General features: G+C 63.7%; 63 protein-coding genes and 2 pseudogenes (1 of these 65 running past the window's edge). 29 read left to right on the plus strand and 36 right to left on the minus strand.

Features of this window, described 5'->3' with window-relative positions; translation table 11 throughout:
• Window positions 1-52 precede the first annotated feature (52 nt).
• From CH278_RS10085 to CH278_RS10125, 9 genes and pseudogenes are all read right to left on the minus strand, one after another.
• Window positions 53-553 (minus strand): annotated as a pseudogene (locus CH278_RS10085) (TerD family protein); the annotation flags it as partial.
• 114 nt (window positions 554-667) lie between these two features.
• Complete coding sequence (locus tag CH278_RS10090; protein WP_027495068.1) at window positions 668-895, minus strand: helix-turn-helix domain-containing protein; 228 nt, start codon at window positions 893-895, stop codon at window positions 668-670.
• Window positions 895-1,473 carry a hypothetical protein gene (locus CH278_RS10095; protein WP_230591619.1) on the minus strand — a complete coding sequence of 193 codons (579 nt, stop codon included), beginning with the start codon at window positions 1,471-1,473 and terminating at the stop codon, window positions 895-897. The genes CH278_RS10090 and CH278_RS10095 overlap by 1 nt, the downstream gene beginning before the upstream one ends.
• 105 nt (window positions 1,474-1,578) lie before the next feature.
• Entirely contained in the window at window positions 1,579-2,313 is a 735-nt protein-coding gene (locus tag CH278_RS10100; protein WP_094621827.1) for an ESX secretion-associated protein EspG, read from the minus strand.
• A gap of 2 nt (window positions 2,314-2,315) precedes the next feature.
• The gene (locus CH278_RS10105) at window positions 2,316-3,686 is read right to left on the minus strand and encodes a PPE domain-containing protein (RefSeq protein ID WP_094621828.1); all 1,371 of its coding nucleotides are present in this window, start codon (window positions 3,684-3,686) and stop codon (window positions 2,316-2,318) included.
• A 39-nt stretch (window positions 3,687-3,725) separates the two neighbouring features.
• Entirely contained in the window at window positions 3,726-4,529 is an 804-nt protein-coding gene (locus tag CH278_RS10110; protein WP_179274428.1) for an HAD family hydrolase, read from the minus strand.
• On the minus strand, window positions 4,526-6,859 hold the full coding sequence (locus CH278_RS10115) for a phosphoribosyltransferase (RefSeq protein ID WP_094621829.1): 2,334 nt from the start codon (window positions 6,857-6,859) through the stop codon (window positions 4,526-4,528). The genes CH278_RS10110 and CH278_RS10115 overlap by 4 nt, the downstream gene beginning before the upstream one ends.
• Window positions 6,856-8,004: an HpcH/HpaI aldolase/citrate lyase family protein gene (locus CH278_RS10120; RefSeq protein WP_094621900.1), complete on the minus strand. Its 1,149-nt coding sequence runs from the start codon at window positions 8,002-8,004 to the stop codon at window positions 6,856-6,858. Before CH278_RS10120 ends, CH278_RS10115 begins: the two co-directional genes overlap by 4 nt.
• Window positions 8,005-8,033: 29 nt before the next feature.
• On the minus strand, window positions 8,034-9,113 hold the full coding sequence (locus tag CH278_RS10125) for a hypothetical protein (protein ID WP_032382655.1): 1,080 nt from the start codon (window positions 9,111-9,113) through the stop codon (window positions 8,034-8,036).
• Window positions 9,114-9,333: 220 nt separating this feature from the next.
• On the opposite strand from CH278_RS10125, the gene CH278_RS10130 reads away from it, so the two are divergent.
• Window positions 9,334-9,909, plus strand: coding sequence for a TerD family protein (locus tag CH278_RS10130; protein ID WP_027495074.1), 576 nt, complete (start codon window positions 9,334-9,336; stop codon window positions 9,907-9,909).
• A gap of 125 nt (window positions 9,910-10,034) precedes the next feature.
• Window positions 10,035-11,132, plus strand: a complete 1,098-nt coding sequence (locus tag CH278_RS10135; protein WP_032373439.1) for a DUF475 domain-containing protein — start codon at window positions 10,035-10,037, stop codon at window positions 11,130-11,132.
• A gap of 31 nt (window positions 11,133-11,163) precedes the next feature.
• Here the strand turns inward: CH278_RS10135 and CH278_RS10140 are convergent, their stop codons facing one another.
• The 3 genes from CH278_RS10140 to CH278_RS10150 form a co-directional block, all read right to left on the minus strand.
• Window positions 11,164-11,508 (minus strand): response regulator transcription factor, encoded by a 345-nt coding sequence (locus CH278_RS10140; RefSeq protein ID WP_027495076.1) that lies wholly within the window; start codon window positions 11,506-11,508, stop codon window positions 11,164-11,166.
• 151 nt (window positions 11,509-11,659) lie between these two features.
• Window positions 11,660-12,358: a response regulator transcription factor gene (locus tag CH278_RS10145; protein ID WP_045841559.1), complete on the minus strand. Its 699-nt coding sequence runs from the start codon at window positions 12,356-12,358 to the stop codon at window positions 11,660-11,662.
• Window positions 12,359-12,410: 52 nt separating this feature from the next.
• On the minus strand, window positions 12,411-13,814 hold the full coding sequence (locus CH278_RS10150; RefSeq protein ID WP_045841560.1) for a glycosyltransferase family 87 protein: 1,404 nt from the start codon (window positions 13,812-13,814) through the stop codon (window positions 12,411-12,413).
• Between the two features lie 161 nt (window positions 13,815-13,975).
• Between CH278_RS10150 and rpsF the strand changes: the two genes are divergently transcribed.
• The 7 genes from rpsF to CH278_RS10185 all read left to right on the plus strand — a co-directional run bounded on the left by rpsF (window position 13,976) and on the right by CH278_RS10185 (window position 21,643).
• On the plus strand, window positions 13,976-14,263 hold the full coding sequence (rpsF, locus tag CH278_RS10155) for a 30S ribosomal protein S6 (protein ID WP_008711385.1): 288 nt from the start codon (window positions 13,976-13,978) through the stop codon (window positions 14,261-14,263).
• 57 nt (window positions 14,264-14,320) lie between these two features.
• On the plus strand, window positions 14,321-14,866 hold the full coding sequence (locus tag CH278_RS10160) for a single-stranded DNA-binding protein (RefSeq protein WP_027495079.1): 546 nt from the start codon (window positions 14,321-14,323) through the stop codon (window positions 14,864-14,866).
• A gap of 42 nt (window positions 14,867-14,908) precedes the next feature.
• Window positions 14,909-15,151 (plus strand): 30S ribosomal protein S18, encoded by a 243-nt coding sequence (gene rpsR, locus CH278_RS10165; RefSeq protein ID WP_027495080.1) that lies wholly within the window; start codon window positions 14,909-14,911, stop codon window positions 15,149-15,151.
• 15 nt (window positions 15,152-15,166) lie between these two features.
• The gene (rplI, locus tag CH278_RS10170) at window positions 15,167-15,622 is read left to right on the plus strand and encodes a 50S ribosomal protein L9 (RefSeq protein ID WP_027495081.1); all 456 of its coding nucleotides are present in this window, start codon (window positions 15,167-15,169) and stop codon (window positions 15,620-15,622) included.
• A gap of 228 nt (window positions 15,623-15,850) precedes the next feature.
• Window positions 15,851-18,130 carry a SulP family inorganic anion transporter gene (locus tag CH278_RS10175; RefSeq protein ID WP_032399387.1) on the plus strand — a complete coding sequence of 760 codons (2,280 nt, stop codon included), beginning with the start codon at window positions 15,851-15,853 and terminating at the stop codon, window positions 18,128-18,130.
• 523 nt (window positions 18,131-18,653) lie between these two features.
• The gene (gene dnaB, locus CH278_RS10180) at window positions 18,654-21,296 is read left to right on the plus strand and encodes a replicative DNA helicase (RefSeq protein WP_094621830.1); all 2,643 of its coding nucleotides are present in this window, start codon (window positions 18,654-18,656) and stop codon (window positions 21,294-21,296) included.
• 89 nt (window positions 21,297-21,385) lie between these two features.
• Window positions 21,386-21,643: a DUF3297 family protein gene (locus CH278_RS10185; protein WP_032367678.1), complete on the plus strand. Its 258-nt coding sequence runs from the start codon at window positions 21,386-21,388 to the stop codon at window positions 21,641-21,643.
• 161 nt (window positions 21,644-21,804) lie between these two features.
• Here CH278_RS10185 and CH278_RS10190 read toward each other — a convergent pair whose 3' ends face one another.
• The 4 genes from CH278_RS10190 to CH278_RS10205 are packed head-to-tail and all read right to left on the minus strand — an operon-like array spanning window position 21,805 to window position 24,381.
• Window positions 21,805-22,287, minus strand: coding sequence for a cysteine hydrolase family protein (locus CH278_RS10190; protein ID WP_032370029.1), 483 nt, complete (start codon window positions 22,285-22,287; stop codon window positions 21,805-21,807).
• Window position 22,288: 1 nt separating this feature from the next.
• Window positions 22,289-23,281, minus strand: coding sequence for an aldo/keto reductase (locus CH278_RS10195; protein ID WP_032370028.1), 993 nt, complete (start codon window positions 23,279-23,281; stop codon window positions 22,289-22,291).
• Entirely contained in the window at window positions 23,262-23,747 is a 486-nt protein-coding gene (locus tag CH278_RS10200; protein ID WP_052068794.1) for a MerR family transcriptional regulator, read from the minus strand. The genes CH278_RS10195 and CH278_RS10200 overlap by 20 nt, the downstream gene beginning before the upstream one ends.
• A 55-nt stretch (window positions 23,748-23,802) precedes the next feature.
• Window positions 23,803-24,381, minus strand: a complete 579-nt coding sequence (locus tag CH278_RS10205) for a TetR family transcriptional regulator (protein ID WP_094621831.1) — start codon at window positions 24,379-24,381, stop codon at window positions 23,803-23,805.
• Between the two features lie 40 nt (window positions 24,382-24,421).
• Here CH278_RS10205 and CH278_RS10210 point away from each other — a divergent pair, with 40 nt between their 5' ends.
• The gene (locus CH278_RS10210) at window positions 24,422-25,666 is read left to right on the plus strand and encodes a KasA/KasB family beta-ketoacyl-ACP synthase (protein WP_032370078.1); all 1,245 of its coding nucleotides are present in this window, start codon (window positions 24,422-24,424) and stop codon (window positions 25,664-25,666) included.
• Here CH278_RS10210 and CH278_RS10215 read toward each other — a convergent pair whose 3' ends face one another.
• The 6 genes from CH278_RS10215 to CH278_RS10240 all read right to left on the minus strand — a co-directional run bounded on the left by CH278_RS10215 (window position 25,667) and on the right by CH278_RS10240 (window position 30,468).
• Window positions 25,667-27,847 carry a heavy metal translocating P-type ATPase gene (locus CH278_RS10215; protein WP_052061294.1) on the minus strand — a complete coding sequence of 727 codons (2,181 nt, stop codon included), beginning with the start codon at window positions 27,845-27,847 and terminating at the stop codon, window positions 25,667-25,669.
• An 18-nt stretch (window positions 27,848-27,865) separates the two neighbouring features.
• The gene (locus CH278_RS10220; RefSeq protein WP_032373443.1) at window positions 27,866-28,150 is read right to left on the minus strand and encodes a DUF1490 family protein; all 285 of its coding nucleotides are present in this window, start codon (window positions 28,148-28,150) and stop codon (window positions 27,866-27,868) included.
• Between the two features lie 107 nt (window positions 28,151-28,257).
• Window positions 28,258-28,731: a GNAT family N-acetyltransferase gene (locus tag CH278_RS10225; protein WP_032389414.1), complete on the minus strand. Its 474-nt coding sequence runs from the start codon at window positions 28,729-28,731 to the stop codon at window positions 28,258-28,260.
• A 14-nt stretch (window positions 28,732-28,745) separates the two neighbouring features.
• Complete coding sequence (locus CH278_RS10230; protein ID WP_032407926.1) at window positions 28,746-29,087, minus strand: hypothetical protein; 342 nt, start codon at window positions 29,085-29,087, stop codon at window positions 28,746-28,748.
• Window positions 29,084-29,506 (minus strand): VOC family protein, encoded by a 423-nt coding sequence (locus CH278_RS10235; protein ID WP_094621832.1) that lies wholly within the window; start codon window positions 29,504-29,506, stop codon window positions 29,084-29,086. The genes CH278_RS10230 and CH278_RS10235 overlap by 4 nt, the downstream gene beginning before the upstream one ends.
• A 29-nt stretch (window positions 29,507-29,535) precedes the next feature.
• Entirely contained in the window at window positions 29,536-30,468 is a 933-nt protein-coding gene (locus CH278_RS10240) for a helix-turn-helix transcriptional regulator (RefSeq protein ID WP_094621833.1), read from the minus strand.
• A 103-nt stretch (window positions 30,469-30,571) separates the two neighbouring features.
• Here CH278_RS10240 and CH278_RS10245 point away from each other — a divergent pair, with 103 nt between their 5' ends.
• From CH278_RS10245 to CH278_RS10255, 3 genes are read left to right on the plus strand one after another with little or no spacing between them, the layout of a single operon-like run.
• Complete coding sequence (locus CH278_RS10245; protein ID WP_094621834.1) at window positions 30,572-31,165, plus strand: TIGR03086 family metal-binding protein; 594 nt, start codon at window positions 30,572-30,574, stop codon at window positions 31,163-31,165.
• A gap of 47 nt (window positions 31,166-31,212) precedes the next feature.
• Window positions 31,213-31,893, plus strand: coding sequence for a thiamine pyrophosphate-dependent enzyme (locus CH278_RS10250; RefSeq protein ID WP_032407924.1), 681 nt, complete (start codon window positions 31,213-31,215; stop codon window positions 31,891-31,893).
• Window positions 31,894-32,805, plus strand: coding sequence for a transketolase family protein (locus tag CH278_RS10255; RefSeq protein WP_218828702.1), 912 nt, complete (start codon window positions 31,894-31,896; stop codon window positions 32,803-32,805).
• Here the strand turns inward: CH278_RS10255 and CH278_RS10260 are convergent, their stop codons facing one another.
• Both CH278_RS10260 and CH278_RS10265 read right to left on the minus strand, forming a co-directional pair.
• Window positions 32,806-33,267, minus strand: a complete 462-nt coding sequence (locus CH278_RS10260) for a DUF6194 family protein (protein ID WP_032407922.1) — start codon at window positions 33,265-33,267, stop codon at window positions 32,806-32,808.
• Between the two features lie 39 nt (window positions 33,268-33,306).
• Window positions 33,307-33,741 carry a PaaI family thioesterase gene (locus CH278_RS10265; protein WP_094621835.1) on the minus strand — a complete coding sequence of 145 codons (435 nt, stop codon included), beginning with the start codon at window positions 33,739-33,741 and terminating at the stop codon, window positions 33,307-33,309.
• Between the two features lie 56 nt (window positions 33,742-33,797).
• Between CH278_RS10265 and CH278_RS10270 the strand changes: the two genes are divergently transcribed.
• Together CH278_RS10270 and CH278_RS10275 are read left to right on the plus strand one after the other, a co-directional pair.
• Complete coding sequence (locus tag CH278_RS10270) at window positions 33,798-34,418, plus strand: TetR/AcrR family transcriptional regulator (protein ID WP_032407920.1); 621 nt, start codon at window positions 33,798-33,800, stop codon at window positions 34,416-34,418.
• Window positions 34,405-35,130, plus strand: coding sequence for an HD domain-containing protein (locus tag CH278_RS10275; protein WP_094621836.1), 726 nt, complete (start codon window positions 34,405-34,407; stop codon window positions 35,128-35,130). The genes CH278_RS10270 and CH278_RS10275 overlap by 14 nt, the downstream gene beginning before the upstream one ends.
• On the opposite strand, the gene CH278_RS10280 is transcribed toward CH278_RS10275, so the two are convergent.
• Complete coding sequence (locus tag CH278_RS10280; RefSeq protein ID WP_094621837.1) at window positions 35,114-35,737, minus strand: luciferase domain-containing protein; 624 nt, start codon at window positions 35,735-35,737, stop codon at window positions 35,114-35,116. The genes CH278_RS10275 and CH278_RS10280 overlap by 17 nt on opposite strands.
• A gap of 183 nt (window positions 35,738-35,920) precedes the next feature.
• Here CH278_RS10280 and CH278_RS10285 point away from each other — a divergent pair, with 183 nt between their 5' ends.
• A complete protein-coding gene (locus CH278_RS10285; RefSeq protein WP_027495096.1) occupies window positions 35,921-36,196 on the plus strand; it encodes a PLD nuclease N-terminal domain-containing protein in 276 nt (91 codons plus the stop codon).
• Here the strand turns inward: CH278_RS10285 and CH278_RS10290 are convergent.
• The gene (locus CH278_RS10290; RefSeq protein WP_094621838.1) at window positions 36,189-37,583 is read right to left on the minus strand and encodes an aminotransferase-like domain-containing protein; all 1,395 of its coding nucleotides are present in this window, start codon (window positions 37,581-37,583) and stop codon (window positions 36,189-36,191) included. The genes CH278_RS10285 and CH278_RS10290 overlap by 8 nt on opposite strands.
• On the opposite strand from CH278_RS10290, the pseudogene CH278_RS10295 reads away from it, so the two are divergent.
• The 6 genes and pseudogenes from CH278_RS10295 to CH278_RS10320 all read left to right on the plus strand — a co-directional run bounded on the left by CH278_RS10295 (window position 37,582) and on the right by CH278_RS10320 (window position 43,471).
• A pseudogene (locus tag CH278_RS10295) lies at window positions 37,582-38,522 on the plus strand (DMT family transporter). The gene CH278_RS10290 and the pseudogene CH278_RS10295 sit on opposite strands and share 2 nt — an antisense overlap.
• Window positions 38,519-39,739: a pyridoxal phosphate-dependent aminotransferase gene (locus tag CH278_RS10300; RefSeq protein ID WP_032392587.1), complete on the plus strand. Its 1,221-nt coding sequence runs from the start codon at window positions 38,519-38,521 to the stop codon at window positions 39,737-39,739. The pseudogene CH278_RS10295 and the gene CH278_RS10300 overlap by 4 nt, the downstream one beginning before the upstream one ends.
• A gap of 177 nt (window positions 39,740-39,916) precedes the next feature.
• Window positions 39,917-40,561: an ABC transporter permease gene (locus CH278_RS10305; protein ID WP_032367688.1), complete on the plus strand. Its 645-nt coding sequence runs from the start codon at window positions 39,917-39,919 to the stop codon at window positions 40,559-40,561.
• On the plus strand, window positions 40,558-41,766 hold the full coding sequence (locus CH278_RS10310) for an ABC transporter ATP-binding protein (protein ID WP_094621839.1): 1,209 nt from the start codon (window positions 40,558-40,560) through the stop codon (window positions 41,764-41,766). The genes CH278_RS10305 and CH278_RS10310 overlap by 4 nt, the downstream gene beginning before the upstream one ends.
• Window positions 41,763-42,500, plus strand: a complete 738-nt coding sequence (locus CH278_RS10315) for an ABC transporter permease (protein ID WP_179274294.1) — start codon at window positions 41,763-41,765, stop codon at window positions 42,498-42,500. The genes CH278_RS10310 and CH278_RS10315 overlap by 4 nt, the downstream gene beginning before the upstream one ends.
• Window positions 42,497-43,471, plus strand: a complete 975-nt coding sequence (locus CH278_RS10320) for a glycine betaine ABC transporter substrate-binding protein (protein ID WP_094621840.1) — start codon at window positions 42,497-42,499, stop codon at window positions 43,469-43,471. Before CH278_RS10315 ends, CH278_RS10320 begins: the two co-directional genes overlap by 4 nt.
• A 7-nt stretch (window positions 43,472-43,478) precedes the next feature.
• On the opposite strand, the gene CH278_RS10325 is transcribed toward CH278_RS10320, so the two are convergent.
• Both CH278_RS10325 and CH278_RS10330 read right to left on the minus strand, forming a co-directional pair.
• Window positions 43,479-43,676 carry a helix-turn-helix transcriptional regulator gene (locus CH278_RS10325; RefSeq protein ID WP_032373454.1) on the minus strand — a complete coding sequence of 66 codons (198 nt, stop codon included), beginning with the start codon at window positions 43,674-43,676 and terminating at the stop codon, window positions 43,479-43,481.
• Window positions 43,673-44,080, minus strand: coding sequence for a hypothetical protein (locus tag CH278_RS10330; RefSeq protein ID WP_094621841.1), 408 nt, complete (start codon window positions 44,078-44,080; stop codon window positions 43,673-43,675). The genes CH278_RS10325 and CH278_RS10330 overlap by 4 nt, the downstream gene beginning before the upstream one ends.
• A 181-nt stretch (window positions 44,081-44,261) precedes the next feature.
• Here CH278_RS10330 and CH278_RS10335 point away from each other — a divergent pair, with 181 nt between their 5' ends.
• Entirely contained in the window at window positions 44,262-45,203 is a 942-nt protein-coding gene (locus tag CH278_RS10335) for a DUF808 domain-containing protein (RefSeq protein ID WP_094621842.1), read from the plus strand.
• Complete coding sequence (locus tag CH278_RS10340) at window positions 45,203-45,688, plus strand: GNAT family N-acetyltransferase (RefSeq protein WP_094621843.1); 486 nt, start codon at window positions 45,203-45,205, stop codon at window positions 45,686-45,688. Before CH278_RS10335 ends, CH278_RS10340 begins: the two co-directional genes overlap by 1 nt.
• A gap of 10 nt (window positions 45,689-45,698) precedes the next feature.
• Here the strand turns inward: CH278_RS10340 and CH278_RS10345 are convergent, their stop codons facing one another.
• The 4 genes from CH278_RS10345 to CH278_RS10360 all read right to left on the minus strand — a co-directional run bounded on the left by CH278_RS10345 (window position 45,699) and on the right by CH278_RS10360 (window position 47,634).
• Window positions 45,699-45,911 (minus strand): hypothetical protein, encoded by a 213-nt coding sequence (locus CH278_RS10345; RefSeq protein ID WP_094621844.1) that lies wholly within the window; start codon window positions 45,909-45,911, stop codon window positions 45,699-45,701.
• 8 nt (window positions 45,912-45,919) lie between these two features.
• Window positions 45,920-46,507 carry an ArsR/SmtB family transcription factor gene (locus CH278_RS10350; RefSeq protein WP_256991848.1) on the minus strand — a complete coding sequence of 196 codons (588 nt, stop codon included), beginning with the start codon at window positions 46,505-46,507 and terminating at the stop codon, window positions 45,920-45,922.
• 62 nt (window positions 46,508-46,569) lie between these two features.
• A complete protein-coding gene (locus tag CH278_RS10355; protein ID WP_256991847.1) occupies window positions 46,570-47,244 on the minus strand; it encodes a DUF1109 domain-containing protein in 675 nt (224 codons plus the stop codon).
• Window positions 47,245-47,262: 18 nt separating this feature from the next.
• Window positions 47,263-47,634 (minus strand): VOC family protein, encoded by a 372-nt coding sequence (locus tag CH278_RS10360; RefSeq protein WP_032367695.1) that lies wholly within the window; start codon window positions 47,632-47,634, stop codon window positions 47,263-47,265.
• Between the two features lie 62 nt (window positions 47,635-47,696).
• On the opposite strand from CH278_RS10360, the gene CH278_RS10365 reads away from it, so the two are divergent.
• On the plus strand, window positions 47,697-48,131 hold the full coding sequence (locus CH278_RS10365) for a MarR family winged helix-turn-helix transcriptional regulator (protein WP_027495108.1): 435 nt from the start codon (window positions 47,697-47,699) through the stop codon (window positions 48,129-48,131).
• 16 nt (window positions 48,132-48,147) lie between these two features.
• Here the strand turns inward: CH278_RS10365 and CH278_RS10370 are convergent, their stop codons facing one another.
• Window positions 48,148-48,870: a pirin family protein gene (locus CH278_RS10370; protein WP_048318903.1), complete on the minus strand. Its 723-nt coding sequence runs from the start codon at window positions 48,868-48,870 to the stop codon at window positions 48,148-48,150.
• A complete protein-coding gene (locus CH278_RS10375; RefSeq protein ID WP_027495110.1) occupies window positions 48,867-49,319 on the minus strand; it encodes a MarR family winged helix-turn-helix transcriptional regulator in 453 nt (150 codons plus the stop codon). The genes CH278_RS10370 and CH278_RS10375 overlap by 4 nt, the downstream gene beginning before the upstream one ends.
• 85 nt (window positions 49,320-49,404) lie before the next feature.
• Here CH278_RS10375 and CH278_RS10380 point away from each other — a divergent pair, with 85 nt between their 5' ends.
• A complete protein-coding gene (locus tag CH278_RS10380) occupies window positions 49,405-49,929 on the plus strand; it encodes a VOC family protein (protein WP_027495111.1) in 525 nt (174 codons plus the stop codon).
• A gap of 34 nt (window positions 49,930-49,963) precedes the next feature.
• Window positions 49,964-50,746, plus strand: a complete 783-nt coding sequence (locus CH278_RS10385; protein ID WP_057474549.1) for a pirin family protein — start codon at window positions 49,964-49,966, stop codon at window positions 50,744-50,746.
• Here the strand turns inward: CH278_RS10385 and CH278_RS10390 are convergent.
• Both CH278_RS10390 and CH278_RS10395 read right to left on the minus strand, forming a co-directional pair.
• Complete coding sequence (locus CH278_RS10390; protein WP_045841719.1) at window positions 50,743-52,308, minus strand: Na+/H+ antiporter; 1,566 nt, start codon at window positions 52,306-52,308, stop codon at window positions 50,743-50,745. The two genes, CH278_RS10385 and CH278_RS10390, sit on opposite strands and share 4 nt — an antisense overlap.
• A gap of 32 nt (window positions 52,309-52,340) precedes the next feature.
• Window positions 52,341-53,144 carry an SDR family oxidoreductase gene (locus CH278_RS10395; RefSeq protein WP_094621846.1) on the minus strand — a complete coding sequence of 268 codons (804 nt, stop codon included), beginning with the start codon at window positions 53,142-53,144 and terminating at the stop codon, window positions 52,341-52,343.
• A gap of 71 nt (window positions 53,145-53,215) precedes the next feature.
• On the opposite strand from CH278_RS10395, the gene CH278_RS10400 reads away from it, so the two are divergent.
• Both CH278_RS10400 and CH278_RS10405 read left to right on the plus strand, forming a co-directional pair.
• A complete protein-coding gene (locus CH278_RS10400; protein ID WP_032373463.1) occupies window positions 53,216-53,980 on the plus strand; it encodes an ABC transporter ATP-binding protein in 765 nt (254 codons plus the stop codon).
• Window positions 53,977-54,203: the start of an ABC transporter permease gene (locus CH278_RS10405; protein ID WP_094621847.1), read on the plus strand. The gene runs 1,357 nt beyond the window's last position; 227 of the gene's 1,584 nt are visible here — the first part of the coding sequence; it begins with the start codon at window positions 53,977-53,979; the stop codon falls past the right edge of the window. Before CH278_RS10400 ends, CH278_RS10405 begins: the two co-directional genes overlap by 4 nt.

The raw sequence follows: 54,203 nt of genomic DNA on the forward strand, positions 1-54,203 counted from the left end.
GATCGATACTCCTCAAAGGGGTTGTCGTCCCGATATTTGACTAGACGTACACCGGAGCCGGCGCGTCGTCCACGGAGACACCGTGATCGGTCACCAACGCAGCGAAACCACCCGCGTATCCCTGCCCCACGGCGCGCACTTTCCAGCTCCCCTGGCGGCGGTAGATCTCCAGCGCAATGACGATGGACTCGGAGCTGAGGCCCTCGATCGTGTACTCGTACAACACATTTCCCGCGGTGTCGCTGACTCGCGCGACCGGGGGCGCCGATCGGCCGAAGTTGCTCGACGCGTCGTCGAGGGTGATGACCGCACGGATCTGCTCGATGTCGGACGGAACAGCACCGAGCGAGACGGCGAGCCGCGCCGGCCCGCCCTGCCCGGGTTCGAGGCGGACGCCGGGGCCGGTCGGCTGATTGAAGAACACGAAATCGGCGTCCGTGCGCACCTTTCCGGCGTCGGTGACCAGAAGTGCAGACAGGTCGGCCGGCACCGCCAGGGCGATGGACACGACGACGTCGCCGACGGTGAGGGGGCCGTTCTGACCCTTGGACAACGGTTGACCGGCCGGAGCAGACAATGTGGTGGACTCTCTCTCGAAGTGCTGGTTACCGTCATCCAATGTACTTGGTCGATTTGTCCGACTGATGTGACCGCGAAGGCCTGTCGGTCAGATCTGGCGGAGGGTGAACAGGTCGCCAGGGGTGCAGCCGAGCACCCGGCATACGGCGGTCAAGGTGGAGAATCGGATTGCCTTGGCGCGGTCGTTCTTGAGTACCGACAGATTCACGACGCTGACCCCCGCCAGACGCGACAGCTCGGCGAGCGTCATGCCGCGGGCTTCGAGGATCTCGCCGAGATGACACACGACGAGATGGTCGACGAATTCCTCGGCCATCAGACCAGACCATCGGCGTCGCGAGCAAGCTTGGAGCCCTGGGCGATGGTGGCGTAGACGAATTGCAGGAACGTGGACACGAAGATTGCGATCCAGAGACCGGTGGCCGGTCGAGCGGTGTCCACGGTCCCGCTCAGCTCGAGCGCACCGACGACGCTGTTGGTGCCCAGCATGTTCATGAACCCAGTGATGATGGGGTAGGCGAGAATGCACGCGCCGATCACTACGACGTCGGTGCGTGCGGCGTTGGTGAAGGGATTCCCGGCGATGACGCGATCGCAGAAGCGGTAGAAGAACAGCAGGCCCACCAGGATGATCACCAGTCCGACGGCGAGGGATCCGTAGCGCATCACGTCGATGAAGCCCAGCAGTCGTACGATTTCGGCTTTCGGGACGCTCAGCTCGACCGAGTTCCCCGGTTGCAACTGGCCTCCGAACAACTCCACCGGCGGGGTGTTCCACTCGGGTTCGACCGTGGCAAGGACGTAGTCCGAGGAGTGGTATTTCCACATCTTCCAGCCGGTCCAGCCCACGGCCAGTGCTCCGTAGAACACCATCGCCCACTTGTTGGTCCTCATGGAACCCAGTCCGTATGCCATCCCGCCGCCTCCATATCGATAGTCGATAACAACGAATATCGATAACCTATCGAAAATCGATACGGTGTCAAGGGGTGGGCTGTGTCATCGGCGTAAGGCCGACTCCAACTGTCGCCCGATTTCGGCGACGAATCGGGTGGAATCGGCGGGCACGACGTCGATCGACGCGTGGGAACGAACGAGGTAGCGGCCGTCCCCGTCGAAGTCCATCCAGAAGAACGAGACGGCATCGGTATCGCGGCGGTGGTCGTAGGTGGCGCCGCGCGCGACGATCACCTCGCCGACTGCCGATCGCGGTCGGGCGAAGAACGCCTCGAATTTCTCGTCCGCAGTCGCGTTTCGAGTGGCCGTGGACAGGATTGCTCCGCTCGATGTGGTTGCAGTGCAGGGATGTTCGAGGGTGGCGGCCGCACGGCGTCCGGCCTGCACGGTCGGCACGGACTCGGCGATCCGTACGGGGGCAGATGCCGGGGTCACCGTGTCGATCGTGACCGAACAGTCCGGCCCGGGTCGTCGGGTGAGGACGACCGCGAAATCATGGGTCACCGCTGCATGAACGCGCACCGGGCTCTGCCCGAGATCGTGGGTGTCGCTTCGGCATTCGATGCGCACAGCGGGGTCGATCACCACTCCGATGGCTGCCTCGAGCCGCTCGTCCACCAGCGCGTCGATCCTCGCCGACGCTTCGCGCCGCAGCTGTCGGAGCTGACCCTCGGTATCGACGTCGACGGTGACGGCCAGAGGGTAGGGCAGCCGATCCCGTCCGAAACGACTGCAGAGCATCGCGAAATCCATGCCCCGCACGGTCCACTGCGTCACCGTCAGCCGCCGAGCACAGGGGGTGCGACGAGTGGCAGGTCGCCGATCAGTTCGCTGCCGTTGCCGACGTCGATCAAATAGCCGGGGGTGGTGTGTTCTCCGTCGTTGTCGCCGGTGCCACGACCTCCCGCCGCGCCCATACCGCCCACTCCGGGCATACCGTGAGCCCCTGCTCGACCGGCCGCCGCCGCACTCGCGCCGCCCGGGCCGCCGCTGGAACCGCCGGAACCGATCGGAGACCCGAGAACAGAGCCGCCGAAACCTGCACCGGAACCCACACCGCCACCGGATCCGTTGTAGCCCGAGCCGCCGTAGTTGGAGCCGCTGTAGCCCGAGCCGCCGTAGCCGGCACCCGGGGAGCCTGTCCCCGAGGAACCGCCGCCTCCCACGTTGCTTCCGAGTCCCCCGGGAGCATTTCCGGGGCCACCGGCTGCGGCGGCCCGGGTTTCCCCGGATCGATCTGCAGGCGGCAGCGGTCCGGATGGACTCGAACCCGGTTGCCCGGGGCCCGATTGTCCAGGCGTCGCGGTGCCGGCTTCGGTCTGCTGCGCAGCCGACTGCGCTGCGGGATCGACGGCTCCTGCCGAGCCTGCGCCCCCACCGGACGTCGCACCGCCGCTCCCACTGGCGGCCGGATAATTGCCTGCCGGGAAACCGCCTGCCCAGCCGCCGGTGGAACCGCCGCCTCCGCCGTCGACGGGATTGTGCGCCGTCGGCAGCACCGGAACGTTGGTGTCAGACAGCACCACGCCCGGTACGTACACCGATCGCATGATGCGACGCGCTTCGTTCTGCTGTTCCTCCTGCACTGCCGTCGCCGTTTTCGTGGCGAACGGAACGGGGAGCAGGGAACCGATCAGGGTGCTGGCCTCGGATGCGACCACCGGCGGCATTCTCGACTTGGTCTGCTCGAATCCCGCGTGTGCTTCGAGCAGCTTGTTCCCGATCAGGCTCATCGACGTGGCCAGCGCGGACGCCGACGAGACGTAATCGCCTACGCCGCCGCGCACGGCGTCGGACATCGGCCCGGACCAGCCCGACGCCATGGCCGCCTCGATTCCCGTTCGGAAGCCGTCGGATCCGGAGCCGGCGGCGGCCGAGAGGTCGTTCCAGTTCTTCGACGAAGTCGCAATGGGACCGATGGCCAACGACCCGACCATGCCCGCGATGTCCTCGTGTGACATCACCTCGAACGGTTCGGTGATCGTCACTTCGTTGGGTTCGTAGTCACCGCGGTAGTCGAATGCCCCGTTCGCTTTCTCGAACGCCTCCCCGAGCATGGTGCCGACGAGCTCGGGCCCCACCGGGGTCACGAATATGTTGGTGACTATCCCGTCGATCGTCGCTTCGAGTTCCTCGTACGGATTCGCCATGCCCACCCCTTGCCACGCGCCTGTCCCCCCGACGAACTGTTAGACGCGGTGCGCAGTGGTTCGGTTCCGCAGCCACTCGAGAATTTCCTCGCTGGCCCGTACGCCGGAGGAATCGGTGACGGTCAACCCGGGGCGGGTGAACCCCAGCAGTTCGAGCTCGCCGTGCCGCGGCCTAACTGCCTCGTCGGCGGCCATGAGCATCTCGGCGTCGAGTGCGCCGTCACCGGCAGCGAACACGCCGGCCTCGGCATCCAGGGAACCGTCCTGAACCAGCCTGGCACGGACCTCGGCCACGGCGGAGCTCTTGCACACCGCGTTGGGCATCGTGTAGATCTTGCGACCCTGCTGGGAGACGTTCCAGTCGCGTGCCGCACACCACTGCGACCAGTCCGAGACGAAGTCCGGCGGGACGGCGGTGACGTCGACGACGAGGTAGCAGAACAGGCCGTCGGCCTCGCGGTATTTGAGCACCCAGTCTTCGGAGACCCTCGATCTCAACTCTGCGCCGATGCCGGCCAGGTCCAGATCGAAGCCCTTGCGCCAGGCCGTATCCGGCTCACCGTCGACGAGAATGTTGCCACCGTTGCTGGTGATGGCGTACCGCCACGGGGCACCCGGCAAGTCGACGCGCTGGAACTGTTCGATGGTCCGCGTCGTCGTCGGAACCACGGGGACGCTCTCGCTCAACCCGCGGAGCAGCGACATCGACCGAGTGCTCATGTACGACAACGGTTTGCCCTCGTACACCTCCACGCACTCGAACGTCTCGTCCAGGGGCACACCGAGCGCGCCTTCGGAGAAGATCATCGTGCGATCGAGGTCGACGGCGACGAGGGCGCTCACGAGGCATCCTCGGTGGAGACGTTCTTGATCAGACCCATGCACGAGTAGGCGAGGTCGGGTACCACGTCGACCGGTACTCCCCTGGCTTCGGCGAGCATCCGAATATGTTGGTGCTCCGGAGCATTCGCGTCGCGCACCAACACGCGCCACGGTACTCGGCGTAGCAGCACCCGCGTGGTCTCGCCGACACCGGGCTTGACGAAGTTGACGTGCGAGATGCCGTACTGCTGGCGGACCTTCTCCACCGATGCCCATCCCGACCAGGTGGGAGTCCTGTCGGACGCGAGCACCGACGACACCGTCTCCGCGACCTCGTCACGCACGTCGTCGAATCGAGCCGTCACCGCGTCGAGTAGATGCCGCGACACGTCGTCGGGTGCGAGATCCGCATAGTACTTCGCGCCGTGGAAGTCTCCGGGACGAATCAGGCTGTCGTTGAGCACTGTTCGCGAAACGAGGCCCGAGACGGTCGAATTCAGGCAGGCCGAGGCGATGAGGAAGTCGTCTCGGGTCCCGTAGGTGCGAGCGCAGTGTCCGGGATCGGCGAGCACGGCCAGATCGTCGTCGAAGTCCGCCCCAGGGAAGTCGCTTAGTGCCGCTGTGAGTTCGCGTGCAATGGCACCTTTGCCGGTCCAGCCGTCCACGAACACCACCGAGCGTGAATCGTGGTGCTCGGCGAGGTAGCGCAGAGCGACGCTGTCGATACCCCGATCACGCACGATCGAGACGGCGTAATGCGGTATCTCGATGCCGTGGGCGGCGAAAGCCCAGCGCCGCATCAGAATTCCCACCGGAGTACCGGCCCGCGCCAGTGATGCGAGCACGATGTCGTGTCCGCGCTCGGCGAGCACCACCTCGGTGACGGTTCCGACGGCGACCGCGAGCCGCGCCGCACTCTCGTGCAGTACCTTCTCGAACAGTTCGCGATACGCGAGATCGGGTTGGAATTCGACCGGCAGCGATTCGGCATAGTGCGCCGTGCCGGCCTGAATCGCCCTCTCGCGCTCCGCCGTTGCCGCTTCCAGCGAGATCCCCGACAGGTCTTTGAGTAGCCAGGTCACCTCGTCCGGCGCGTACGAGCCGAACTCGGGCCCACGCAGCGGACGGGCACGTCTGGCGATCTCGAGCGCCTGCGGATCGGCACCGGTGACGACCACGACCAGCACGTCGGTGCCCGCCGCCGCGAGTGTCCCCGCCGCGGCGGTGAGTGCGTCGGTATCTGCGGGGGCATCGGCGACGAACACCAGGGTCGAGTCGGCCGGCGCGTCGGCGTTGTAGAGGTAGCGCAGAGAGGATTCGTCCTCGGGTGCTGCGAATTCGAAGCCCCGGCGCAGTGGGTAGCCCGCCACGTCGAGTACGTAGGCGGGCGAGCGGGTGGTCGTCTGGAACAGTGCGCTGTGTCCGCGTCGTTGCAGCGCTGCCGCCAGGCGTAACGGCAGGTACATCAGCTCCTCGTGGCCGACGACCACGACGGCACCCGAGTCGGGGAGCGACGCGTCGACGGTGGCCGCGACTGCTTCGATCGCGTCGTCGAACCCGGCCGCATCGGACCCGAGGAAGCCGTGGCGGCCGCCGTCGGGTAGAGCTGCGGGCCAGTGCGCGTCGATGCGGCGTACCGAACCAGGTTGTGCAGCAATCGGATTGAACGTCGGATCGGGCAGGTTCAGTACCGTCTCCACGAGCCCGGGTGCCAGCTCGACCGATCCCTGAGCGAGGCTGACATTGTCGATCACGACGCCCAGTTCGGCGGCCGTTGCTGCGGTCGCGTCGAGATGCTCGGCGCTGCGCATGTCCACCAGGGATGCGATGACGTAGTGGGAACGCGCAGCCGTGGAATGGATCTGGCGGAGCGCATCGAGCGCGGTGGCTCCGGTCGAGATCTCGTCGTCGACGAGAACGAGGGGTAGTTCGCCGCCGAGCAGGTCCGCCGAGGTCGGCATCAGCAGATGGTCGGTGGCGTGCGAGTGCCCTTCCTCGAACTCTCCGTGCACCGTCATGCCCGGTACCGTGCGGCGGGTCGAGTGCACATAGCAGCGCGCATCGAGGGCGGTTGCCACCGTGTGACCCAATCCCGTTGCGGTCTCGGCAAATCCGAGAACATCTACGTCGGAGCCGCCGACCGCCGCAGCGACCAGGCCGGCCAATTCTTCGCCGGCACCGATGACGACGTCCGGATCCACGGGTATGTGTTTGCCGAGCACAGTGGACACCAACAGATGTGCCCGTCGGGGATTGCGGCGTAGGCCGGGACGCACCAGTTGTCGTGCCGTCCACGACGACGAGGAGCCGGTGTCGGTCAGGACGATGCCGTCGGCCGGGTTGTCGGTCATCGCTGAGCCAGCGCCGTCAGCAGGTCCACGAACGTGATCCCTTCGTTGGTGACCCCGAATGCCCGGGCGCGGACCATCGTCTGTTTCGCCCAATTGCGATGTGGTCCCAGCTCGTTCATCTTGTTCCGGTAGCCGGAGGCCTGCGCGCCGCCCTGATCGGAGGCCAGAATGTCGAGGGCGTCGTGGTATTCCTCGTGCGTCACTGCGGACAATGCGTGCACGGCAGGAACGTGGGATGGATGGATGACCGTCTTGCCCTGGATACCGTTGGCGCGGTCGAGGGCGACCTCGCGCAGCAGTGCGTCCAAGTCGCTGCTGACCAGTTGCTGCCGGAAGCGCACGGCCTCCTGGTCGACGAACGGCGTCTGGCGCAGAAGTGGCCGGAACATGCGTTCGTGGTCTGCGAAGTACTCCCACACCGGCCCGGTGATGACGAATCCCGATCCGTCGTTGCGGCCCAGGTGATTGACGATCGCGCTGATGACGTCGGCCACGACGCGGACGTCGTAGATCGTCAGGTCACGGTCGCGGCGAATGCCGAAGGTGCCGCACATGTCGGTGGCTCCGATGCGGACGGCCAGCACGATGTCTCGGTATTTTCCCAGTAGTTCCCGGATGGCAACGAGTTCGGTGTCGCGTGTTTCACGGTGGACCACCTCGGCCGACTCGAGAACCGGCATCGCCAACAAGCGGGTGTCGTGCGCGGTGGATGCGGCGAGAATCTCGTCGAGGTACTCGGCTCCGGTTGCCGAGGTGAACTTCGGTACGACGAAACCGGCAAGTCCAGCGGCCCCAGGAGTCAGACCGGCGCAGACCGTCCGAATCTGTTGGGCCGTGCGGGCTCGGACGAACACCAGTGCATTCGAACCCGAGAGTTCGTTCAGAGTTCGGATGGTGTTCTCCACCGCGTACTGCAGATCATGATCTGCGACTGCATCTTCGAGATCGATCACGATCGATCGAACGCCCTCGTCGGTGCGCTTGTGCACCGTCGCGGTCAGGTCCGCACGGGTCGCGGGGATGTACAGCGTTGCACCGAGTGCTGTTGCTACGACGTTGTTTCCGTCGCTGACCGCGATGTCCTTCGGTTGCAGGAAGAACATGCGTTCGCGGGTGTCGGCGTCGAGATGGCGAAAGTGTTGCACCATGATCCTTCGTGTGAATGCGGTCGGTGCTAGCTGCGCATGCGTTCGATCACGCCTGCGATGAAGTCCGAAATGGTAGCCAGATCCTGCAGATATGACCAGTAGTCGGGATGGGTACCCGTCAGTGCGTTGCTCGCCCTGTCGATCCGGGCGAGCTGAGCATCCAGCACCGAGCCCCATTCGGCAACCAGACCGCGATTGATCGCGAGTTGTTGAGCGTCACGAAGTTTGAACCGGACCTTGTTCTCGGTCTCGCTCGGATCGGCTTTGACTGCGCGCAGCAGGCGAACACGATCGGTGACGGCATCGACCAGGTGCTCGGCATCGGTCAGGTGCGACCGGGCCTGGGCGACGAGATCCAAGGCCTGCTCGGGGTTGCCCGTGTCGAGCGCCGAACGGGCCGCTCGCAGATCCTCGTCGGCCTGCTCGATGTGGCGCACACTCGATCGTTCGTTGTGCGACAGATCTGCCGAACTCTTGGCATTGAATTCGCGAAGCAAACTCGAGAAGGCCGGCGCGATCCCCTCGGATCTCGTTCGTACGGCTTCGATTCGGGTCCGCACCGAGACCAGTGCGGTCCGGGCCTCCTGCTGGCGTCCGGGAGCCGAGCGAACCGCCTCGCGCAACGCAGTGGATCTGTCCCGGACGACGGTGGCCTGCTCTCGCGCACGCAGCGGATCCCGTCGAACATCGTTCAATTGTGTTGTGGCGGCATCCAGTTCGTTCCAGGCCTGCCGCAGTGATGGATAGGTGGCGTACTGCTCGTCGACGGTGGACCGCGCAGCGTCCGCCTCGGCCAGTGCGTCCTGCACCAGGCGCGGGGTGGCCGCGAACTGTGCCGAGGCGTGCTCGAGAGTGCTGCGATGAGCCTCGTAGAAACGATCGACGGCGACGCTGGCGTCGTGGAGCAGCCGCGTCGCGTTGTCGAATGCCGACCTCGCGGCGGCAGTGGTGATTCCGTCGAACTGTTCGACGGCAGCGAGATACGCCGCTCCCGCGTCGAAACACAGCTTCTCGGTATCGAACCATCGGCGGGCGAGTCCGTCCTCCGGGCGCAGCGCGGTGGATGCCTCGACGCCGGCGGATGCGATGGACTGTCGCTTGTCCATGTCGAGAAAGGCGGCGACAGCGGCGTCCTGGGAACGACGCGCGGCGGCGTCCGATTCGGAACCTCGGCGAAACACCCCAGGCCAGCGACTTGTCACCTGTTCGATACTACCGACGGGAACCTCCGCATCACCGCGCTCGTTGGTCGAGTACGTCCAGAAACCGGACATTCCCACTACGGTTGTACCCGTAACGGGAAACCAATTGCGAAAGGACCTCTCAATGGGCGTCAGCCTCAGCAAGGGTGGCAATGTCTCGCTCACCAAGGCAGCACCGAACCTGACCGCGGTCGTGGTCGGCCTCGGTTGGGACATCCGCACGACGACGGGCACCGACTTCGACCTCGATGCCAGCGCCATCGCATTGAACTCGACGAAGAAGGCCCTGAGCGACGGGCACTTCGTGTTCTTCAACAACTTGAAGTCTCCCGACGGCTCCATCGAGCACACCGGGGACAACACGACCGGTGAAGGCGACGGAGACGACGAGCAGATCAAGGTCGATCTCGCCGCTGTGCCGCCGGAGATCGAGACCATCACGTTCCCCGTGTCGATCTACGATGCGGACGCTCGCTCGCAGTCGTTCGGTCAGGTGCGCAACGCGTTCATCCGCGTCATCAACCAGGCCGACAACTCCGAGCTTGCTCGCTACGACCTCAGCGAGGATGCCTCGACCGAGACCGCGATGGTCTTCGGCGAGCTGTACCGCAACGGCGCGGAGTGGAAGTTCCGCGCAGTCGGCCAGGGCTACGCGTCCGGACTCGCAGGCATCGCCCGGGACTTCGGAGTAAACGTCTAGTAAAGGCGCTCCCAAGATTGGGGATACCCCCGCCTCGTCATTCATGATGGGCGGGGGTTTTTCCGTTTCGTCCCCCAACTTGGTCGCGCCTGCGGGCTCTGCTCCTAGCCAGAAAGGCCACTGACGTGGTTATGAGAATCTTCGGCTGGTCGATTGCGGTCACCATCGTGTCCGTCATCGTGGCCTTCTTGTACGGCGGACTCGAGGCGATGATTCTCGTCCTCATCCTCGGTGTGCTCGAAGTGTCCCTGTCCTTCGACAACGCCGTCATCAACGCCACCGTGTTGCGACGGATGAGTGAGTTCTGGCAGAAGATCTTCCTCACCATCGGCATCGTCATCGCCGTGTTCGGCATGCGGTTGCTGTTCCCGCTGGTCATCGTCTGGGCTGCGTCGGGCCTCGGTCCGGTCGCCGCCATCGACCTAGCGCTCAACCCGCCCGCCGACGGTGCCGCGACCTTCCCGGACGGTTCGCCGAGCTACGAAACGCTCCTCACCGACGCACATCCGCAGATCGCAGCCTTCGGCGGCATGTTCCTGCTGATGCTCTTCCTCGGCTTCATCTTCGAGGATCGCGAGATCACGTGGCTGAGCTGGCTGGAGAAGCCTCTCGCCCGGATCGGTCGCCTCGATCAGCTGTCCGTTGTCGTCGCGGGCCTGCTGCTCGTGCTCAGCGCCGAATTCCTCGCCGACGACGACAAGATTTCCACCGTCATGGTCTCCGGCGTGCTCGGCATGATCACCTACATTGCCGTCAACGGTCTCGGCGAACTGTTCCACATCGAGGAAGAGGGCGAAGAGTCCTCCGGCGGCCCGAGCGAACTGGCGAAGGCGACCGGCAAGGCCGGCTTCTTCCTGTTCCTCTACCTCGAGGTCCTCGACGCGTCGTTCTCGTTCGACGGTGTCATCGGAGCCTTCGCCATCACCGCGGACCCGATCATCATCGCGCTCGGCCTCGGCTTCATCGGTGCCATGTTCGTTCGCTCGATCACGGTGTTCCTCGTTCGCAAGGGAACGTTGTCGGACTACGTCTACCTCGAGCACGGCGCGCACTGGGCCATCGGTGCCTTGGCCCTCATCCTGCTCGTGTCGATCGGCGTTCACATCAACGAACTGATCACCGGCTTCGTCGGAATCCTCTTCATCGGTGCCGCACTGATCAGCAGCATCCGACGCAACAAGCGTCTCGAGAGCGAAGGCGTGGACACCGAAGTCCACGTCTGACCTTCGCTTCGAACCGCAACAGCTCGAAGACTTACAGCTCCGAGATGTCGACGAGTCCGTCCTGCAGGGCCCGGGCCACCAGGGCGGCCTTGGTCGGGGCGGACCGTCCGACAGAGGTGTATTTCGCGCGGATGCGCGTCAAGTGGGTGTTGACGGTTCCCAGCGACAGGAACAGTGCCTTCGCGACCTCGGTCTTGGAGTCGAGGCGAATCCAGCAGAGCAGTACCTCGATCTCACGGTCGGTCAGGCCGGGCCGCGTGGGGAACTTGTCTCTCTGCTCAGCGGGCGGCACCAGGCTGATCAGTCCGCGAGCGAGCGGTGCGGCAGAGATGGAGTCGCTGTGTTCCGAGGGCATGGGATCGAGCAGTGCGGACATCAGTTCTCCCGAGGGCCGAGGCAGGTTGAGACGGTCTAAACCTGAGTCGACTCATTCTCACAGGTCGATCACAGACTCGCTGCCCTGATTTCTATGGGCATTTGAACCGTCAACTCCGAGGATGCGTCATGAATCGCGTTCCAAACGGTCATCAGTCCTGCGAGGGGAGCTCGGGCATCGGGAGCCAGCCGTCTTCGACCGCGCGTTTGTACAGGTCGGTTTTGGTCGGTGCCGGACGCCCCGCCTCGGCGTATTTGTTGCGGATGCGCACGAGGTAGTCGTTCACGGTCTGTTCCGACAGTCCGGCCAGGCGGGCGACGCGTCCTGCCTTCTCGCCCGACGCGTAAAGGGCGAGCACCTCGCGTTGACGTGGGCTCAGACCGACGTCGGGCAGTTGCGGATCGCCGTCGATCGCCGCGGCCCAGTCCGTGGTGACCACCTGCCCGCCGCTCGCGGCTCGCCGGATCGCAGACACGATGGCCGATGCGGGCGCGGACTTGCGCACCACGCCGAGTACTCCCGCGCGTGCAGCGGACCGAACCAGGAATGCGTTCTCGGCACCGGTGTACACCAGCACTCGTGATCCCGCGGCGTGCAACTGTTCCACGTTCGAGCGCGGAGACGATCCGTCGCCGAGGCGCAGATCGAGTACCACCAGGTCGAGCGGCTTTCGCTGGGCGAGCAATTCGTCCACGGTGGAGGCCATGATCACGAGATCGAGATCGGGTTCGTCCGCCAGCATGGCCTTGAGGCCGAGCGCGACGGATTCGTGGTCCTCGATCAAACCGATCCGACGTACCGCGGCAGTGCCGTCCTCGGTACTTCCCTGAGTTTGCGACACCTGTGCCATGTCCCCGCCCCGCTCTGCGCGCTATTTCCCCAGCGCCCTGTTGCCCGAAGCTCTAGTGCCTCGGTGATGCCGTCACAGATGTCGTCGACGAACGAGGCGACGTTACCGACTCCGAGTCGGTTTCGCCCGGTTGGGCGAACCGCAGGCGAGCGCGGGCGAACACCACGAACAGCACCACCAGCAGCAGCGCTCGCCCCCAGACTCCGACGAGGACGAAGAATTCCTCGTCGTTGGCGTCGACGCCGGAGGCCAGCGCAGCGAAGTACTTGAACACGCCGATCCCCATCGACAGATCGACCATCAAGTACGCGGCGACAATCCCCCAGGGGACCCGAAGCAACACGAGGAAGGGAAGCAGCCACAGCGTGTACTGGGGTGAGTGCACCTTGTGCAGCAGCATGAAGCCGCACAGCATCGACCCGCTCACGGCGACCCAGGGATAGGTGCCGATCACGTTCGCGCGCCGGAAGCCGAGCCACAGCGCGAGCGCGAACGCGACGAACACCAGGAGCGGCGAGGCCACGTCGACGACTTTCTGGAACGACGCTTCGGCGTCGTTGTACGCGTCGGGCGTCATGCGGTCGTTGACGTAGAGATGGCGCAGCCCCCAGTACCAGATGGAGTTCGTCGTCAGATCCGCCTGGCGCAGCGACTGGAAGGTGAAGGACGCGCGCCAGCCCTCGTAACCGATGACGGCGAACGGCAGGTTGACTGCGACGACGGTGGCGATCGCGGCTCCCGCGACCTGCAGGCCGCCGCGTATGTCGTAGCGGCCACGGACGGTCTCCGGTTTTTCTCGACCGTTCGTTCCGCCGGTGACGACATAGGCAATGAGCGGGAGCACGAACGCGCCCGGATAGATCTTGAGGCAGAATCCGATCGCCAGCAGTACCGAAGCCACAATTGCTTTGCGCCGCAATGCAATCGGTAATGTCATGACGAAGATCGCACCTACCGCAGAGGCGACGACCGGTAGTTCCCAGTTGTGGAAGGCGTACATCACCAGGGGTGGGGAGATGGACCACAGCAGCGCCGGCCAGCCGGCCATCCGCCCGAGCATCCAAGCGGTGAGAAGCCCGAACGGCGCAAGGATCAGTGCCGAGGTCAACAGGAACTGCGCGTCGGTGTGGGCCGGGATCGCGCCGAGCCACATCAGCAGACCGCTCAGAACCGGATACTCGACCGTCCCTCCGGTGAGGATTCCATCGCTCGTGATGGCCCCGTGGATGTAGGGAAATATGTGATTGTCGATATCGCGACCGAGCCACAGGAACTGGATGTCGGAGTAGCAGACGGACGAGTCCTTGATGACGTCGAACACCGTGCTGCGTCCGGACTCGTCGAACGGTGCGACGGCGCAGCGGGCCTTGTTCAGATATCCCAGAATCAACCCGATTGCTGCCATCGCGACGACCACGACAACCGTCGTCGGACTGGCGCGGACCCCGGATCGCATGGTGCAAGAGTATGACGAGCGAATGCCCGACTGTGCGCCCAGAGGGAATTAGCAGGTCAGGGCCCTGTCGTGTATCTTCGAGGGGTTGCTGACGCAACGACCCTCCTGCCACGGATAGTCCGTGGCCGTTTTCACTAGTCCACAGGAGGTGATGAGGTCTTATGCGTCATTACGAATTGATGGTCATTCTCGACCCCAATCTGGACGAGCGCACTGTCGCTCCGTCGCTCGATACGTTCCTCAACGTCGTTCGCAAGGATGGCGGCACCGTCGACAAGGTCGATGTATGGGGCAAGCGTCGTCTGGCTTACGAGATCCTCAAGCATGCCGAGGGCATCTACGCCGTTGTGAACCTCAACGCCGAGCCTGCCACCGTCAGCGAGCTGGATCGTCAGCTCGGACTCAACGAGTCCGTGTTGCGTACGAAGGTCCTGCGACAGGGCAAGTAATTGTCGGTGTCCGGCCCTAGGCTGGCACTCACAACGCTTACTACTGAAAGAGGAACCATGGCAGGCGAGACCGTCATCACCGTCATCGGAAACTTGACGGCTGATCCAGAACTTCGATTCACCCCCGCCGGTGCGGCAGTTGCCAACTTCACGGTTGCATCCACCCCGCGCACATTCGATCGTCAGACGAACGAATGGAAAGACGGCGACGCGCTCTTCATGCGCTGCAACATCTGGCGCGAGGCAGCGGAGAACGTTGCCGAGAGCTTGACCCGAGGCTCACGAGTGATCGTGAGCGGACGGCTGCGGCAGCGTTCGTACGAGACGCGCGAGGGTGAGAAGCGGACAGTCGTCGAGCTCGAAGTCGACGAGATCGGACCTTCACTTCGCTACGCCACCGCAAAGGTCAACAAGGCCAATCGCGGTGGAGGTGGCGGCGGAGGCGGCTTCAACTCCGGCTCGGGTTCCTCCGGCGGATCGGGCGGCGGCCGCTCGAACTCCTCGTCCAACTCCGGTTCCGGTGGAGACGATCCCTGGGGCAGTGCCCCGGCGGCGTCGGGCTCCTTCGGCGGACGTGGCGGAGACGAAGAGCCACCGTTCTAGATCCTTCGATCGAGAACAACCAGATGTAACGGAGAAAGACCCATGCCCAAACCGCCATTGCGCGACAAGGTGCTCAAGAAGAAGGCGTGTTCCTTCTGCAAGGAAAAGAACACGGCGATCGATTACAAGGACACGACGTTGCTGCGTAAGTACGTCAGCGATCGCGGAAAGATCCGTGCTCGCCGTGTCACCGGCAACTGCGTCCAGCATCAGCGTGACGTGGCCGTTGCCGTGAAGAACTCGCGTGAGGTAGCACTGCTGCCTTACGCCGCGACGGCTCGATAGAAAGGGGCGATTGGTATGAAACTGATCCTCACCGCTGATGTGGACAACCTCGGTGCGCCTGGCGACACCGTAGAGGTCAAGGACGGCTACGGCCGTAACTTCCTGCTGCCCCGCGGATTGGCCATCCAGGCCACCCGTGGAGCTCAGAAGCAGGTCGACGGCATTCGCCGCGCTCAGGAAGCTCGGGCCGTTCGCGGCCTCGAGCACGCCAACGAGCTCAAGCAGGCCATCGAGGGCCTCGAGTCCGTCACGCTGTCTGTCAAGACTGCCGGCGACTCGGGCAAGCTGTTCGGCTCGGTCACCGCGTCGGACGTCGCTTCTGCACTCAAGGCTGCCGGTGGACCGGTCGTCGACAAGCGCAGCATCGATCTGCCGAAGGCTCACGTCAAGAGCACGGGCAAGCACGACATCGTCGTGAACCTGCATCCCGACGTGACCGCCAAGTTCAAGCTGGAGGTCGTCGGAAGCTGATTTTCAGCTTTCGGCCCGAAACGGCTGCGAGAAACCCCACGAACTTCGGTTCGTGGGGTTTTTTCGTGCCATCTCACAAAATTCAACTGTCACAACGGTTTCCAAATTGTGAAGGATCTCTCTCGGTGCCACCTTCGGCCGAGGTTTGCGTACCCTTTACTTGGGGGCGACATTCCAAGCCGGAACACGATCGACCGACCTGACGCCTAGACGCCCGGAGGAACTGCCGTGACAACGACAGCAGAGCACGATTCAGAACCCAGTCCGAAGACCCGATCCGAGCCGCCGTCTCGGGTCGGGTCGATAATCAAGTACGACCTACCGGCCTCGCTGGTCGTTTTCCTTGTGGCAGTGCCACTTTCGATCGGTATCGCTGTCGCCTCCGGCGCTCCCATCATGGCCGGCCTCATCGCCGCTGTGGTCGGCGGCATTCTCGCCGGTATTCTCGGCGGATCGCCGTTGCAGGTCAGTGGTCCGGCTGCGGGCCTGACTGTGGTGGTCGCCGAGTTGGTCAACCAATTCGGTTGGGCCACAACATGTGCCATCACGGTGTTGGCCGGCCTCGTCCAGGTTCTACTGGGCATGAGCCGTATTGCTCGTAGTGCACTTGCCATTTCGCCGGTGGTCGTTCACGCGATGCTCGCCGGCATCGGTATAACCATTGCGCTGCAACAGATTCACGTGCTGCTCGGTGGAGAGTCCGAAAGCTCCGCGGTGCAGAACCTCCTCGCCATTCCGCGTTCCGTGGCCGACGGCCAATGGCCGTCCATCGTCGTCGGCGGCATCGTCGTCGTGCTGATGTTCTCGTGGCCGCGACTGGCCGGCGTGTCCAGTGTGATGGCCAAGGTTTCCAAAGTGCCTGCGGCACTGGTTGCAGTGGTCACCGCAACCGCGGTCTCGATCTTCTTCTCGCTCGACGTCGAGCGAATCGAGTTGCCGGGCAACCTCATCGAGTCTCTGAGCTTCCCGATCATGCCCGACGGTCAGTGGGGTGCATTCGCCACCGGTGTCATCACCATCGCGCTGATCGCCAGCGTCGAGAGCCTGCTGTCCGCTGTGGCCGTCGACAAGATGCACAGCGGTGAGCGCACCAACTTCGACCGCGAATTGATGGCGCAGGGTGCGGGCAACATGGCCTCCGGTGCCATCGGTGGCCTGCCGATCACCGGCGTCATCGTGCGTAGCGCGACCAACGTCAAGGTCGGTGCCAAGTCTCGCGCGTCGGCGATTCTGCACGGCGTGTGGATCCTGATCTTCTCGGTGCTGTTCATTTCCATCGTCGAGCTAGTGCCCTTCGCGGCGCTCGCCGGGTTGCTCGTGATGATCGGTGTGCAGCTCATCAAACTGGCCGACATCAAGATCGCGAACAAGACCGGTGACATCGCTGTTTACGCAGTCACGGTGCTGGGTGTCGTGGCGCTCAACCTGCTCGAGGGAGTGCTGATCGGCCTGGCGCTCTCGATCATCCTGGTTCTGCGACGCGTGGTGCTGGCGAAGATTCGGGCCGAGGAAACGGTCGACGGAACCTGGCGGGTGACGATGGAGGGCTCGCTGAGCTTCCTCGCGCTGCCACGACTGACTCGTGTGTTGGCCACGGTGCCCGCAGGCACGTCCGTCACCGTCCATCTCGGAGTCGACTTCCTCGACCATGCTGTGCACGACGCGTTGAACGAGTGGGTCCGCCAACACGAGGCGACCGGTGGTTCCGTGCGCGTCGAGGAGGTCGGCACTGCGTCGATGGCTGCGGCCACCGAAGGGCCACCGCGGCGCGGATCTGCCACGGTGCGCAGTTCGTTGGCACCGTGGCGGGCGTGGCAGCTCAAGAGCGACGACACGCAGGAGGACTCGCCTGCTGCTCTGCGTCCGGTGTTGAGCGGAGTGGCCGAGTACCACCGCACTCATGCCCCCAACATTCGTCCGCACCTGGAAGGTCTGACCGAGTCTCAGGACCCGGACACGCTGTTCCTCTGCTGCGTCGACTCACGCGTCATGCCGAACACGATCACCAGTAGCGGCCCCGGTGACCTGTTCACCGTGCGCAACGTCGGCAACATGATCCCCACCCAAGGTCAGGATTGCTCGGTGGAGGCAGCCCTTGCCTTCGGCGTCGACGAAGTGGGTACGTCGTCGGTCGTGGTGTGTGGCCATTCCGGTTGCGGTGCCATGAAGGCGATTCTCGGCGGGGCGGAGAACGCCGCCGACCCGTCGGTGGCCGAGTGGCTCGGGCACGGGAGAGCCAGCCTGGACGCGTTCCGCAGTGGGCACGCGGTGGGCCGTCAAGCGGCGGAGCTGGGCTTCGGCGAGGCCGACCAGCTCGCGATGGTCAATGTCGCGGTGCAGCTGCAGACGTTGACCCGCCACCGGGTGGTGGGACGCGCGAACGCGGAGGGTCGTCTGCGGATCACCGGTCTCTTCTTCGACATCCCGTCGGCCCGGGTGCTGCAGATCGGTACGAAGGAAATCACGGTTCTCGACCCGGCGCTGTGCCCGCAGAAGGCCGATCTCTGACGGTCTGTTCGAGCGAAGTACGAGGGCCCGATTCCCGACGGGGATCGGGCCCTTCGGCTCGGAAACCAGCATTAAGACTTTTTCGGTGCCAATTTCCAGCCGGTGTGACGTACTTCACCACGGAGTTCACTCGGCATTTACTCAACACGCCCGAGTTGTCAATTCGGCCGACACGCCGCCCCCAGAACGATGCACAGGCAAAAAACTTTATGTACACGCCTTGACGTGCGGGAATGGTGCAAAGTCCAAAAGTTATACCCAGGTTATCCCCAGACGGTCAACACCGTTGTTCAACATCGTCCACATTTCATCCACAGATCCATCCACAGCCTGTGTTGTGACTCCTGGCGATACCGCTTAACGTCCCTCCAGCGTCTCTCTCGATGCCGTCGAACGGTGCCGGGGCAGCGCGGATCCGGTACCGATCAGGACCTGTCGGTGCCCGGGGGTAGAACTTGCTTGACCGCACGTCCGGGTGTTATCCGGACGTGCTCGGACTATGGGGAGAGGACGGCCGGTTCGCGTGGCAGTTGTGGACGATCGAGGACAGTCCGACTACTCCGGCTCCTCCTCCAGCGAAGGTCCGGGCGAAGACTTCGGGCGACAGCCGCCACAGGACATGGCCGCCGAACAGTCCGTGTTGGGCGGCATGCTGCTGAGCAAGGATGCCATCGCCGACGTGCTCGAGGTGCTCCGTCCGGGCGACTTCTACCGGCCGGCACACCAGAACGTCTACGACGCCATTCTCGACCTCTACAGCCGCGGTGAGCCTGCCGACCCGGTGACCGTCTCGGCCGAGCTGGATCGCCGCGGCGAGCTCAAGCGCATCGGCGGCCCGCCGTACCTGATCACGCTGACTCAGACGACGCCCACCGCCGCCAACGCCGGGTACTACGCCGAGATCGTGGCGGAGAAGTCCATTCTCCGGCGGCTCGTGCAAGCCGGTACCCGCATCGTTCAGTTCGGTTACGCCGGAGCCGACGGTCAGGACGTCGCCGAGGTCGTCGACCGCGCACAGGCAGAGGTGTACGAGGTCACCGAGCGACGTACCTCCGAGGACTTCCTCCCCCTCGAAGAGCTGCTGCAGCCCACGATGGACGAAATCGACTCCATCGCCAGCCGCGGCGGCATCTCCCTCGGCGTGCCGACGGGATTCGCCGAACTCGACGAAATCACCAACGGTCTTCACCCCGGTCAGATGATCATCGTTGCGGCGAGGCCTGGCGTGGGTAAGGCGCTGTCACTCGACACGCCGCTTCCCACTCCGGATGGCTGGACCACGATGGGCGAGGTGGCTGTGGGAGACCACCTCATCGACGCCCACGGGCTTCCGACTCGCGTCGTGGCTGCAACTGACGTCATGCTCGATCGACCGTGCTACGAAGTCGAATTCTCCGACGGCACAGTCATCGTGGCGGATGCAGAGCATCAGTGGTTGACGGAGACCAGGGCGTCGCGTAAGTCGGCGCAGGCGGCGGCGGTCGACTACAACCGGACTCGCAATCAGAAGACCTTCGCTGCTGTGCGTACCACCGAAGAAATCGCGAACACGGTCCGCTGCGAGACGAAGGACGCCCGCATCAATCACTCGGTCACCAATACCGAGGCCGTTCAGCTGCCCGAGCGTGAGCTTCTGGTGCCGCCGTACACCCTCGGCGCGTGGCTGGGAGACGGGACATCTGCGTCCGCGAAAATCACGAGCGCGGACCCGGAGATCATTGCCCGGATAGAGGGCGAAGGCATGCACGTGGTGGCGTCGGAGAAGGCTGCTCTTCGATATTCGATCAAACTTCCTACCGAGGTTCTCGAGGCAAAGGATTGTGTCGTCTGCGGCAAGCAATTCATGCCGTTTCCGCTCAATGTCCGTACCTGCGGTCAATCCTGCGGTGGCAAGGCACGTTTCATGTCCGCTCCTGTCGCTGCCCCGGCGTGCGTCGACTGCGGCAAGGTAACGACCGGTCTGCGCCGCTGCCAGGCATGCCGCAACTCGGTCGGGACCGTGCAGGCGCGTTTACGGACAATCGGTGTGCTGGGCAACAAGCACGTACCCACCGACTACCTCCGCGGGTCCGAGAGTCAACGACGCGCGTTGTTGGCGGGACTCCTCGATACCGACGGCACGGTGACCGCGGGCGGCTCGGTTCAGTTCGCGGTGACCAGCGAGCGGCTCGTTCTCGGGGTGCGCGAGCTGATCGTCAGTTTGGGTTATCGCGTGCAGATGTCGACCAAGAGGGTCCGAGGCCGGAGCGAAGGGTCGTCCACCGCATTCACTTTGACGTTCGCGACGGACGATGTCGTCTTCGGTCTGCACCGGAAACAGATCCTGCACAAGGAGCGTCGTGCCGCTGGATCGACTGTGCGGTCGGGTTCGCGGTTCATCGTCGACGTTCGTCGAGTCGATTCCGTTCCTGTTCGTTGCGTGGAGGTCGACAACGCGGATCATCTGTATCTCGCCAGCGAATCGATGATCCCGACCCACAACTCCACGCTGTCGATGGATTTCATGCGTTCGTGCTCCATCAAGCACGGTATGCCCAGTGTCATCTTCTCTCTGGAGATGAGTCGCACCGAGATCGTCATGCGTCTGCTGTCCGCGGAAGCGAAGATCAAGCTCGGTGACATGCGTTCCGGAAAGATGACCGACGACGACTGGACCAAGCTGGCCCGTCGCATGAGCGAGATCAGCGAAGCACCGCTTTTCGTCGACGATTCGCCCAACCTGACGATGATGGAAATTCGAGCCAAGGCGCGACGCCTCAAGCAGCGCAACGGCCTCAAACTCATTGTGGTGGACTACCTTCAGCTGATGTCGTCCGGCAAGAAGGTCGAATCCCGTCAGCAGGAGGTCTCGGACTTCTCCCGTCAGCTCAAGCTGTTGGCCAAGGAACTCGAATGCCCGGTGGTCGCGGTCTGCCAGCTCAACCGTGGTCCTGAGCAACGAACCGACAAGAAGCCGATGGTCTCGGACCTCCGTGAGTCCGGCTCACTCGAGCAGGACGCCGATATGGTGATTCTGTTGCACCGCCCCGACGCCATCGAGCGCGACGATCCCCGCGGCGGCGAGGCCGACCTGATCCTCGGCAAGCACCGTAACGGTCCGACCGCGACAATCACTGTGGCACACCAGCTTCACCTGTCCCGATTCGTGGACATGGCGCGGGGCTAGGGACAGCGGCGCTGGTCCAACGCTGGGTCGCGTATTCTTCATGGGGTTCAGACCCCAGCACCCAACGCAGCACATCGACGAAAGTAATCATGCCCGAGGACCAGAACACAGACGTTCCACCGAATCATCTCTCGATCGATCCGAGCAGCCGCTTCTACAACGAAGAGGTTCTTCGCCGCGACGTGGGCATTCGCTTCAACGGCGTCGAGAAGACGAGCATTCGCGAATACAACGTGTCCGAGGGTTGGGTGCGTGTCGAGGTCCCGACCGCGAAGGATCGCTACGGAAACCCCATGCTCGTCAAGCTCAAGGGCACAGTCGAACCGTACTTCCGCGACGCAAAATAGCGGACTCCGATAAACAGGTCCGCGGCTGTCGATCAGCTGCGGCCACGTGGATCCCAACGTAGTAGGGGCCCAGCGTCACCAGACCACCGCGATAGTCTCTCGGCACACCGGCGTTCCTGTCGAGGTGCGTATATGTAGCGCGGGTGACACCCGAGCATGGACTACTCGAGAGTGGCACCGGCTGCCGCTATGGATTCGAGGGCTCGCTGATGCTCGTCTTCGGTCGATCCCGCGCAAGCATCGGAGTGAACCGTGACGCGGTATCCCAGTGCGCACGCACGTTCCGCGGCAATCCGGACCCCGAAATCCGTGAGGTACCCGGTGATCACCACGTGCTCCACCCCGACAAGTCTCAGCTGGGCATCCAGATCGGGGTTGGACCAGATGTCGCGGTCGAACTTCGTTGCGATGAGGTCTCCCGGCCGAGGCGTCATCCTCGGGTGGAAGCGGGCTCCGACGCTCTCCGGGTCGGAACGCAGAGGATCGGCAGCGTCCTGGCTCAGATAGCGGCTGCACACCACCAGTGCGCCCGTAGCGCGCTGGGCTGCACGGACCGATTCGGCGCGAGCCACTGCGTCGGGATCGTGTCCGAGCTCGATGACCCAGGGCTGAAAGTCGATCTCCACCAATGCCGTTCGCGGCATGTCAGTATCTGGTTCCGACTGCAGCGGGTGCATCGTCGAGCGCGGTGAGATCCTCGGCGGTGAGCTTAAGCTCCAGTGCCGCCAGGTTGGCGTCGAAATGCTCGATGTTGGTGGTGCCGGGAATGGGAATCACGTGGGGACCCTGGGCGAGTACCCACGCCAATGCCACAGCGGCAGGGGTGGAGTCGTGCCTCGATGCAACTGCGGACACCACCTGGACGATCGATCGGTTCTGTTCGGCGGCAGCTCCGGAGAATCTGGGAAGTGTCAACCGCATGTCGGTCGCCGGAAGTGTGGAGGTATCGAGTGAACCGGTGAGAAATCCTCGACCCAACGGCGAGAACGGCACGAACACCGCGTCGTTCTTACTCGTCCACTCCACCATGTTTCCCATAGGTTCACCGTCGGGTGTTGTGCCCTGTCCCAGCGCGTTTCGAGTCCACAGGGATAGTTCGGACTGCACCGCGGAGACCGGATGAATACTGTGGGCCACCCGTGCCTGCTCGACGGTGACCTCGCTGAGTCCCAGGGCGCGCACCTTGCCCGCCGCAACCAATTCGGACAGCGCTCCCCAGGATTCCTCGATCGGCACCTGGTCGTCGACGCGATGGAGGTAGTACAGATCGATGGTGTCCACACCGAGGTTCCGCAGGCTCGAGTCGCAGGCCTGCGCGAGGTGCTTCGGCGTACCGTTTCGGGTCAGAACAGGCGCTCCGCCGTCGACGTTGCCGATCAGCCCGGCTTTCGTGGCGATCACGGCATCCGTCCCGGCCAGAGCGCGGCCGACGACCCTCTCGTTGTGTCCGGCGGCGTAGGCGTCGCTGGTGTCGAAGAAGTCGATCCCCGACTCGAGTGCATGCGCAAGGATTGGTGCACCGGCAGTGTCCGAGGAGGTGTCGGCACCGGCATAGGCCCAGCTGATACCCATGCAACCGAGGCCGATGGCACCGACATTGCGTCCGAGTGCTGGGACGTTACGAGTGGGAATCGACATCAATGCTCCTGTGCTCGTTGAATGATGGGGTGACGACCGCAAGACCGTCACAGTCGAGACCCTGGGCGATCAGGTCCTCGTAGTGCGAGATTTTCGACTCCAGCGCCGACCGTGCTTCGGCGAGACGACGTTGCTTCTCTTCGACACGTACCCGGTGCGCGGTCAGAATGTCGATCCGTTCCTGATGCGTCGACGCACCCAGATTCACCAGAATCACGAATCGGCGCATATCGGCTGTGGGCATTCCGGTCGTCCGCAGACGAACCAGAAGTTTCACGAGTGCGACGAGTCGCGGGCTGAACGCGCGCCGACCCATCGCCGTGCGAGGGATCTCGGGTATCAGGCCCTCCCGCTCGTACCAACGCAGCGTGTCCTGCGTCAGCCCCGAGGACTCGGCCATCTCGGCAATTCCGATACTCACGTCCTCGGCGTCGGTCGCGGCCGGTGAATGCGGTGCTGCGGTCATGGACCAGACGCTACGTCTTGGAGTGCACTCCAACGCAAGCCGAAATCGGCGAGGATCACACCGCTGGTAAACACGGTCGCGCTGCAGCGCGAAAGAGCATGGCGGCGGCCGCGTCGGTGCGTTCGGAATCCCCCGTGCTGAAGCGGTCGAGCAGTAGCCCTCGGAATCCGGCCCCCATGGTTGTCGCCTGTAACGAGGCCGTGGTCGAGTCCATCCCGCAGCGCGCCATCGCACTGGCCAAAGCGTCGGTCAGTGCCCGAACACTGTCGCGTGCGAAGTCCGCGAGGACTCCGGACTTGATGGAGGCAATTCCGATGACCTGCATAAGGATCCGTGAGCTGACCGCGTTGTGACCGTCGGACATCGACTTCCACAATTCGAGCAGTCGGCTCTCGAGCTGGTCGGCAGTGTCGATGTCGCCGAACATTTCTGCGAACGCCGGCCGCTGACTGGTCAAGGCCTGCACTATCAAGTTCTCGCGGGAATCGAAGTAGTAGATCAGCATTCGCGAGCTGGTGCCAAGTTCGGCGGCCAGGGGGCGAAGGGTCAGATCGTCGAGACCGTGAGTGCCTATGTAGTCGACAACGCGGCTGAGCAGCTCGACGCGCTTGTCGTGATCGAGTGGACGGGCCATGGGTTGACTGTACCGGTCGCTACATGTATCCATGGACGTCATGAGTGAACCGATCGCTACACAAACGCTTCATCGCAACGCCGTCGTCACCGGGTACGTAGCCACGACGGCTCTGGCCGACGACGCCGACACAACATGGGATCGCCTCATGGACGGGCAAAGTGGGATAGGCCCGCTCCTGAGTGACTTCGTTGCGAGGTATGACCTTCCGGTTCGCATCGGAGGTGTCCTTCAGGTGGCGCTCTCCGACCATCTGACCCGCGTGGAGCAGCGGAGACTGTCCTTCGTCGAGCAGTTGGCGGTTGTGCTGGGACGGCGACTGTGGCGTGCCTCGGGTCTGGAGGACATGGACTCGGATCGTCTTGCCGTCGCAGTGGGGACCGGACTGGGTGGCGGCGATGCGTTGATCGGGGCCGTCGACGCGATGAGGGCGGGCGGATACCGGAAGGTGTCGCCGATGTCGGTCCCGATGGTGATGCCGAACGGACCGGCTGCGCACATCGGGCTCGAGGTCGGCGCTCGGGCGGGGGTGTTCACTCCGGTGTCGGCATGCTCGTCGGGTTCGGAGGCGTTGGCTCACGCATGGAGACTGATCGCTTCGGGTGAGGCGGATGTCGTGATCGCTGGTGGCGTCGAGGGGCATATCGACGCAGTGCCGATCGCTAGCTTCTCGATGATGCGGGCGATGAGTACTCGCAATGACGAACCGACGCGGGCTTCGCGGCCCTTCGATCGTGACCGTGACGGATTCGTGTTCGGTGAAGCGGGTGCGCTGCTGATCATCGAGTCCGAGAGACACGCCACGGCGCGAGGTGCACGAATTCACGGCCGACTGCTCGGTGCAGGAATAACATCGGACGGGTTTCACATAGTCGCACCGGATCCTGAAGGTCGAGGGATCCGTAAAGCCATGCAGAAGGCCATAGGCACGGCTGGTTTGACTGCCCGAGACATTGACCACGTCAATGCGCATGCAACGGCAACGCCGATAGGTGACCTGTCGGAGGCCAGGGCCATCGCCGCTACCGTTGGCCATGCATCCGTCTACGCACCGAAGTCTGCACTGGGTCATTCCATCGGTGCAGTCGGAGCAGTGGAGGCGATTCTCGCGATGCTGTCGATTCGCGAATCGGTGGTGCCGCCAACTCTCAACCTCGACAATCAGGATCCCGCAATCGATCTCGATGTCGTCGGTTCACAACGCCGCCAGCAGATCGACTACGCGTTGAGTACGTCGATCGGCTTCGGCGGGCACAACGTTGCCCTGGCGTTCGGGCGCTACTGATCAGAGTCGGTATCGGATCAATCGCGAACTGTTGCCCACCACCGCGACCGACGAGGCGTTGTGCAGGATTGCCGCCAGCACTGGGGACAGCGCACCACCGGCGCTGACCGCCAAGCCGAGAGCGTTGACGGCGATGGACATTCCGTAGTTCTGACGGATGACCGACACCGAGTGGCGGCCGAGGTCACGTACGTCGAGCAGACGCGACAAGTCGTCGCTTGCCAGTGCCACGTCCGCGGTCTCGACGGCAACGTCGGTGCCCGCCAATCCCATTGCGATTCCGATATCGGCGACGGCCAAAGCAGGGGCATCGTTGGTGCCGTCACCGACCATCGCCACGACGTAGCCTGCGTCCTGCAGTTCTCGGACGGCTTCGAGCTTTTCGTCGGGCATCACTTCGGCACGCCACTCGGTGATACCGAGTTCCGCGGCGACCGCCGCCGCTGTCTTCGGGTGGTCGCCGGTGAGCATGATGATGCGTTCGACACCGTCGGCTCGAAGCGCGTTCAGAACGGCGGATGCGTTGGTACGGACTTCGTCGCGGAGACTGATCAAGCCGACGAGTACGCCGTCGACGGCCAGCAGCAGCGGAGTCTCGGCCTCGTCCTGCAGCCGCGAAACCCATTGCTGCGCATCCTCGGACACCGCGACGTTCTCGCTGCGCAGGAGGGATGGACTGCCCAGGAGCAGCGTCCGTCCGTCTGCGACCGTCCGCATGCCGAGTCCGACGATCACCTCGCACTCCTCGTGCGGCGGGATGACGATGTGCCGTTCCTCGGTACTCCGAATGACAGCCTCTGCCAGAGGATGTCGAGAGTGGATCTCGGAGCTCGCCGCGTAGGCCAGCACCTGCTCGGGTTCCCAATCGTCCTGAAACGAAACGACATTGGTCACCACTGGGCGTCCCACCGTGAGGGTTCCGGTCTTGTCGAACACAAAGGCGTCGACCCTGCCGGCCTGTTCGAGGTGAGATCCGCCCTTGATGAGAATGCCTCTGCGGGCACCGTTTCCGATGGCTGCGCTGATGGCGGTCGGCGTGGACAACCCGACCGCGCACGGGCACGCCACGAGCAGCATCGTCATGGCACGTCGTACATCCCGGGTGACGACGAGAGTCAGCGCCGACAGGATGAAGGACGCGGGGACGAAGCGTCGTGAAAAGTTCTCTCCTACAGTCTGAATCGGTGCACGATCTTCCTGCGCCTCCTCGACGCGAGAAATGATGCGGCCGATCGTGGTGTCGCGACCGACGGCGGATGCGCGCACGACGAGGCGGCCACGGACGACGACGGATCCCGCATGAATACGGTCTCCGGCGACGATCGATACCGGCAAGGTCTCGCCGGTGATCGCGGACTGATCCACCACCGCGTCACCGTCGACCACGGTGCCGTCGACGGGAACGCCCACGTGGTCGTGCACGACGACCTCGTCGCCGATCTCGAGTCGATCGACGTCGACGGAGATCTCGGAGCCGTCGGGCAGCCTGATCCAGGCGGTGTCCTGTGTGCCGGTCAACAGGTCTGAGATCGCGCGTCGAGTTCGCTTGAGGGTCAATTCCTGCAGGTACTCGCCGATGTTCAGGAGCCACAGCACGGTGAGGGCGACGACGTTCTCGCGCAACACGAGGCTGGCCACGGTTGCGGCGCTGACGAGTGCGTCGGTTCCTGCCGTCCTGTTGCCGGCCAGCGAGCGCACGGCTCCCTTGAGGAACGGGTAGCCGGTGAAGATCGTTGCGCCGGTGGCAACGAGACGGCTGGTGGGGCCGAGGATGGGCGGCCGACGGAACGCGTAGCGGCGAAGACCGAGAAGGACCAGTGCCGCGCCGCCGATGGTCATCCGCAGCACGTCGCCGCTGGTGACGTCAGCTGAGCGCGGACTACGGACCGGTACCAGGGCCCAATTCGTCGAGCGCCCCGCGTTCACTGCGTCGAAGAGTTCGGCCCTGTCGATTCGTGTGCGGGAGTACCAGATGACGACCGACGCCGTCCGCGGGTACGCATGAACGGCGCGCACTCCGCGGATCTTGTCCACATGGTCCTCGACCGCGACAGCACGGCCCGGGCTCGAGCGGAGCCAGTCGACGCGAAGGCGCATACGGCCTGCGGCGTCGGAGAGGATCTCGATGCCGTCTGCCTGCGTCGCGTCGATGTCGAGGGGGCGTTGGGCGAGGGTCGTCATAATCGGAAGCAGTCCCGGTCAGTGCGCGTGGCCGTGGCCCGCATCGGAGGCCGTGGGCGGCGGAACCTCTTCACCGATCCGGTCCCGGGCCTCGGCAACGACGTCGGACACGGCCAGTCGGGCCGATTCCGCGTGAACCTCGGCCTTGCGCGCTGCGCGTAAACCGAGCTCAGTGGCCGATACCGCAGCCTTGCGGACGGGGGCCTTCTCGTACAGCTTCTTGGCACCGTTGTATGCGGCGACGCCGACTGCACCCGTCACGACCGTCGATACTGCCTTCGCGACGATGATCGGAAACGCCATGATTGAACTCCTCGGGATCGATCCGGACCGCTGTTATTGGCAATCGTATTCGTTTTCTCGGGCTGTGGCGATTCCTGGACGTTTCGGACTTCTTCTACGACAACCGATCATTCGAGTTCGAGTTCGTAGTACAGGGCCTTGGGGCCGCTTCCGCGTCCCTCGTGGCAGTCGAATCCGCGTTTCTCGTACACGTGTCGAGCTGCCTCGTCGTCCTCCGAGGTATTCAGATCGAGGTAGGTCGCGCCACGGCTGCGGACGTGCTCGATGACGTCGTCGAGAAACGTCGTGCCGTAGCCCTTTCCGCGCTGGCTGGGCTGAACGTAGAACTCGGCCAGGTAAGCCTCGATGTTCGAGCTCCACGTTCCGATGCGAAATCGAAGGACCGCCACCCCGATCGCGGGAGACCCGAACGTCAGCACGCTGGTATCACCGGACTGCACCAGTCGATCGAGATGCGTTGCAAGCCAATTCGGTTCGGGTGCAGGGTCGTCGTATTCGCGATTGAAGTCGACCAGCAGTGTTGCGGCCTCGTCGAAGCCGTCCCGGTCACGAACTACGTGTGTACCGTCCATGTCCATCATCGCCCGTTCCTTCGTCAGAGTTCAGGTCGAACCAGGTTCTTCGCGTCGCCCAAGCCGAGACCGGGATGCAGTTCACGCAGCGAGCGAATGGCCTTGACGGTGCGCCCGTGTTCGTCGACAACGGCGTCGACGTCCTCGGCGGGTACGGACTCGGGGCCGATCTTTTGTACGGTGCAGACAGGCGCGGGACGCCAATACCGGTACAGGAACCAGGGCACGGCCATGGCCAGTAGAGCCAACTTGATCCAGGTCCAGATGGACGGCTCGGTCAACACGTCGGAAATGACCAGGAAGGAGATGCACGTCAGCCAGATGACCAACAGATATCGAGTCCACGGTCGCTGACGGGCGTTCATCGGTCCATCGTGTCATCGCAGCCCTGTTCGGACAATGCGTCAGCGTCTCCGTCGTCCCAGACTTCCGTGGTGATGCAGAAGGGATGACCGGCCGGGTCCAGCAGCACCCTCCATCGGAGATCGGGCTGGTCGAGCGCTTCCGTCGCGCCGCAGTCCAGTGCGTATGCGACGGCTTCGGAGAGACGTCCGCCGTCGTCCAAGTCGAGGTGCACGATCGCCGCCGAGGGCCAGACGGGTGGTCGATAACTCTCGACTTTCTGCGCGACGATGCGAACACCTGACATCGTTTGTACTGCGGCACTTTCGTCGTTGTCCCACAGCACCTCGCCTCCAAGGAGCGCCAGGTAGAACTGTGCAAGTTCTCCTGGCTCTGCGCAGTCGACGGATGTCCCTGCGACAGCGAGATGTGAAATCGGCATGTCAGGAGAATACGGACGTGCTGGAATCCTCACCTGTACAGCTCGTAGGTCTCGAATGCCCGAGCAGCTAGTTCCTCCCGGATTGCTGTGGGCTGCAGAACTTCTACGCCGGGTCCGCAGTTCCACAGTGCACCGAGGGCGTGATTGTGTCCGGAGAACACGATCACTACCAGTCGCTTTCCGTCGTGATGGATCCTCTCGTCAATGACTCGTACTACGTTCTTGGACAACGAAAGCCACGCTGATTCCTCGACTGTGCAGGTGATTTTGGTCTCGACCAAACTCGCACGGAACGACTTCCAGTGTGCGGTGAAGGCGGCCTCCAGGTCCACGGTGGAAGCGCGGTGAGCCTGCTCGTCGAGCACAGTCAGTTCGTCGATCCGCGATACACGGTAGACACGTTCGGTGCCCTCACGCCCGGCGAGTAGGTACCAGTGATCGCCGGCGTAGACCAGCCCGATTGGGTCAAGGATTCGATCGTTCACCGAACCGCTGCGATCGCGATACGTGATTCTTATCCGCATACCGTCTATGACGACCCGTTGGAGTTCCACCAGATGTTCTTCCGGTTCGTGGGGATACGCGAAACCGTCGGGGCGTACCAGGATTCGTTGTGACGCAGTGCTTGCCGCTGCTCGGTGAGCGTCGGGTATCGCTGCGATCACCTTGCGCATGGCGCTTGCGAACGCCGGGGTGGCGACGCGTCCCGCGCCGGAAGCGAGCAATGCCGTCGCCTCGGCGGCCGTCAGACCGGTCAGCTCGGTGCGATAGCCCTGCAGCAGACTGATGCCACCACCGCGACCGCGATCGGAGTAGACCGGAATGCCCGCCGAAGACAACGCTTCGATGTCACGCAACACGGTGCGCGTGGATACTTCGAGCTGGGCGGCAATGTCGGCAGCGTTCAGTCTGCCCCGATGTTGGAGCAGCATGACGATGGACAACAACCGGTCTGCGCGCACCCGAAAAGTCTCTCACCAAAACATGACAGAAGATGTCATGTTTACCCGATCTACTTCTACCCAGCAGGCCACACCCGGTGGCCGCGAAACGGAAGGATCGACAATGAACACCATCGAGACCACGCAGCAGGCGGATCCGCGCGAGGTGTACTTCACGTCCGCCGCATGGGTGAGCGGTCTGCTCACAGGCGTGCGCGCCGACCAACTGGACCTTCCCACTCCGTGCGACGAGTTCGATGTCAGGACGCTGGCAGGCCATCTCGTTGCCACGGTCCGAAGGCTGATTGCGATCGCCGAACTCGGGAGTCCGGACTCTGTGTCGCCCTTGTGCTCCGATCATGACGCCGCATCCTTCGACACGTCGGTGACGCAAGCCCGTGCCGCGTGGGCCGACGATGCATTGCTCGATGCCCCGGTCGCGGTCCCGTGGGGTGAGGTACCGGGGCGATCGGCTGTGTGGGGATATGCGCGGGAGTTACTGGTGCACGGATGGGATCTTGCTGTTGCGACTGGCCAGCCCGCAGAAGTGGACGACACTCTCGTCGAGCCGGTAGCAGTGGAATTCCATGCAATGCTTCCCGCGGATGCGCGGGTTCCGGGAGTGCCGTTCGGCCCCGTTGTGGAACCGAGGGCGGGAGCGGGTTCACTCGAACGCCTGGCGAATTTCTCCGGTCGGTCGTCGGACTGCTGGGTGTAGTACGTCGCCCTTGACCTCGAGTGCACTCGAGGTTGCAGGGTGGTCCCATGCAGATGACTTTCGAAGAGTTGCCTCAACTCATGACGCTGATGACCGGCGACGAAAAGCACGGTGCCAGCGCCACATCCACGCTCGACGTGCTGTGGGTGCTGTACTCCGACATTCTTCGTCTCGACGCGGCGCAGCCCGACGATCCCGATCGCGACAGGTTCTACCTCTCCAAGGGGCACGGCCCGATGGCGTACTACGCAGTGCTCGCTGCACGGGGCTTTCTGACGCCGAACGAGCTTGCGTCGTTCGGCAGCTACCACTCACCGCTGGGCAATCATCCGGACCGCACGCTGATTCCCGGGGTCGACATCGGTTCGGGATCACTCGGTCATGGTCTGGCGCTGGCAGCCGGAACTGCTGTGGCGCTGCAGATTCAGCGAAGGCAGGCTCAGGTGTTCGTACTGATCGGAGACGCCGAGCTCGACGAGGGCAGCAACATGGAAGTCATCCAATTCGCCGGCCGAGCGCAGCTGGGCAACTTGACCACCGTGGTGATCGACAACGATTCGGCTGGTCTGGGTTGGCCCGGCGGCATCGCGTCGCGCTTCGCCGTCGAGGGGTGGTCGACCTCCGACGTCGACGGGAGGGACCACAGTGCGCTCCGGCGGGCGTTTCGCATCGATCACGGCGACCGGCCTCACGTAGTGGTCGCCCACGTGGAGAAGAAGGAGAACTGAATGACGTCGACGATGAAGAGGACCGCGGATCAACGCGAGTCCTTCTACCGACTGCTGCCGGAGTTGTTGGTGCAGGACGAGCGAGTCGTGCTGGTACTGGCCGAGATCGGCGCCGCCTATCTCGAACCGCACCTCACTCCTGACATCCGATCGCGTGTGGTCAACGTGGGTATTCGAGAGCAGGCGATGATCGGTGTCGCAGGCGGTATGTCGCTCGCCGGAATGCGTCCGATCGTGCACACCTTTCCACCGTTTCTGATCGAGCGACCCTTCGAGCAGGTGAAACTCGATCTGGGACATCAGGATGTCGGCGCGATCCTGGTCAGCTCGGGCGGCTCCTACGGGTGGCCGCAAGGCGGTGAGACGCACTTCGGCCAACGCGATGTCGCACTGCTGGACACCCTGGACGGGTGGACGGTGCACGCGCCCGGGCACGTCGACGAGGTCGAATGGATGCTGCGCGGTGCCGCTGCATCCGACGACCGCGTTTACATCAGGCTTGACGGCGTCTCGAACGATCACTCGTACGGTCGACCCGGAGGTTCGATGACCGTTCTGCAACAGGGTAATTCGGGCACTGTGATCTCGGTCGGTCCGATGACGGACCGGGTCCTGGCCGCGGCCCGTGGACGTGACGTCACCGTGCTGCACGCGTCGACGATCAGGCCCTTCGACGGTACGACTCTTCGAGAAACGCTGACTGCGCCGGACATCATGATCGTCGAGCCCTATCTCGCGGGAACCTCTGTGCCGCAGATCGATCGAGCGGTGGCGGACATCCGGCATCGGGTGCTGGGGATCGGTGTGGAGCCTGGAGAGCGTAGAAAGTACGGAACGGTGGCCCAACACGACCGAGCCAGCGGCCTCGACATCGAAGGACTGTCCCGATCGATGGACGACTTCTTCGAGTGATCAGTGTCGGCGGCGCTCGTACCTGTCCTTGGTGACGCTGTACGCAGATTCGAGGAGTTCCCCGATCTGCGATTCGGTCTGCGAAGACGGGTTGACCACCGACAACCAGCCCGCAGTGCCGTACGAAGGGTGGGCAGCAAGGGTGTCGTCGGTATCGGCCTGCGGTGCGTGGGCTGCTTCGCGTGGGGGCACTCCCAATAGGCGTTCGAACTCCTGCTTTCCGGCAATGACATTGACACGGAACGCGTCCGGCCGGTCCAGCCGGGACAACTCGTCTCCCGGATAGTTCTTCGTCACGATGGTCGCGAACGGCTGGGTGGACGACGGAACAGTTCCGTCCGGCGAGTAGTAGAAGAACACATCGCCCCATGCGAGTTCCGGAGTCCCGTCACCCTCCCGAGGCCGCTGCGCCAACGTGCCGTCGAAGCTGCCGACCAGATTCACGATGTCATCGAGTGTCATGCATCGATGGTCACATGCTCGGCAGCTTCTGCCCAGAGTTCAGCCGACTTTGTAGGTTCCCGTACCGGTTGCGACGAGGCGGCCGGATTCGGTCCCGACGATGTCGACTCGACACGTCTTCAGGCTCCGACCCGCGTGTATCCGAGTACCGACGATATCGACACCCTCGGCATATACCGGCTCCATGAACTGCACAGACATGGAGACCGTGACGCCCCGAAGCTTCTCGGGCACTTCGGATCCGGCCCATGCTGCGGTCATGATCCCGATATCGATACAGCCGGCGATCACGCCGCCGTGCAGCATCTGGCCGACGGTGGACAGCTCGTCGCGGTACGGCAGCCGCAGCCGAGCTGTGCCCTCGTCGATGTCGACCAGCTCGATGCCCAGTTGCTGCACGAACGGTGATTGCGGGAGAAACATGGTCATCGCCGCGCTGCCGCTGTCCGGTGCCAGTACTTCGTTGGCTGTCATCGCTACCCCTCTATCGTAATTGGATTCCGATATCGGAATCAGAGTACGATAAAGTTATGGTCTTGGATACCCCCACCGACAAGCGGAAGCGTCGAACACACACTGCGGTGCTCGACGGCGCTCGTTCGCTCTTCCTACGCCACGGATATCGGGCAACGACGATCGAGATGCTGGCCACCGCAGCCGATGTGGCGGTGAGTTCGATCTACGCAAACTTCCCCGCCGGCAAGGTGGACATCTACGCCGCTCTCGCGTGGCGAACCGCCCAGAGCCACGCTGAGCAAATGACTGCCCCCACCGATGCGGTCGAATCTGCGCACGTCGTTGCCGAGTTCCTCGATCGCTACATCGCGTTTCACCGCGACGATCCACTGGCGTTGCGGCTGCTGGCGCTGACGGATGTGGACAAGTCCGAGTCCGCGTCGGTCGGTGAGGCGAAGGAAAAGATCGACACTGCGCTCGGTGAACTCATCGATTCGGTGACGCGTGCGGTGGAGGACGCCGGTGCCGACGTCCTCCCCCGTGCACTGGTTCTGAATGCCTGGGCGGCGATGAACGGTGCTGTGTCACTGCATCAACGACGCATCGTCGATCGATCCATGCTCGACGCCATGCTCGCGATCACGCGGGCGGATATGCTCCGCCACCTGAAAGGAACACCCGATGAAACCCGGTGAGCTGAGCGCAGGTCATCGTGCGCGAATAGTGGCAGCTGCTGTGCGAGAACAACTCGCGATGTTGCCCGGTACCGTGCTCGGTCCCCGGCGACGTTCGGCGGGTTCCGCATGGCACACAGTCGATGCTCCGGATTCACGGTTGTGCCGGGAAGCACTGGAGGAGGCCAGAGAGTGCCTCAGTGAGCCCATGTTGATGCACAGCGTGCGGTGCTGGCAGTACGCGTCGGCGTTTGCGGTCATCGACGGTCTACGGCCGGATCGGGAGGCGCTGTACGTCGCGTGCCTGTTGCACGACATAGCTCTCGGCGCAGAACAGAACCCGGTGGCTGGATGTTTTGCGGTGATCGGAGCCGGGAGAGCCGAAGAGTTCGTCCGCCGACACGAAGGCGACGACCGAACGGCGCAGATCGTCCACGAGACTGTAGCCAGGCACATGGACGTCGAGACACCGATGGGATCGGAGGCGGCCCTGCTGCACGATGCGGCACACCTGGACGTCAGTGGCCGTCGGATTCGAGACCTCGATCCGCACTGCGTGGATGTCATCGAATCCAGCTATACGCGAGAAGGTTTCGCCGCAGACTTCGCATCCAGGATGAAGATCGAATCGAGAAGGAGACCGCAGTCGACGGCTGCGACCTTGTGGCGCTCAGGAATGTACCCGGCGATGAAGGCGAACCCCCTGGAGCGCAGGGTCATATCGTCGAAGTAGCTGTTGCGCGATGGATGATCTGTTCGATTCGATCTGCGTCGTCGGAGTCTTTCGGTGCGTAGAGGAAGACGTAGGTTTCGGGAAGTCCGAGGCCAGGGCGTCCGGCGAGGGGGTGTAGCTCACCCCAGCCCGCGGAGATGACGGTTTGAGCATCGTCGGGCTGCATGACGACGTGCATCGATCCTTCGGTCTCGTGGACGTGGAGTATCTCGCCGTTGGTTCGCGAAATCCACGGTGCAGCAGTGGTGACATCCGTCAGATACAGTGCGTCCCCTCGCCTCTCGAAGTGGCTGCGCGCCAGGTGGTATCGATTGTTCGTGCGCGCTTCGGCAGCAACTGCGCCGGTGATCCTGTCTGTCAGTACGGGCGTAGCACGGTCGGTGAGCTGGCGATGTGGAATCGGGTACGGGGCGATCCTCGGACGCGGTCCTCGGCGCGGTTCGAGGTGCCAGTGCCGGCCTGCGCGCGACGCGCCGGCGACGGTCATGAGGTCACGTCTGGACAACGGTCGTAGCGCGGTGGCGATCAACCACCCACCGACGTTGGCCGGTAAGCCACCCGGCCCCAAGGCCCTCCACGTCGTGTAGTCGTTCTTGACGGTCTGCACAAGTCCCCCCTCCAGGTCGTATACGTCCGCACCACGGTAACTGCGCGACGACTCCGGCGGTAGGCCTACATCGTCCGATGTACGACGAGATACACGTGCAGACCGATGTGCAGGAACGTTCGGGTCCATAGCGTTGTGGTCGTCAACGAAACAGCGAAGAACAAGCACAGCAGAGGAACCGTCATGCACGCCGCAGTACTACTTTCACAACAACACTCGACCACCGAGCAGGTACTCGGGTTCGGGCTGGGAACCATCGTCTTGGTGGCGGTGCTCGGCGCGGTCGTTCTGTTCGTCGCCGCGCTCGTCAGCATCCTTCGCTCACCCAATTACAGTGTCGCAGGCCGTGCGGTGTGGATCTTCGTCGTGCTCGCGTTTCCGTTTCTCGGGCCTCTGGTCTGGTTCGTATGGGGCCGCACCTCGACGTTCGCCGTCGAAGCGTCGAACAGTCTCAGATGACCGATCCGATCGTGCGTGCCGTATCCGGGAACTCACCGGCGTTCGAGCCCGCGTAGTTCAACCGCAGGAACTTGCCGGTGGGTTCGGCCGGGAAGTAATCGTCTCCCGCACCGACGATGACACCCGCCAATTTGCATTTGTGCACAACGTCTTCCAGGTCGATGTCGTCACGCAGGCGCATCCACAGATTGAGTCCGCCCCGGGGGATCCGATCGAGATGACCGCGAGGAGCGAACTCGATCAGGCTGTGGGCCAATAGGTCTCGACGAGCTTCGAGTTGCGTGCGTAGGCGTCGTAGGTGTGTGCGCCAGGCGGGTTGAGTGACGACATCGAGAGCGACGGTTTGCAGGATGCCGCTGACGTACATCGATTCGGCTCCCGTGTCGGCGAGGATACGTTCGTGGGCCGGGCCACGAGCGATCAAGCCTGCCAATCGAATCGACGGTGATACGACCTTGGTCAGCGAACGCAGGTACACCACATGTCCGCCGTCGTCTCGTGCGGCCAATGGGCTGGGTTCGGCGGTGATGCCGAAATCGTGGGCGGAGTCGTCCTCGATCAGGAACGCGCCGTGTCGTCGAACGATGTCGAGCACACGTTCGGACAGGTCCGGCGACCACTGTGCTCCGGTGGGGCTGGCGAAGGTCGGTTGAGCGTAGAACGCCCGCGCGCCGGACTCGGCGAATGCCTGCTCCAGCGCGTCCGGGTCGGGTCCGTCGACCCCGGTGGGGACCGGGACCACGCGAACGCCCGCCTGCGTTGCCGCCAGGATCGCTCCCCAGTACGTCGGCGATTCCATGAGAAGTGGGCGTCCCGCACCGACGAGCGCCCGAAAAGCCGTGCTCAGGCCGGTCTGGCTGCCCGGGATGATGACCACGTCGCTGGCCGAGGGCGGCGTGACGCCCAGCGGGGTGGAAGCGCCGAGTTCCGCGGCGAACCAAGCTCGAAGCTCGGGCAGGCCTGCGGTCGGCGGCCGGGCAACCACTGCGTCGGTGCGTGAGGCCCGGGTGAAAGCAGCGTGAACGAGTCGCTCCGGCAACAGCTCTCGGGCCGGGTAACCGGAATGCAGAGCGATCACGTCACTCGACGTGGACTGCAGTGCGGCGGGGAGTTGCAATCTGTTTCCGGGTGCACCGAGCGCGGCAGTCTGCCACCCGTAGTCGTTCGGGCGGGCCGTGTGGACGGTCTTGACGAATGTTCCGACGCCAGGCCGTGTTTCGATGACACCCTGCGACTTGAGGGTGCGCAGTGCTTTCTGCACCGTCACGGGGCTGGCCGAATGCTGGGCCACCAGCGCCCGAGTGGATGGCAGCTTGGCCTCGGGCGGGGCGGTTGCGATCCAGGTTCGCAGTGCAGACACGATCCGGGAACTGCTATCGTCGGACATGACACAGCATAGTAGCGCTACCCAGCTCGCGCCGGGTCTGCTATCCCGAGCCGGCCTCTTGTGGGGACTGGCGGGTGTCACGGCGTTCTCGTTCACCGTGCCGCTGACTCGGATCGCTGTGACCGGTGGCCTGTCGCCGCTTTTCGTCGGGTCCGGACGCGCCGTCGTCGCCGCGGCCCTCGCTGCTGGCGCCCTGGCCCTGACCTCGCAACGGTTGCCACGCGGACGGCAATGGGTTCGACTGTTTGTCATCGCGGCAGGGGTCGTCATCGGTTTCCCCGTGCTCACGTCGTTCGCTCTGACCACCGCCTCCGCCGGCCACAGTGCCGTCGTCATCGCGCTTCTGCCGGCTGCGACCGCGGCCTTCGCCGTCGTCCGCGAGCGGCAACGCGTCCGGCCGATGTTCTGGTTGGTTGCGGCCATGGTGCTGCGGTCGCTGTCGGATTCGCAGCCGTGCAGGGCGGCGAGTTCGCCGGACTGGGGTGGTCGGATCTGCTTCTCCTCGGAGCCGTCGTGGTGGCCGCGGTGGGATATGCGGAGGGCGGGCTGCTTGCGCGTGAACTGGGAGCGTGGCAGACGGTCTCGTGGGCGCTCGTCGTCTCTGTTCCGGTGACCGGAGCGATGACGGCGTTCGCGTGGTGGCATCAACCCACGAGCGGAGGTGTCGCAGAGTGGGCTGCGTTCGCCTATCTGGCCGTCGTGAGCATGTACCTGGGGTTCTTCGCCTGGTATCGGGGGCTGGCCATCGGTCCGATGTCGAGCGTGAGCCAGGTGCAGCTCGTTCAGCCGGTGCTGACGATCTGCTGGGCCGCGATCCTGCTCCACGAGGGACTGACGTGGCCGGTGGTCGTGGGTGGAGCAGCGGTCATCGTATGTGCAACAGTGGCGGTCCGAACTCGGATGTCGCCGTCCGTTCGACAGGAGGAACTTTCGTCATGACGCGATCGATCGATCAGGCACGCAAGCTCGAGAATGTTCGCTACGACATTCGTGGCCGCATTCTGGACAAGACCGAGGAACTCGAGGAGCAGGGGCACAAGATCCTGCGCCTCAACGTGGGCAACCCGGCCCCGTTCGGTTTCGAGGCACCCGACGAGATCATGATGGCGATGATTCGCAATCTGCCTACCGCGCAGGGATATTCCGACTCGCGCGGCCTGTTCTCGGCGCGCACCGCGGTGGTGCAGTACTACCAGACCAAGGGCCTCAGTGACCTCGACGTCGGCGACGTCTACCTGGGCAACGGGGTCTCCGAGCTGATCACCATGACGATGCAGGCGCTGTGCAACCCCGAGGACGAGGTGCTGATCCCCTCCCCCGACTACCCGCTGTGGACGGGCTCGGTGGCTCTCGCCGGAGGCACACCGGTCCACTACTTGGCAGACGAGACTCAGGACTGGGCTCCGGACTTCGAGGATCTGGAATCGAAGATCACCACCCGTACCCGGGCCATCGTCGTGATCAATCCCAACAACCCCACTGGTGCGGTGTACTCACGCGACGTTCTGCAGCGTTTCGTCGACCTTGCGCGCGAGCACGATCTGATTCTGCTCGCCGACGAGATCTACGAGAAGATCGTGTACGACGGTTCCGAGATGACCAATCTCGCAACTCTCACCGGCAAAGATGTGCTGTGCCTGACCTATTCGGGGTTGTCGAAGGCCTACCGAGTGTGTGGATTCCGTGCCGGATGGCTGGCGATCACCGGTCCACGACGCCGTGCGGCGAGCTTCATCGAGGGCATCACGTTGCTGTCCAACATGCGCATGTGCGCGAATGTGCCTGCACAACATGCAATACAGACGGCGCTCGGCGGCCGTCAATCGATCGAGGACCTTCTGCTGCCGACGGGTCGGTTGACCGCACAGCGGGATCTGGCGCATCGAATGCTGAACTCCATCGACGGGATCAGCTGTGTGCAGGCTGCGGGCGCGCTGTACATGTTCCCCAAGCTTGACACCGACCGTTTCGGCATCGTCGACGACGAGAAGTTCGTCCTCGACCTGCTCGAATCCGAGAAAATCCTGGTCAGTCACGGTCGAGCGTTCAATTGGGATGTGCCCGACCACTTCCGGCTCGTCACCCTGCCCAACGTGGACGATCTCTCGACTGCACTCGAGCGGCTCGGCAACTTCATGAGTTCGTACACGCAGTAGAACCGATTCTGCTCGAGCTGATTTTAAGTCCGTGCGGGCGCTCGGCAAGGGCGTATTCGCGCAGATGAACGCGCGTATCGCTCTGCTGCACGGCCTTTGGCGAACCCGCATTTCCCCGACGCCCCGGGGAAATGCGGGTTACGCTCGTCGTCCGATCTGCCGGGCGAGAGGGAATTCGTGGATCTATGGGGCTATTTGCAGGGGCGGGGTGAATCCCTCGCGTTTCTGACCTATCAACATGCGTCGCTGGCGTTTCAGACGGTTCTGGTGGGCACGGTCGTGGCCGTGCTCATCGCGATCGCAGTCCATCGTCTGCCTCTCTTCTCGGCACTGACGCTGACGACCAGTCGAGTAGCGCTGACGATTCCGTCTCTGGCGTTGCTCGCGCTGCTCATCGTCCCGTTCGGCTTGGGTGTGGTGCCCTCGTTCATCATGCTCGCGTTCTTCGCCGCCATGCCCGTGATCGGCAACGCCATCGTCGGACTGCGTGGAGTTCCCGACACCGTGATCGAGTCGGCGAAAGGAATCGGGTTCTCGCGCAGCCGCATCCTCGTCTCCGTCTCGCTGCCCATGGCATGGCCGGTCATTCTCACCGGAATCCGCGTCTCGACTCAGATGGTTGTCGGCGTCGCGGCCATCGTCGCGTACGTACTCGGGCCGGGCCTCGGGTCGCTCATCTTCAATGGCCTGTCGAGACTGGGCGGGACCAATTCCGTCGAGATGGCAGTGACCGGCACAGTGCTCATCGTCGTCATCGCCCTGGTGTTCGACGGCCTGCTCGTCCTTCTCGGGCGCCTCACCATCTCGAAGGGATTGTCATGACGGACAACACAACCGGCGAGCGAACGGTCACCGGCGCCTCGATTCGCCTCGACGGTGTGGTCAAGCAGTACAAGGGCCAGAACAAGGCGGCGGTGCAGAAGATCGATCTCGATATCGAGGCCGGCCACATCGTCGCGTTTGTCGGTCCGTCGGGTTGCGGTAAGACGACCACTCTCAAGATGATCAACCGTCTGATCGAACCGACAGAGGGCCGAATCTTCATTGGCGACCGCGACGTCACCGGCGAGGATCCGGACAAGCTCCGGCAGTCGATCGGCTACGTCATCCAGTCCGGTGGCCTGTTTCCACACTGGTCGGTCGCCAAGAACATCGGAGCCATTCCCCGGGTACTGGGCTGGGAGGCAAAGAAGATCGACGAGCGAACCGATTACCTGCTGGATCTGGTGGGACTCGACGTCGCCGACTTCCGCGATCGTCTCCCCAAGGACATGTCGGGAGGACAGCAACAGCGAGTGGGTGTGGCGCGAGCGCTCGCCGCCGATCCACCGGTGTTGCTGATGGACGAACCGTTCGGTGCCGTCGACCCGATCACCAGGGTTCGGCTGCAGGACAGCCTCATCGCCATCCAGCACGAGCTGGCGAAGACCATCGTCATCGTCACCCACGATTTCGAGGAAGCGACGAAGCTCGGCGACAAGGTATTGATTCTGTCCGAGGGCGGCCACATCGAGCAGTACGCGACGCCGGAAGAGATCTTGGCCAAGCCTGCGAGCCCGTTCGTCGAGGAGTTCATCGGATCCGGTGCCACGCTGGCACATTTGACGCTGTCCCGCGTCAAGGACGTCGACCACGACCCAGTCGTCACCGCCGAGGTGGGCGATGCGTCGCAGGAGGTCATCGCTCGTGCGCGGGCTCAGGGTGCCACCTGGATCGTCGTCATCGACGAACACGGTCGGCCTCGCGCCTGGCCGTCGCTCGACGAAGTCGCCACCAAGGAACGCATCACCGATTACGTCGACGAGCGATTGCCCACCGTCGCACCGTCATCCACGCTCAACGACGCCCTGGACACGATGCTTGCCGCCAGTCAGGGCGGCGTACTCGTCACCGACGGCCGCGGTGCCGTTACTGGCGCACTGACGATCGCGACCGTGATGGCCGTGATTCGTGGTCAACTCTCGGATGCTCGCTCCGGTGACGGTCACGTCTCGTATTCGGCCCATACCGAGGGCGCAGCAACATGAATCGACTTCGTCGCGCACCGTTGGACGTGTGGTTCGAGCCGCTCCTCATCGTCGTGCTCGGGGTCGGTTACATCCTGTGGTACCGCTCCACGACGCTGACGACTACCGAGCAGGCATCACTGGGCTGGGACAATTTGAAGACGACGATCGTCGACCACATCGTGTTGACGTTGACTGCGACCGTGATCGTCGTCGCCATCGCAATTCCGTTGGGCATCCTGCTCACTCGCGACAGGGCGAAGAATTTCCGACCGGTGGCCGTCAACTTCGCCAACATCGGCCAGGCCGCTCCGGCGGTGGGTCTGATCGTGTTGCTGACGATGTGGCTCGGAACCGGGTTCCGCACCGCCGTCATCGGATTGGTGGTCTACGCGATACTGCCGATTCTGCAGAATACGATCGTCGGAATCCAACAGGTCGATCAGCGGACCATCGAAGCGGCCCGGGGAATCGGGTTCTCCGGCCTCCGCACGCTGGTGCAGGTGGAGTTGCCGCTCGCGGTGCCTGTGATCCTGAACGGCGTACGTACCGCGTTGGTCATTCTCGTCGGCACCGCGACACTGAGCACCTTCATCGGGGCGTCCAGCCTCGGCACGCTCATCACCACGGGTACCACGCTGTTCCTACCGAAGTTACTCATCTCCGGTGCCGTTCTCGTCGCGCTGCTCGCACTGATCATCGACTGGCTCGGCCGTGTGGTCGAACTGATCGCGACCCCACGAGGAGTGGCATGATTCGCCGACTGTCCACGGCAGCAACCGCTCTCGCGCTGACGGCAGCACTCGCCGGTTGCGGGTTGGTCAGCTCGTCGGGAACGTTCGAGAGCACGTCACTTCCGGACGGTGCGACCCCGTTGGACGGCGCATCGCTGGTGGTGACGAGCAAGAGCTTCACCGAGGGCGTATTGCTCGGAAAGATCACGGCCACATACCTTGCCGCTGCCGGCGCGAAAGTCACCGACCTGACCGGAGCACCGGGGTCGGCGTCGTCGAGACAGGCACAGCTCAACGGTGACGCAGACATCCTCTGGGAATACACCGGTACCGGGTGGGTCAACTACCACAGCCAGACCGAGACGATCAGTGATCCGCAGGAGCTGTGGGAGCGCGTCCGCGACATCGAGAAGAGTGAGCACAACCTCGATTGGCTACCGCCCGCGAATTTCAACGACACGTATGCGTTCGCCGCCTCGGCCGAGACGGCACAGCGTCTGGGTGTCGCATCTTTGTCGGATGTAGCGAAGCTCCCCGTGGCCGACAGGACGTTCTGCGTCGACGACGAGTTCTTCTCTCGCTCCGACGGTTTCGGACCGATGCTCGACACCTACGGCATCGGACTGAACGCACCCGACGGCGTACCGTCGGGCAACGTCACGCGGATGGATGCGGGTGTCGTCTACACCTCGACCGCCGACAGCTCACCGTGCAACTTCGGCATGGTCTACACCACCGACGGCAGAATCAAGAACTTGAATTTGACTGTGCTGCAGGATGACAGGGCCTTCTTCCTGCCCTACAGCGGGACCGCGGTGGTGCGCGATTTGGTGCTCGAACAGCATCCCGAGATCGCCGATCTGCTGGCCGTCGTATCCGAGCGATTGACCGACGATTTGATGCAGGAGTTGAACGGGCGGGTCGACATCGAGGGCGAAGACCCATCCGATGTCGCCTACGAGTGGTTGAAGAGCGAAGACCTGGTGACGTGAGGTCCGGTCAATTCGTATCCGGCTCGAACAACTCCTCGATAGTGCAGTCGAATGCTGCGGCAAGGCGGAAGGCGACAGGCAGGCTCGGGTCGAACCGCTCCTTCTCGATGGAGATGATCGTCAGTCGGGTGACGTCGATTCGCTCGGCCAATTCGCTCTGAGACCACCGCTTCTCGGTGCGGCGCCGTCGAACATCGTTCTTCACTCGGACAGGGCCCGGTAGCGCGCGAACGCGTACCGCGCGGTGAACGATGCGAATGCCGCCAGCAGCAAGCCCGTCAGCAGCAGCGTGGCCGGGGGATCGACGCGGGCGATGGACACCACCGCAAGAGTCAGACCCAGCACGGTCACCAGATCGGTGGCCGTACCGCTGGACGCGGATGTCGTCCAATGGCTTTCGATGCTGTCGCCCGAGGTGTAGGTCTGGTCGGCGGTGACCGGCGCGACGAACAGTATCCAGCCCAGCATCGCGCCGAAGGGCAGCGCGGTGACGCCGAACACCAGCGCGGAAACCCCTGGCGCGATGGGTGACACGAGCCAGGCGAGCAGTGCCGTCGCCGATGCAGTGGCCAGGCCGACAGCGGCGACCGATATCCATCTGAGTCTCACCTGAATGCTCCGTTCGTTGGTATAGCTCGCTATACGTATAGGAAACCATACATCCCACTCCGATGTGTGGTCCGCAGCGAGCTACTGGCGGTATGGTTCGAGCACGTGGATTGCCGGATTTCGGCGTCGTACTCAGCCCTAGGAGCCTGATCGTGCATTCGTCTTCACTCGGAGATCACTGATGGCCGGCGGACTGGTAGCCCTGCTCGACGACGTGGCCGCGCTGGCACGGCTGGCGGCAGCATCGATCGACGACGTGGGAGCCGCTACCGGCAAAGCGACGGCCAAGGCCGCCGGTGTCGTGATCGACGACGCAGCGGTGACGCCTCAGTACGTTCGCGGTCTCGCGGCCGAACGGGAATTGCCCATCATCAAGCGCATCGCTGTCGGCTCGCTTCGGAACAAGCTGCTGATCATTCTGCCGATCGCCCTGCTGCTCAGTCAGTTCCTCCCATGGCTGCTGACGCCCATTCTGATGCTCGGTGGCTGCTACCTCAGCTACGAGGCAGCGCACAAGATCTGGGGAGCGCTGTTCGGCCACGGCGATCATCACGCCGAGGCAGAGGACGGGCCGCGGGACGAGGACAGCGTGGTGTCCGGTGCCGTTCGGACCGACCTGATTCTCTCCGCCGAGATCATGGTCATCGCTCTCGACACCATTGCGAGCGAGGGCTTCTGGAGTCGCCTCATCATCTTGGCGGTCGTCGCGGTGGTCATCACCATCGTCGTCTACGGCGTCGTCGCCCTCATCGTCAAGATGGACGACATCGGTCTGAAGCTGGCCGAGGGCTCGTCCGGGTTCGTCGAAAAGTTCGGCCGCGGACTGGTCAAGGGCATGCCGAAGGTGATGGCAGTGCTGTCGGTCGTCGGCACCGCAGCCATGCTGTGGGTCGGTGGGCACATCCTTCTCGTGGGCATCGACGAGCTCGGTTTCCACCCCATCTACGAGCTGGTGCACCACGGTGAGGATGCGGTGCGTGGGGTCGCGGGTGTCGGCGGAGTGCTGGCGTGGATCGTCAACACTCTTGCGTCGGCAGTCATCGGTGCGATCGTCGGCTGCATCATCGTTGTTGCGCAGCTCGGGATCTCGAAGGTGCTCGCCAAACGGGCCGCCGCGAAGTAGTGCCTGTATCGGCGACGTTCGCCGTCGTTCATCCCTCCTCGGAGCCGGCGCTCGACATCCTGTTTCGCTACAACGTCGATATCGTCGGACGCTTCTACGGCCGCGAGGCGTCGGACGAGGAAGTACGACGAGTCATGGTCGACGAGCCGAGTGACGATCTCGTGGGTGATTCGGGCCTGTTCGTTGTCGCATACCTGGGCGCGACGCTGGTCGGTTGCGGTGGTGCTCGTTTCGTCTCCGACGACATCGCAGAACTGACTCGGGTCTTCGTCGACGCGCGCGCCCGTGGAAACGGCGTCGGGTCGTCGATCGTCGAGTTCGTCGAGGGATCGGTTCGCCAATCGCGCCGCACGACAGTGCGATTGGATACGCGAGCGGACCTCGTCGAGGCCCGGGGCCTGTACTCCAAGCTCGGCTATCGGGAGGTGCCGGCATTCAACGCCGAGCCCTACGCCGAGGTATGGCTGGAAAAGCGACTGCTTTGAACAGCTTTCGTCACCGACGAGCTAGCTCGAGGACCCGTCGCTCGGACAGGGAGACATCGGCGAGCGATGCGGTCAACTCGTCCCACGCCTTTTGAACGCGGAGTTCATCTCGGCGGAGGCGCTTCTGCGCAGCAGCGAGTTTGCGCCGCTCGGCCCTGAGCATCCGTTGGTCGAGATCCTGTCGGGCCAGGAAGAGGTACGTGTAGGGATCGATTGGGTGCATGCCAACTCCTAGGGTGTAGTGGGGAATCCATGCATCAGCACCATCACGTGTTCACGCTCCCCGGAGGTCGCGTTCTCGCCGTGTCGACGCCATTTGTCGATGACGGCACGCATCTCCGTGCCCATCTTCTTCGTCTCTTCGGCGGTGAGCCGCAGGACGTCGTCGGAGCTGAACGCCGCCGATACCCACCCATGCCCCCACGACTCGGAAGTCCGGTCGAAATCGCGCAGCCGAGACCACTGGTGCGCCAACCAGGAGTCCTTGGACGCCTTGGCAACCGACAGTGACTCGGGCGAATCGGAGAAGTCGTTCTCGGACCAGCTGAAGCCCTCCTCATTGGCCTCCGACCACCAACGTTGGCGCTTGTCCGAGCCGTTCTCTACCTCTTTGACGAACCCGTGCTCGGCGAGTTTGCGCAGGTGATAGCTCACCGAGGCGGGTGACTCGTCCACCAGATCGCCGAGCTGAGTTGCCGTCATCGACTTGTTGGCGCGGAGTGCATAGAGCAGACGTAACCGGATGGGGTGTGTCAGCGCTTTCAGCTCGGACATGTCTGTCAGCTTGCGCGGCGTCTTATCGGGAGGTGGTGGGCTCATGCAACAACCATAACCCGAAAGAAATATTTCGCAATAGTTCTTTCGGATATGCGGTTCGGGTGTCAGTCCCGCCAGATGGCCGTGAATTCGTACCAGGGGCCGTCCAGGTGCCTAGCGGTGAAGTCGTCGAATCCCGCGGGCGGCCCACCTGGCGCGTAGGCCCATCCGGCGGAGCTCATGAGCGAGAAGCCGCTGTCGTCGGTGAAGTAGACCTCGCCACCCGATGTGGCGCGTGCCGAGCTGATGTCGAACGGACCGATCTCGATGTGTTCGCGGCTACTCGGGGGCTGTGCACTCAGTTCTCGCGCAGCGGCCTCGAATTCGTCGCGATGGTCCAGCATGGAGTCCGGGGGCAGCAGTACCAGAACAGCCGCTGCCAAGGCCACCACCATCGGGGCCAACGCTATCCACCACGACCATCGTCGATCCTGGCCGACGACGTGGAGGGTGCGAATCGCCCAGATGAGCCCGACGATCAGCAGCACCAGGATCGATGACGCTCCGGCGAGGAGTGGATCGAACCAGGCGAACTGTCCGTAGGGCGAGGGCCGCCAGTTTCTGGACACGCACACCCACGTGACGGCGGCGATCGTGGTGAACGCCAGCAAGATCGGCCCGGGCGGTTTCGCAGCTTTTCGAGGTGCGTTCGCCGACTCGATGAGGCGGTTCTTCAGGCGCTCGATGATGGTCGTGTTCCCTACGCGTCGGAGGTGGCATCCGCGCTCTGGGTCCCACATTTGTCGATGACTTCGGGGCTAACTGCTGTGCACGGTGACGGCGTATCCGTCGGGGTCACGTAGGACGAAGGTCTTTCCGAAGGGGCCGTCGAAGGGGGCGGTCACGATCGTCACACCGGCGGCGACGAGATTTTCGTGGAGCGCTTCGGCGTCGTCGCACACCAGCCAGAGGGCAACTCCGAGTCCCGGCTGACCACTGTCGAGATCCGTTTCGGGAGCGGGGTTTCGGACGGCGAACGGTATCGGTGAGGTGGTGAACACCACTGCGCCGGGTGGTGCCTGGGGTGCGCGGACGAGGCCCAGCTGCGATTCGTAGAAGTCTGCACTGACGGCGAGGTCACGTACCTGGAGGGAGAGGAAGCTCGGTCCGGAAACGGTTGCAACGGTCATGTCGTGTCCTTTCGGTAGTTCGTCAAGTTCTTGACGACATGAATGTATGTCAAGATGTTGACATGAGTCAAGTGGATGTCGACACCTCGATCGGTTACGCCCTCAAGCGGGCCACGTCCGCCCTGCGTTCGGCGATGGACGAGTGCCTACGCGATCTCGATATCACCGTCTCGCAGTACTCGAGCCTCGAACTCCTCGCGCACAAACCGGGACTGTCCAACGCCGAACTCGCGCGCGCGGTATTCGTCAGCAGGCAGGCAACCCATCAACTGCTGGCCGGGCTCACGCGCGGCGGCCTGGTGGAGATCGAGGGGGTAGGTCGAGACCAGCGTCTGTACGTGACAACCCTGGGCAGGGAGCGCCTGCGGCAAGCGTCGGCCGCTGTCGCCGCGGTGGAAAATGCCATGATTGCGTCGCTGTCCAAAAGTGAGCGAGAAGTGTTGCACCGCAGCCTTGTTACGTGTGCTGAGGCTCTGGACGGGCGCGAGCAGTCGTAACCTCGGTGGTTCTCGGTCAGGCGAAGCCGGCGTGCATTTCCCAGATCAAGATCTCGCTCGCCGTCGATGCTGTCACACGGTGACCTCCGGTGGCGGTGAGTCGGACCGCGTCACCCTGGGCAACGTCTCCGACGGTCTCGAACACTGCGGAACCGTCGGCGACGAAGACGTGACCGTACGGCGCGTCAGGGACGGTGACGGACTCCCCCGGTGCGAGTCGGGCGGCATGCAGCGTCGCGTAGCGGTTGCCGATCCGAACGCCGCCGCGGCCCGGCATGCCGGACGCCACCGGAACCAGCTCGCCGTTCGCCAGCTGGTCCTGTACGTCCAGCTCTTCGTACGAGGGGTCGGTTCCATCGGTGTCGGGTGGGATCCACATCTGCACCACGCGCAGCTTTTCGCGGCTGGTCCGGCTCGACGCATTGGTCTCGGTGTGCCGGATTCCGGTTCCGGCACTCATGCGTTGAACGAGGCCGGGGTAGATCAGCCCCGAATTGCCCTCGGAGTCAGTATGTTTCAGCGTCCCTTCCAACACCCACGTGACGATCTCCATGTTCTCGTGCTGATGGGAGTCGAACCCTTCGCCGGGAAACACCGTGTCCTCGTTGTGCACCATCAGTAGCCCGTGCGCATTGGCCGCGAGGTCGTAATTGCCGGTGGCGGGAAATGACTGCTTGGAATCGAGCCACTCGTTCCACCAGTGATGGCGTTGCGCACCGGGTATGTGAGTCACGGTCACGATGCGTGATTCCTCATTGCCGTGAAAGTTCGGGTCAGAGCCGCGAGATCGTTGGGGTCAACCAGGTCGAACATTTTCTCTCGTACTGCCTCGACGTGTCCCGGGCTGGCGGCGGCGAGGGTGTTCATGCCCGCTTCGGTGAGTTCGGCGGACATTCCTCGCTTGTCGTCGTCGCATTTGACGCGTGTGACCCAGCCGTTGTCGACGAGTCGGCTGATGGCTCTGGTGACGCCGCTACGAGTCGTGGTGACGGCGTCGGCGAGTTCGCTCATTCGTCGGCGACGGTCGGGTGCCTCGGACAGTACGACCAGCAGCTCGAAGTCGGTGAAGGAGATCCCGGAGTCGCGTGTGAGTTGATTGTCGAGGTCGCGAAGCAGCAGCCGCGTCGCATCGAGGTATGCGCGCCAGGCCTGCTGTTCGTCGGCACCGAGCCACCGTGGTGAGTCCATGCCCCCATGCTAGTTGACAACGCAACTAACCGGTGTACTGTTCTCGGTAGTTGACGAAGCAACTACCTGACCGGAGGCCGAAGCGATGACTGAAACCAACGAACTGACTGCAGACGAGACACGCCGCGCGCAGGAGCACGCCGAGCAGCGGGACCGCATCCGTCAGCAGTACATGAAGCCTGCAGGTGAGCGTCCGGCATCGTCTGCCCGCGGACTTCATCACACGGCTTTGGTCAGCAGCGATGTCGAGGCGACCGTGCGGTTCTATCAAGACCTGCTCGAGTTCCCTCTGACCGAGCTCATCGAGAACCGTGACTACCCGGGTTCGTCGCACTTCTTCTTCGACATCGGCAACAGCAACCTGTTGGCCTTCTTCGACTTCCCCGGACTCGACGTCGGGCCGTACGCGGAGGTGCTGGGCGGTCTGCATCACGTGGCCATCAGTGTCGAGCCCACCCGCTGGGAGCACCTGCGCACCAAGCTGATCGACGCGGGAATCGAATTGATCGAGCACAGCGAGGTCTCGCTCTACTTCCGCGACCCCGACGGTGCACGGCTCGAACTGATCGCCGATCCGCTCGGTGAAATGTACGGCTCGCACGTTCTCTGAGAACACACCTACTTTCGAGATTCGAGGCAATGACATGACCTCTGCAGCAACCACACTCGACCTCCGCCGCGCCGACGACCGATTCAAAACCAAGATCGGCTGGCTGGACTCCAAGCATTCCTTCTCGTTCGGCAACCACTTCGATCGCAGTAACACCCACCACGGCGTCCTCATGGTCAACAACGACGACATCGTCACCCCGGGAATGGGATTCGATACCCACCCGCACCGCGACATGGAGATCATCACCTGGGTTCTGCAGGGATCGCTGGTGCACCAGGACTCGATGGGCCACTCCGGAGTCATCTACCCCGGCCTCGCACAGCGCATGAGTGCGGGCACCGGAATTCTGCACTCCGAGAAGAACGATTCGTGGCGACTCGGCGATACTGCCGGCTCGTACTCGGGCAAGCACGGCGATCCTGTTCGCTTCGTCCAGATGTGGGTCGTGCCCGACGAGCAGGGCATCACCCCGGGCTACGAACAGCTCGAGATCGACAACGAATTGCTCAGCGGCGGTCTGGTTCCCGTCGCATCCGGCATGCCCGACCATGCCGATCACGCCGCCATTCGCATCCAGAACAAGTACGCCGCCATGCACGTGGCGCGCCTACAGCCCGGGCAGGCTCCGGTGGAGATTCCCGATGCACCGTTCGTACACATCTTCGTGGCCGAGGGTGAGGCGATGCTCGAGGGAGTCGGACCCCTCGCGCAGGGCGACGCCGTGCGCGTCAGCGGAGGCGGCGGTCAGAAACTGAGCACTGCCAGCGGTGCCGAAGTGATCGTCTGGGAGATGCACGCCGCGATCGCCGGTTAATCGGTCTCTCGGTGTGGGCGGAACGAATGCTCCTCGTGGTCGAGTTCGTGTTCGAGGCTGCGCATGCTGTTGTCCGGTAGCCGGCCGGCATCGCGCCAGCAGAGCAACTCTTCTCGCTCCACATCGAGGATTCGGCGGCGCGTACTCATCGCAGCAATCTGTTCCGGTGAGATGACCGCGTCGCCGACGTCCGTCTCGTCGAGATGATCGAGTCGACGGTGGTACCGGTCGATGCGATGCTCGAGCTCGCTCCGCAGGATCTCCCGGCCCTCGTCGTCGAGGTTCTCTTCGTCGGCGATGCGATCGAGCTGTGACAGTGCAGCTTTGGCCGATCCCTCACGTGCTTCGTTTCGCAGACGCGCCTCAGCGGCGGGGTCCGCGACGACGTTCAGCTTGCGCACCAGTGGAGCGAACGTGAGGCCCTGTCCAAGGACCGTCACCAGCACGACGAGAAATGCGCAGAACAGCAACAGGTCTCGGCTCTCGAACGGCTCGCCCGAGTCGATCGTCAGAGGGAGCGTGAACACCGCGGCGACGGTGATGACGCCGCGGGTGCCGGCCCAGCTCATCACCACCGCCTCGCGTGGGGACAGCCCGGTCGTGAGCAACCACAGCGGACGCAGTAGAAGCACGCCGGCCAGAGTGACCGTGACCGCGAGAGCGATGGTCGTTCCCGAGTAGGCCGAGAGGCCGCCGACCACGGTGGGCAACTGCTCACCGATGAGCAGAAAAACGAAGCCCTCGAGCAGCAGATCGATCAGTCGCCACACAGCGCTGGTCTGCAGTCGGCTGGCCCCGGAGATGGCGTGGCGGGTGTGGTGCCCGATCACCAGAGCCGCGACGACCACGGCGAGAACACCCGAGGCGTGAACTTCCTCTGCCGCCAGGTACGCCACGAACGGCGTCGCCAGCGACACGATGTTGAGCAGCAGTGAATCGTGAACGTAGCGCTGTACGAGGCGAATCAGCAGGGCGACGACCAATCCGACGACGATTCCGCCGGCCGCAGCCAACACGAACAACCCACCCGCGTGGACGAAGGTCATGTCCTGACTGGATATTGCGGCGATCGCGACGGTCAGCATCGTCAGCGCCGTCGCGTCGTTCAGCAGTCCCTCACCTTCGATGAGGGTGACGAGTTTCGGTGGGATACCGGCGCGACGACCAACCGCAAGGGCGGCGACCGGGTCCGGCGGCGCAACAGCGGCACCGAGCGCCATACCGGCGGCCAGGGTGATGCCCGGAACGAGCAACCACATGCCGACACCCACGAGGGCAGCGGTCGCCACCACGAGGGCGACCGACAGACTCAGGATTGTCCACACGTTGCGGCGGATCGCGATCAACGAGGAGTTCAGCGCGGCGCTGTAGAGCAGCGGCGGAATCACCAGAGTCAGCACGACTTCGGGGTCGAGAACGATGTCGGGCAACGCCGACGCCGAGACGGCCAGGCCGGCCAAGGTCAACAACGCTGCCGCGGGCAGCGCCGTCTTCTTCGAGATCACCTGCGCGGCGACGATCAGACCCGTAGCAGCCAGGACCAGGCCCAGAGTTTCTATCACCCGGCTGTATTCCACCAGGTCAGGGGTTCAAACTATCTCTTCAGCCCGAACATCTTCGCGATCGTCTTCTCCATGAATGTCGCCGGCAGCAACCGTCGCGCCAGAAACACGACCGGTGCGTTGCTTCCTCTGGCGTACAAGGGTTTCGGCTTGTCGGCCTCGATGGCCTTCAGTACTACTTCGGCGACGTCCTCGGCGGAGATTCCGGTTCCTTCCTTACGATCCAGTGACGAGATCGCTGTGTGGAAGTCGTCTCGGTGGACCGAATCCGCGGCGATGTACTTGGTGCGTCGTTCGCTGATTCCGGTGTTGATCGATCCCGGCTCCACGGTGGTCATCCACACGCCGAACGGAGAGAGTTCCAGCCGCGCGGCGTCGGAGAAGCCCTTGATGGCTGCTTTCGTCGACGCGTACGAGGAGCGGTAGGCGAGCGGAAAGCTCGCCAGCATAGACCCGACCATGACGATGCGGCCGTACCCGCGCTCACGCATGCCGGGAATGACGTTCTGCGACAGCGTCACTGCGCCGAACACGTTCAATTGGAACAATCGCTCGATGGCGTCGGTCGGCAGTTCCTCGAAGGGCCCGGACTGGCTCTCGCCCGCGTTGTTGACCAGAACGTCGACGGCGCCCAGCTCGGCAACGAATGCGCCGATCGACGTGGTGTCGGTCAGGTCCAGAGCTCGATACTCGACGCCTGCTGCCCGTTGATCGGAGGTTATCGAATCCGGATTCCGAGAAGTGCCGATAACTCGGTAGCCGCGGGCAACCAGCGCCGACGCGACGGCCCTTCCGATGCCCGACGAAGCTCCGGTGACCACTGCGGTGCGATTCATGCCCAGATGGTACCGGTGCAGTCGGTTCGTAGCGCATGACGAAACCGCCCATACCGGCTAGTCTGTTACCCATGCAAACGAATCCTCCCGCTTTGCTACTCGAGCACATGTGCATGGCCTTCGGCCCCAAGATTGCGGTCGACGACCTCTCGTTGATGGTTCCGCCCGGGTCGATGTTCGGGTTGGTCGGCCCCAACGGTGCTGGTAAGACGACATGTCTGTCCATGGCGGTCGGGCTGCTCAGACCGCAGTACGGCCGAAGCCTCGTTTTCGGGCGTGACGTCTGGGCCGATCCGATCGCGGCGAAGGAGCTGCTCGGCGTGCTGCCCGACGGACTGACATTGCCTTCCCAGTTCACCGGCCACGAGCTACTGACCTATATCGGTCGACTGCGCGCGATGCCGGAGGACGTCATCGCGCAGCGTCGCGACGAGCTGCTGAACGCGTTGGGTCTCGCCGATGCCGGCGGAACCGTCATCGCCGACTATTCCGCCGGAATGACCAAGAAGATCGGACTGGCGTCGGCGCTGTTGCACGGGCCTCGCCTCTTGGTGTTGGACGAGCCCTTCGAAGCCGTCGATCCCATCTCGTCGACGACGATCCGCAACATCCTGATTCAGTTCGTTCGCTCCGGTGGCTCGGTGATCCTGTCCAGTCACGTCATGGCCCTCGTCGAACGGCTGTGCTCCCACGTCGGTGTCATCACCGGTGGTCGAGTCGTGGCGGCGGGAACGGTCGACGACGTCCGCGCCGGTGGCACCCTCGACGACGCCTTCGTGCGCCTCGTCGGCTCCCGAGACCAGAACCCGGACGGCTTGTCCTGGATGCGCTCGTGAAGTCGGTCGGTCGCACCGTCCTGCAGATGCGAATCACGCTCTACCGCAGGCAGTTCAAGGGCGGACAAGCAGTGGTCAAGACCGTGTTCGGGTTGCTGGGGCTGGCCCTCGCGGTTCTCGCATGCGTGATGGCGGCCCGAACCGACGCGTCGCAGGTATTGGTGGGCGGCACCGCAAGCCTCGGACTGACCCTGACGGGCCTGAGTTGGGTGCTCTTCCCGGT

The sequence above is a fragment of the Rhodococcus sp. 05-2254-5 genome, from assembly GCF_002258575.1.
GTDB lineage: Bacteria > Actinomycetota > Actinomycetes > Mycobacteriales > Mycobacteriaceae > Rhodococcoides > Rhodococcoides fascians.

What these genes read in the sequence shown, in the direction of transcription:
- CH278_RS10300 (WP_032392587.1), top strand. Translation starts at nt 38,519, where the DNA reads ATGACGCGATCGATCGATCAGGCACGCAAGCTCGAGAATGTTCGCTAC.
- CH278_RS10250 (WP_032407924.1), top strand. Translation starts at nt 31,213, where the DNA reads ATGCAGATGACTTTCGAAGAGTTGCCTCAACTCATGACGCTGATGACC.
- CH278_RS10335 (WP_094621842.1), top strand. Translation starts at nt 44,262, where the DNA reads ATGGCCGGCGGACTGGTAGCCCTGCTCGACGACGTGGCCGCGCTGGCA.
- CH278_RS10315 (WP_179274294.1), top strand. Translation starts at nt 41,763, where the DNA reads ATGAATCGACTTCGTCGCGCACCGTTGGACGTGTGGTTCGAGCCGCTC.
- CH278_RS10195 (WP_032370028.1), bottom strand. Translation starts at nt 23,281, where the DNA reads ATGTCGATTCCCACTCGTAACGTCCCAGCACTCGGACGCAATGTCGGT.
- rpsR (WP_027495080.1), top strand. Translation starts at nt 14,909, where the DNA reads ATGCCCAAACCGCCATTGCGCGACAAGGTGCTCAAGAAGAAGGCGTGT.
- CH278_RS10130 (WP_027495074.1), top strand. Translation starts at nt 9,334, where the DNA reads ATGGGCGTCAGCCTCAGCAAGGGTGGCAATGTCTCGCTCACCAAGGCA.
- CH278_RS10115 (WP_094621829.1), bottom strand. Translation starts at nt 6,859, where the DNA reads ATGACCGACAACCCGGCCGACGGCATCGTCCTGACCGACACCGGCTCC.
- CH278_RS10230 (WP_032407926.1), bottom strand. Translation starts at nt 29,087, where the DNA reads ATGAACGCCCGTCAGCGACCGTGGACTCGATATCTGTTGGTCATCTGG.
- CH278_RS10380 (WP_027495111.1), top strand. Translation starts at nt 49,405, where the DNA reads ATGACTGAAACCAACGAACTGACTGCAGACGAGACACGCCGCGCGCAG.
- CH278_RS10345 (WP_094621844.1), bottom strand. Translation starts at nt 45,911, where the DNA reads ATGCACCCAATCGATCCCTACACGTACCTCTTCCTGGCCCGACAGGAT.
- CH278_RS10160 (WP_027495079.1), top strand. Translation starts at nt 14,321, where the DNA reads ATGGCAGGCGAGACCGTCATCACCGTCATCGGAAACTTGACGGCTGAT.
- CH278_RS10290 (WP_094621838.1), bottom strand. Translation starts at nt 37,583, where the DNA reads ATGTCCGACGATAGCAGTTCCCGGATCGTGTCTGCACTGCGAACCTGG.
- CH278_RS10145 (WP_045841559.1), bottom strand. Translation starts at nt 12,358, where the DNA reads ATGGCACAGGTGTCGCAAACTCAGGGAAGTACCGAGGACGGCACTGCC.
- CH278_RS10245 (WP_094621834.1), top strand. Translation starts at nt 30,572, where the DNA reads ATGAACACCATCGAGACCACGCAGCAGGCGGATCCGCGCGAGGTGTAC.
- CH278_RS10350 (WP_256991848.1), bottom strand. Translation starts at nt 46,507, where the DNA reads ATGAGCCCACCACCTCCCGATAAGACGCCGCGCAAGCTGACAGACATG.
- CH278_RS10375 (WP_027495110.1), bottom strand. Translation starts at nt 49,319, where the DNA reads ATGGACTCACCACGGTGGCTCGGTGCCGACGAACAGCAGGCCTGGCGC.
- CH278_RS10095 (WP_230591619.1), bottom strand. Translation starts at nt 1,473, where the DNA reads ATGAGGACCAACAAGTGGGCGATGGTGTTCTACGGAGCACTGGCCGTG.
- CH278_RS10285 (WP_027495096.1), top strand. Translation starts at nt 35,921, where the DNA reads ATGCACGCCGCAGTACTACTTTCACAACAACACTCGACCACCGAGCAG.
- CH278_RS10150 (WP_045841560.1), bottom strand. Translation starts at nt 13,814, where the DNA reads ATGCGATCCGGGGTCCGCGCCAGTCCGACGACGGTTGTCGTGGTCGTC.
- CH278_RS10400 (WP_032373463.1), top strand. Translation starts at nt 53,216, where the DNA reads ATGCAAACGAATCCTCCCGCTTTGCTACTCGAGCACATGTGCATGGCC.
- CH278_RS10140 (WP_027495076.1), bottom strand. Translation starts at nt 11,508, where the DNA reads ATGTCCGCACTGCTCGATCCCATGCCCTCGGAACACAGCGACTCCATC.
- CH278_RS10190 (WP_032370029.1), bottom strand. Translation starts at nt 22,287, where the DNA reads ATGCCGCGAACGGCATTGGTGGAGATCGACTTTCAGCCCTGGGTCATC.
- CH278_RS10205 (WP_094621831.1), bottom strand. Translation starts at nt 24,381, where the DNA reads ATGGCCCGTCCACTCGATCACGACAAGCGCGTCGAGCTGCTCAGCCGC.
- CH278_RS10220 (WP_032373443.1), bottom strand. Translation starts at nt 28,150, where the DNA reads ATGGCGTTTCCGATCATCGTCGCGAAGGCAGTATCGACGGTCGTGACG.
- CH278_RS10385 (WP_057474549.1), top strand. Translation starts at nt 49,964, where the DNA reads ATGACCTCTGCAGCAACCACACTCGACCTCCGCCGCGCCGACGACCGA.
- rpsF (WP_008711385.1), top strand. Translation starts at nt 13,976, where the DNA reads ATGCGTCATTACGAATTGATGGTCATTCTCGACCCCAATCTGGACGAG.
- CH278_RS10255 (WP_218828702.1), top strand. Translation starts at nt 31,894, where the DNA reads ATGACGTCGACGATGAAGAGGACCGCGGATCAACGCGAGTCCTTCTAC.
- CH278_RS10360 (WP_032367695.1), bottom strand. Translation starts at nt 47,634, where the DNA reads ATGACCGTTGCAACCGTTTCCGGACCGAGCTTCCTCTCCCTCCAGGTA.
- CH278_RS10395 (WP_094621846.1), bottom strand. Translation starts at nt 53,144, where the DNA reads ATGAATCGCACCGCAGTGGTCACCGGAGCTTCGTCGGGCATCGGAAGG.
- CH278_RS10200 (WP_052068794.1), bottom strand. Translation starts at nt 23,747, where the DNA reads ATGACCGCAGCACCGCATTCACCGGCCGCGACCGACGCCGAGGACGTG.
- CH278_RS10090 (WP_027495068.1), bottom strand. Translation starts at nt 895, where the DNA reads ATGGCCGAGGAATTCGTCGACCATCTCGTCGTGTGTCATCTCGGCGAG.
- CH278_RS10265 (WP_094621835.1), bottom strand. Translation starts at nt 33,741, where the DNA reads ATGACAGCCAACGAAGTACTGGCACCGGACAGCGGCAGCGCGGCGATG.
- CH278_RS10215 (WP_052061294.1), bottom strand. Translation starts at nt 27,847, where the DNA reads ATGACGACCCTCGCCCAACGCCCCCTCGACATCGACGCGACGCAGGCA.
- CH278_RS10270 (WP_032407920.1), top strand. Translation starts at nt 33,798, where the DNA reads ATGGTCTTGGATACCCCCACCGACAAGCGGAAGCGTCGAACACACACT.
- CH278_RS10235 (WP_094621832.1), bottom strand. Translation starts at nt 29,506, where the DNA reads ATGCCGATTTCACATCTCGCTGTCGCAGGGACATCCGTCGACTGCGCA.
- CH278_RS10210 (WP_032370078.1), top strand. Translation starts at nt 24,422, where the DNA reads ATGAGTGAACCGATCGCTACACAAACGCTTCATCGCAACGCCGTCGTC.
- CH278_RS10320 (WP_094621840.1), top strand. Translation starts at nt 42,497, where the DNA reads ATGATTCGCCGACTGTCCACGGCAGCAACCGCTCTCGCGCTGACGGCA.
- CH278_RS10310 (WP_094621839.1), top strand. Translation starts at nt 40,558, where the DNA reads ATGACGGACAACACAACCGGCGAGCGAACGGTCACCGGCGCCTCGATT.
- CH278_RS10225 (WP_032389414.1), bottom strand. Translation starts at nt 28,731, where the DNA reads ATGATGGACATGGACGGTACACACGTAGTTCGTGACCGGGACGGCTTC.
- CH278_RS10275 (WP_094621836.1), top strand. Translation starts at nt 34,405, where the DNA reads ATGAAACCCGGTGAGCTGAGCGCAGGTCATCGTGCGCGAATAGTGGCA.
- CH278_RS10185 (WP_032367678.1), top strand. Translation starts at nt 21,386, where the DNA reads ATGCCCGAGGACCAGAACACAGACGTTCCACCGAATCATCTCTCGATC.
- CH278_RS10365 (WP_027495108.1), top strand. Translation starts at nt 47,697, where the DNA reads ATGAGTCAAGTGGATGTCGACACCTCGATCGGTTACGCCCTCAAGCGG.
- CH278_RS10260 (WP_032407922.1), bottom strand. Translation starts at nt 33,267, where the DNA reads ATGACACTCGATGACATCGTGAATCTGGTCGGCAGCTTCGACGGCACG.
- CH278_RS10105 (WP_094621828.1), bottom strand. Translation starts at nt 3,686, where the DNA reads ATGGCGAATCCGTACGAGGAACTCGAAGCGACGATCGACGGGATAGTC.
- CH278_RS10355 (WP_256991847.1), bottom strand. Translation starts at nt 47,244, where the DNA reads ATGTGGGACCCAGAGCGCGGATGCCACCTCCGACGCGTAGGGAACACG.
- rplI (WP_027495081.1), top strand. Translation starts at nt 15,167, where the DNA reads ATGAAACTGATCCTCACCGCTGATGTGGACAACCTCGGTGCGCCTGGC.
- CH278_RS10125 (WP_032382655.1), bottom strand. Translation starts at nt 9,113, where the DNA reads ATGGACAAGCGACAGTCCATCGCATCCGCCGGCGTCGAGGCATCCACC.